Raw genomic sequence first — 57,671 nt, forward strand, 5'->3', positions numbered from 1 at the left:
CACCCGGTAGCCCGTCCAGCCGCCCAGCTTACCCACCGTCTTGCGATCAAACATTGCCGTGCCCCATTCCCATGCGGTCTCGGGCACAATACGGCGGGTGAGGTCAGGGGCTCAACGTCCCCGGAAACCTTCGAAGAACCCAAAAAAAGGGGCTACATCGCTGTAACCCCCTGTCTCCTATAGGAATTTGGCTCCGCCTGCTGGGCTCGAACCAGCGACCCACTGATTAACAGTCAGTTGCTCTACCAACTGAGCTAAGGCGGAGTAGTCTCGCCCGGGGCGAGAGGCGCGCATATTACTGGCGGAGGCGGCGGCGGTCAACACCGGGCCCGGCCCCACCGGGCCCGGCCCCGCCAGCCCGGGGTTTGACGGCTGCGGGAGGGCCGGGGGGCGCCACCCCTTAGCGAGGCCGCCATGAGTTCGTCATAATGGCGGGCTAGCCTCGCTTAACGGAGTCCGCCCGTGTCCACCGGCAAACCCTTCCGGGTCGCCTCGAAATTCCAGCCCGCCGGTGACCAGCCGGCCGCCATCGACGCCCTGGTGAAGGGTATCGAGGCGGGGCTGGCGTCGCAGACGCTGCTCGGCGTCACCGGCTCCGGCAAGACCTTCACCATGGCCCACGTGGTGGAACGCCTGCAGCGGCCCACGATCGTCATGGCGCACAACAAGACGCTGGCGGCGCAGCTCTACGGCGAGTTCCGCGAGTTCCTGCCGGACAACGCCGTGGAGTATTTCGTTTCCTACTACGATTACTACCAGCCGGAGGCCTACGTCCCGTCCTCGGATACCTTCATCGAGAAGGACGCCTCCATCAACGACCACATCGAGCAGATGCGCCTCTCGGCCACCAAGGCGCTCCTTGAGCGGCGGGACTGCCTCGTGGTGGCGACGGTCTCCGCCATCTATGGCCTCGGCGATCCGCAGTCCTACTTCCGCATGGTCATGCACCTGTCCCGCGGCGAGATGGTGGACCAGCGCGAGATCCTGCGGCAGCTGGCCGAGCTGCAGTACACCCGCAACGACGTCGATTTTTCCCGCGGTACCTACCGGGTGCGCGGCGACGTGATCGACATCTTCCCCGCCGATGCCGAGTCCGAGGCGGTGCGCCTGGAGCTCTTCGACGAGGAGATCGAGAACATCGTCACCTTCGACCCGCTCACCGGGGCCATCGGCGACCGGCTGCCGCGGGTCACCATCTTCCCTAAGACCCACTACGTCACCTCCCGGGACGTGATGCTCAGGGCCATCGACCAGATCGAGGAGGAGCTCGAGGAGCGGGTGGCCCAGCTGAAGGGTGCCGAGAAGCTGGTCGAGGCGCAGCGCCTGCAGCAGCGCACCCGCTACGACATCGAGATGATCCGCGAGCTCGGCTACTGCCAGGGCGTGGAGAACTACTCCCGCTATCTCTCCGGCCGCGCCCCGGGCGAGCCGCCGCCGACGCTCTTCGAGTACCTGCCGGACGACGCGCTCTGCATCATCGACGAGTCCCATGCCACCATTCCCCAGATCGGGGCGATGTACAAGGGCGACCGCTCGCGCAAGGAGACACTGGTGGAGTACGGCTTCCGGCTGCCGTCGGCGCTGGATAACCGGCCCCTGCGCTTCGAGGAATGGGAGCAGCTGCTGCCCCAGGCCGTGTTCGTCTCCGCCACGCCGGGGCCTTACGAGGAGGAGCATGCCGGGCAGGTGGTGGAGCAGGTGGTGCGTCCCACGGGCCTGGTTGACCCGGCGGTGGAGGTGCGCCCCGCGAGCACCCAGGTGGACGACCTCCTCGGCGAGATCCGCACGGTCATCGACACGGGGCAGCGGGTACTGGTCACCACGCTGACCAAGCGCATGGCCGAGGACCTCACCGAGTACCTCGCCGAGCACGACATTCGCGTGCGCTACCTGCACTCGGACATCGACACGGTGGAGCGGGTGGAGATCATCCGCGACCTGCGCCTCGGCAAGTTCGACGTGCTCGTGGGCATCAACCTGCTCCGCGAGGGCCTGGATATGCCCGAGGTGGCGCTGGTCGCCATCCTCGACGCCGACAAGGAAGGCTTCCTGCGCTCGGACCGCTCTCTGATCCAGACCATCGGCCGCGCCGCCCGCAACCTGCAGGGCCGGGCGATCCTCTATGCCGACAACGTCACCGGCTCCATGCAGCGCGCCATGGACGAGACGGCGCGCCGGCGCGAGAAGCAGATCGCGTTCAACGAGGAACACCACATCACGCCGAAGGGGGTGGAGAAGTCCGTCGCCGACATCATGGAAGGTGCCCGGCGTATGCCCACCAAGGCGCGGGCGAAGGGGCGCAAGGTGGCCGAGGACAGCCTCAGCTACAGCGCCGACCTCAAGAACCTGTCACCAGCGGCCCTGGCCCGCAAGCTCGAGACCCTGGAAAAGCAGATGCACGAGCACGCGAAGAACCTCGAGTTCGAGGAGGCCGCGGCGCTGCGCGACCAGGTCGCGGAGCTCAAGCAGTTGGCGTTCCTGAACTGACTGCTGCCCGCGGCAGCCACAGGCTGAAAACTGCACCATCCCCCCCGGGACGGTTTTCCGCTGTCGCCCTGCCGCCGAGGCGCCGGGCGATGAGCTGCACCACGTGCAGCCCCAGGCCGAGGTGGGGGGAGTCGCCGCGTTCGACGCGCAGTGACACCATGGGCTCGAAGAGCTGTCCGCGCAGTGTGTCCGGAAGGCCTGGGCCCGGGTTCTCCACGGCTACCTCCCAGCCATCTGCTGCCGGGCGCAGCAGCACGGTGACCTCGCTGCCCGCGGGTGCAAAGGAGGCCGCGTTGTCCACCAGCTTGTCGAGAGCCTGCACCAGCAGCTCGGCGCTGCCCTGGACCGTGGCACGTTCCGTGCCCGCCGCGGCCGAGAAGCGCACGCGATGGGCCGCGTAGCTGTCGTCGTAGGCCGCGACCACTTCCGCCAGCAACGGCCGCAGCGCCACCGGCCCCAGCTCCGCCGCGCGGATGCTGTCCTCCAGCCGCGACGCCTCGCTCATGGCCGCCAGGATGCGGCCGAGGCGGCCCAGCCCGTCCCGGGCGCGCTGCAGGTAGGTGGCGCGGTCTGCCGGTGAGAGGTTCCCGTCTTCGAGGTTGTCGAGGGAGGACTGGATCACGGCGATCGGCGTGCGCAGCTCGTGGCCGAGCTGCCGGGCGAGGTGCCTGAGGTAATCGTTGTAGCCCGCGATGGCCTCGAGCAGGTCCGCGAAGCGGCGGGAGAGGTCGCCGATCTCGTCGCGGGCATCGCTGCGCGGGAAGCTCCCGGCCACCGCGCCGTCCTCGCTGACCACCGCCGCGGTCGCACGCCCGAGGCGGCCGATGCGCCAGCCGAGGAGGCTCGCATAGCCGAGGAGCACGATGACAGCCAGCAGCATCACGGCGAGGCTGAGCGCCAGCACACGCCCGGTGGCTTCATCGGCGAGGGCGAGGTATTGCTCGCTGTCCTGGCTGACGCGGACGGCGCCGATCACGCTGCCCCCGGCAAGCACCGGTGCCGCGGCGGCGACGCGGGTCCCGCGGCCCTCGCCGCGGTACCAGGCGGTGGCGGGCTCCCCGGCGAGGGCCCGCTCCGCTTCCGCGGCCGGCAGCCGACCGTCGCCGGCGCGGGGTGCCGGTGGCAGGGGCCGGTCGCGCAGGATGCTCCGGTACAGCGCGCGCAGGGCCCAGAAGGTGTCCTCCTCGCCGCTGCCCCGGGCGGGGCCGCCGGCGGCGGCACCGGCGACGTAGCCCTGGCTGTCCAGTGCCTGCAGTCGTGTGCCCGGGTCCGCGAAGCGCGCCAGGTGCGCATCCAGCGCCGCGGCCCGGCGCACGACGACCGGCGCGGGCCCGCCATCGAGGTTGCCGAGCGCCGCCCGGTCCCGGTCGCCGGCGGCATCGACCACCTCGAAGGCGAGGCGGCCGTCGAGCAGCGTCAGCGGCAGGTCCAGCTCCAGGCTGTAGCCGCCAGCGCCGTCCTGCCAGCTGCCGCGGATGCGCCGCGCATCGAGGAGCGAGAGGCTGCTGTTGCGTGGCCGCCCGCGCACGCGGCCCGGGGCCGCCGTGGCGACCAGGGCCTCGCGCCAGCCGTCGGCGCCGAAGCGCAGGCGCACGCGGTCGCCGTTCTCCCCGGCGCGCAGCGGGTCGCTGTAGCGAGGAGTCGGGTCACGGACCTCGAGCAGGAGGTAGAGGCGCGCGCCGTGCTCGCGCAGGGCGTAGCGCACGGCGAAGCCGTCGCCGCTGTCCAGTGCCTGCCGCGTCGTGCCGGCCCAGTCGTCCGCATAGCCGTCGATAATCACCGGCGCCCCCGGGGCGGCGTAGAGGCTGTTCGCGCCTGCCGGGGCGCGCTCTGTGAGCGGCGCTGGCGCAAAGCGCTGCGGCTGGTCGTGGAGCGAGGCGGCGATGGCGCGGGCGCTGGCCGCCACGGCGCGGGCCTGGCCGCTGCGCAGGGCGCCTTCCATCTCGCGCACGAACTGGCAGCCGGCCCAGGGCAGGGCGAGGAGCAGCAGGGAGACAGCCAGCAGCTGCCGGCGGAGGTTCACGCGTCCTGCCAGCGGTAGCCCATGCCGTAGGCCGTCTCGATGGCGGCAAAGTCCTCGTCGATGCCCTGGAACTTGCGGCGGATCCGCTTGATGTGCGAGGTCACCGTGTTGTCGTCGAGCACCACGTTGGCGGCGTCCATGAGCTGCTGGCGGTTCTTCACGTGGCCCGGGTGGCGGGCGAGGGCGTGGACGATCCAGAACTCGGTCACCGTGAGGTCCACCCGCGCCTGGGCCCAGTGCGCGGTCATGCGCTCCACGTTGAGAGCCAGGGGGCCCCGCTCGAGCACGTCCTCATGGGCCACCGGCGCGCGCAGGGCCTGCACCCGGCGCAGCAGGGCGTGGATGCGGGCGAGCATGTGGCCCTGGCTGATGTCCTTGGTGAGGTAGTCATCGGCGCCGAGACGCAGCCCGGAGACGATGTCCAGCTCCGAATCGCGCGCCGTGAGGAAGACGATGGGCAGTTCCTGACTGCGGGCGCGCAGCTCGCGGCAGAGTTCGAAGCCGCCTTCCACGTCGTCGCCGAGGCCCACGTCGATGATGGCGAGGTCAGGCAGCTGGTCGGCGAGCGCCGTGCTGGCGCTCGGCCGGTCCCGGTAGATGCTGACCCGGAAGCCCTGGCGGGCGAGGGCCTCGCTGTAGTTGGCCGCGATGGCGGCCTCGTCCTCGACGATGGCGATGTGCTGGCGCATGGCGCTCTGCCTTGCCTGGATTGAGCGCAGCATTCCAGAAAGCCCGCCCCCCCTCAAGCGGCTGCCAGAATTCGCCACAATTGATCAGCGGGGCGCCACGGGGAGGGCGGCCGCCTGCCACTGCGGGGCGGTGTACTGGCGGAAACACCCAAGGAGACCCGCCATGGCATCGCCCGCTCCCTTCCCCTGCTCCGTCGCCGATGCGGCGCTGCGCTGGCTTGCCCGCGCGGTGCTGGTGATTCTCTGCCTGCTGCTGTTGGACACGGCACCGGCGCGCGCCGAGGGCCCCACGCTCGCGCTGGTCGACGACGCCGGCAAGGCGAGCCTGTCGCTGCGCCAGGCGAGCCACCTGTCGCTCGAGATCCACGGCCTGCTGGCGGTGGCGGTGCTCGAGCAGTCCTTCGAGAACCGCGCGGCCGGCTGGCGCCACGGCGTGTACAGCTTTCCGCTGCCGGAGCAGGCCGCGGTGCGGCGCCTCGACTTCGTGCTTGGCGAGCGGTTGATCCGCGGCCGGGTCCGCGAGCGGGAGGAGGCGGCGAAGGTCTTTGCGGCGGCGCAGCGCGAGGGCAAGCAGGCCGCGCTCGTCGAGCAGCAGCGGCCGAACCTGTTCACCAGCCGCCTCGCCAACATCCCGCCGGGGGAGACGGTGCGGGTGCGCCTGGAACTCGTGCTGCCCGTCGCCTACGAGGACGGTGTGTTCTCCCTGCGTTTCCCGAGCACCGTGACGCCGCGCTACATAGCCGGCCAGGCCCTGGCGGGCGAGCCCGGTACGCCCGTTGAAAGCTGGAGCCGGCCCTCGGACCAGGTGCCGGATGCTCACCGCATCACGCCCTTCCAGCACGCCGTCGAGGGCAGCGATGCGGCGCCGCTCAACCCCCTGCGCCTCGAGCTGGTGCTCGACGCCGGTGTGCCTCTCGCGTCCGTAGACGCGCTCTACCACGATCTCAGCCTCGAGCGGGACGCCGCTCGCTACCGCGCCCGGCTGCGCCGCGGCGTGACGGAGATGGACCGGGACCTGGTCCTGCGCTGGCGCCCGGTGCGCGGCGCGGCGCCGGCGGCGGCGCTCTACACCGAAACGGTCGACGGGCAGCACTACGCCTACCTGATGCTCCTGCCGCCGCGCCCGGGCGGTGAGCCGCCGGGACCGCGCGAGCTGGTGCTGGTGGTGGACCGCTCGGGCTCCATGGGCGGGACACCCATCGAGCAGGCGCGCGCCAGCGTGCGCGCGGCCCTGGCCGCGCTGCGGCCCGAAGACCATTTCAACGTCATCGCTTTCGACGACAAGGTCGACGCCCTCTACCCGGCGAGTCGCCCCGCCTCGCCGGAGGCGCTCGCCACCGCGCGCCGTTTCGTCGGCCGGCTGGATGCCCGCGGCGGCACGGAAATGCGCCCGGCGCTGGACCTGGCGCTGCCGGCAGTGGAGCAGGGCGCGGGGCGATTGCGGCAGGTCGTGTTCATCACTGATGGCGCGGTGGGCAACGAGCGCGCGCTCTTTGCCCGCATTCGCGAGCGCCTGGGGCGGGCCCGGCTGTTCACCGTCGGTATCGGCGCGGCCCCGAACAGCTGGTTCATGCGCCGCGCCGCTGAGGCGGGCCGCGGTAGCTTTGTGCACGTCGGCCGGCGTGAAGAGGCCGGGCCGGCCATGGATGCGCTGCTGGCGCGGCTGGCCAGCCCTGTCCTCACCGACATCAATGTGCGCTGGCCGGTCGGCGTCGAGGCGGTACCGGCGATCGTTCCCGATCTCTACGCCGGCCAGCCGGTGCTGCAGGCCGTGGCCCTCGACGCACCGCTGGCGGGGGCGGTGGCACTGACCGGCCGCCGGGGTGGGCAGCCCTGGGCGCAGACGCTGCGGGCGGATGCGGCGAGCGGCAACGCTTCCGGGGTGGGCACGCTCTGGGCCCGGGGCCGCGTGCAGGCGCTGCTGGATACGCTCGAGGTCGGGGCCGACCGGGCGCAGGTGCGCGCCGAGGTGCTGCCCCTCGCCCTGGCCCACCAGCTGCTTACGCCCTTCACCAGCTTCATTGCCGTCGAGGAGCGGCGCGCGCGGCCTGAGGGAGCAAAAGCCGATGACAGCCCGGTGCCGAACACCCGCCCCGCGGGCCAGGCGCCGCAGCCGTTCGCCTTCCCGGCGACGGCGACCACGGCGCGGGCGCGGGCCTGGGCGGGGTTGCTGCTGCTTTTCACCGGCGTGATCGTGGTCGCCCTGCGCCAGGAGGACCGTGCCGGGGAGGGCGCACCGCTGCGGGGCGGTCGGGGATGAAGCGGGCCCGAGTGCTGCTGGCGGCCGGCGCGCTGGCCGCGTCGGCCTGGCTGCTCGGCGGTGCGGCCGCGATCCACGGCAAGGCGGTGCTGGCGCAGTGGCTGATCGCCCGGGCCTGGGCGCAGGAGGTCGCGCAGGAGCCGGCCCGCCCCTGGCCCTGGGCCGACACCTGGCCCGTGGCCCGGCTATCGGTGCCTTCGCTGGGCAAGACGCAGTACGTCCTGCACGGCACCAGCGGCCAGGCCCTGGCCTTCGGTCCGGGGCTCGATCCGGCCGGCGCCGCGCCGGGGGAGCCCGGTGTCGTCCTCCTCGCCGGCCATCGCGACACCCACTTCGCCTGGCTGGCGGCCATCGCCCCGGGTGATCGCCTTCAGCTCACGGACCGGGCCGGCACGACCCGGCACTACGCGGTCGTCAGCCAGCGCGTCTTCGACAGCCGCGCCGGGCCGCTGCGAGCCGGGCTGGCGGATGGCCTGGTGCTGGTGACCTGCTTTCCGTTCGACGCGGTCGTAGCGGGCGGGCCGCTGCGTTACGTGGTGGAGGCGGCCGCGGTCATAGGCGGCGCGCAATAACCGGCTGCGATGCAGTGGCCTCGTCAGGCCTCAAGGACTATCTGCCTGATCGCCTCGATCGCCGCTTCGCTACTCTGACGCTCGCACTCGAGGTCGTAATGGGTCTGCAGGTTCATCCAGAACTCCGGGGAGTTCCCGAACAGTTTCGCAAGGCGTAGCGCCGTACCGGGTGTGATGTTCCTTTGCTCGCGTGCGATGTCCTGGATACGGTTCGGCGGCACGTCGATCGCCCTGGCGACGCGGTAGGCAGTCAGGCCAAGGGGTGCCATGAACTCCTCGCGCAGCACTTCACCCGGATGCATTGGGTTCAGCGTCAGGCTGCTCATCGTGCTCTTCCTCAATGGTAGTCCACGATCTCGACGTCGAACGCATCGCCAGCTCGCCAGCGGAAACAGACCCGGTACTGGTCGTTCACGCGGATGCTGTGCTGGCCCTTGCGATTGTCCTTAAGGGCTTCCAGCCGGTTCCCCGGTGGTACCCGCAGGTCGGCCAGGCTCGTCGCGGCGTGCAGCATCTTCAACTTCCTTCGCGCCACTCGGCTGACATCGGGGCCCAGCCGGCGGGAGACCGCGTTGCCGAAGACCTTTTCCGCTTCGCGATCTGCCCACGTCTTGATCATTCTGGTGAGTATGTTGAGCGTATCTATGTACGTCAAGTGTATCTATCAGCCATTTGTGTTCCGGCTACAGCGGCTGCGTGTGAACCCGGGCCCGTGGACAACCCGCGTGGTTTTAATCGCCGGCGTTTTCGGGCATCATGCGCGGCCTTTACAGGCCGGCGTCGCCGGCGCTGAACAGTTAGTCACGTGGCCTGGCGTAGGGGCCACCACTGGAGGAGGATCAGCATGCCCGCCATTACCCTGCCCGACGGAAGCATCCGCGAATTTGCGAACCCGGTCACCGTGGCCGAGGTCGCCGCCGACATCGGCCCGGGCCTCGCCAAGGCCGCCCTGGCCGGCGTGGTCGACGGCCGCGAGGTCGACACCAGCCACCGCATCGACGGCGACGCGCAGCTCGCCATCATCACGGGCCGCGACGACGCGGGTCTCGAGGTCATCCGCCACTCCACGGCCCACCTGCTGGCCATGGCGGTGCAGGATCTGTACCCGGGCACCCAGGTCACGATCGGCCCGGTGATCGAGGACGGCTTCTATTACGATTTTGCCGGCGAGCACCAGTTCACGCCGGACGACCTGCCGAGGATCGAGCAGCGCATGGCCGAGCTCGCCGCCGAGGATCTGCCCGTGGAGCGCCTTGTCATGGAGCGGGAGGAGGCCGTGGCCCTGTTCCGCGACCTGGGCGAGCAGTACAAGGTGGAGATCATCCGCGAACTGCCCGAGGACGAGGCAGTCTCCGTCTACCGCCAGGGCGAGTGGATGGACCTCTGCCGCGGCCCCCACGTGCCCAGCACTGGCAGGCTCGGTGCCTTCAAGCTGACCAAGCTGGCAGGTGCCTACTGGCGCGGTGACGCGAACAACGAGATGCTGCAGCGCATCTACGGTACGGCCTGGGCGGACAAGAAGCAGCTCAAGCAGTACCTGAAGCGCCTCGAGGAGGCCGAGAAGCGCGATCACCGCAAGATCGCCCGTAAGCTCGATCTCTTCCACACCCAGGAAGAGGCGCCGGGCATGGTCTTCTGGCACCCGGCGGGCTGGTCCATCTACCAGGTGATCGAGCAGTACATGCGGTCGCAGCAGCGCGCCCACGGCTACCAGGAGATCCGCACCCCGCAGGTGGTGGACATGACCCTGTGGCAGAAGTCCGGCCACGCCGACAAGTTCGGCGACGACATGTTCATGCTGCAGGCGGAGGAGCGCGACTACGCGGTCAAGCCCATGAACTGCCCCTGCCACGTGCAGGTGTTCAACCAGGGCCTGCGCTCCTACCGCGACCTGCCCCTGCGTCTGGCCGAGTTCGGCAGCTGCCACCGCAACGAGCCGTCCGGTTCGCTGCACGGCATCATGCGCGTCCGCGGCTTCACCCAGGACGATGCCCACATTTTCTGCACGGAGGCGCAGATCCAGGAGGAAGTGTCGGGCTTCATCGACTTCCTGCACGCCGTCTACGCCGATTTCGGCTTCGACGACGTCATCTACCGCCTGTCCACTCGCCCGCCAAAACGGGTGGGCACCGACGCCGACTGGGACCGTGCGGAAAAGGCCCTGGCCGACGCCCTCGATGCCCAGGGCCTCGACTGGGAGGAACTGCCGGGGGAGGGCGCGTTCTACGGGCCCAAGATCGAATTCTCCCTCAAGGACTGCATCGGCCGGGTCTGGCAGCTGGGCACGATCCAGGTGGATTTCTCCATGCCGGGGCGCCTGGACGCGCAGTATGTGGCCGAGGACGGGTCGCGGAAAGTGCCGGTGATGCTGCACCGGGCCATCCTCGGTTCCTTCGAACGCTTCATCGGGATTCTCATCGAGCACTTCGAGGGCGCCTTCCCGGCGTGGCTGGCGCCGACCCAGGCGGTGGTGCTGAATATTACCGACAAGCAGCACGATTACGTGAAAAGTGTGGAAGATTCCTTGCAAAACAAGGGCTTTCGCGTCATTTCGGACTTGAGAAATGAAAAGATCGGCTTTAAAATCCGCGAGCACACGATTCAGCGTGTCCCCTATCTGCTTGTGATCGGGGACAAGGAAGTCGAATCGCAGACCGTGGCCGTGCGCGCCCGCACCGGCGAGGATCTGGGGTCCATGGACCTCGAGGCGTTCAGCCGCCTCCTCGCAGACGATGTGGCGCGGCGCGGTCGTATTGTATTGGAGAAGCAGCATTAAGAAAGACGCAGGCAAGGGCAAACGCGCCCTAACGAACGACGAAATCACGGCGAGCACCTGTCGCCTGATCGGGTCCGACGGCGAACAGATCGGCATTGTTCCGATGGCGGAGGCCCGGGCGAAGGCCGAGGCGGAAAGCCTCGACCTGGTGCTCATCGCTGACCAGTCCGATCCCGTGGTCTGCAAGATCATGGACTACGGCAAGCACGTGTTCGAGGCCAAGAAGCAGAAAAACCTGCAGAAGAAGAAGGCCAAGCGCACGCAGATCAAGGAAATGAAATTCCGTCCCGGGACGGAAGAGGGCGACTACCAGGTGAAACTGCGCAACCTGGTGCGCTTCCTCGAGAACGGAGACAAGGCCAAGGTCACGCTGCGCTTCCGCGGCCGTGAAATGGCCCACCAGGAACTCGGCCTGGAGCTCCTCAAGCGGGTGGAGGCGGACCTCGAGGAACTCGGGTCCGTCGAGCAGTTCCCGAAGATGGAGGGGCGGCAGATGACCATGGTCATCGCCCCGAGAAAGAAGAGCGGCTAGCGGCCCGTGAATGCCCTGGTGCGCTCATTACTGAAACTCTGAAAGCGGAGTACTGACATGCCGAAAGCAAAAATTCACAGCGGGGCGGCCAAGCGGTTCAAGAAGACCGCCGGCGGCTACAAGCGCAAGCACGCGTACAAGAGCCACATCCTGACCAAGATGACGACCAAGCGTAAGCGCCAGCTGCGCGGGACGGATAGGATCCACCCGAGCGACAAGGTGCTCATCGACCGCATGCTGCGGGCACGCTAAGCGACTGACGGACACAGGAGACAACCATGCCTCGCGTAAAACGTGGTGTCGTCGCCCATCGGCGGCACAAGAAGATTCTCAAGCAGGCCAAGGGTTACTACGGTGCGCGCAGCCGCGTGTTCCGCGTAGCCAAGCAGGCGGTCACCAAGGCCGGGCAGTATGCCTACCGCGACCGTCGCCAGCGCAAGCGCCAGTTCCGGGCCCTCTGGATCACCCGGATCAACGCCCAGTCACGGGCCAACGGCCTGCCCTACAGCCAGTTCATCAACGGCCTGAAGAAGGCCGAGATCGGGCTGGACCGCCGGGTCCTTGCCGACCTGGCCGTGCACGACAAGCCGGCCTTTGCCGAGGTGGTGGAGCAGGCGAAAGCGGCGCTGGCCGCGTAAGACCCATCCCGCCGCTCCGGCGGTTTGCTTGTTGCACCAGTAGATGAAGGGAAAGGGCCTTGCTCTTTCCCTTTTTTATTGCCGGTTTTTGTTGGCGGCGCCCAACCCGCCGCGACCTGTAAGGGACTGACATGGACAACCTGGAAGAGCTGGCCGGCGAGGCCCGTGCCGCGATCGAGGCCGCCGAGGACGGTGCCGCCCTGGAACAGCTTCGGGTCGATTACCTGGGCAAGAAGGGGCGGGTCACCGCGTTGCTCAAGGGGCTCGGGAAGCTATCGGCGGAAGAGCGCCCCGCCGCCGGCGCGCGCATCAACGAGGTGAAGGAAAGCCTCCAGGGCCTGATCGCCGGGCGCAGGGCCGCCCTCGATGCCGCCGCCGTCGCCGAGCGTCTCGCCGCCGAGGCCATCGACGTGACGCTGCCGGGCCGGGGCGAGGGCAGCGGCAGCCTGCACCCGGTGACCCGGACCATCGAGCGCATGGAGGATTTCTTCGGCGCCGTGGGCTTCGAGATTGCCGAGGGGCCCGAGATCGAGGACGACTACCACAACTTCGAAGCCCTGAACTTCCCGCCGAACCACCCGGCCCGGGCCGAGCACGATACGTTCTTCGTCGACGAGGGCACGGTGCTGCGCACCCACACCTCCCCGGTACAGGTGCGGGTCATGGAAAGCCGGGAGCCGCCCTTTCGCATCATCTGCCCGGGCCGCGTCTACCGCTGCGACTCGGACCTCACCCATACACCCATGTTTCACCAGGTCGAGGGCCTGCTGGTGGACGAGCACTCCACCCTGGCGGACCTGAAGGGCCTGATCGAGGACTTCCTGCAGTCCTTCTTCGAGCAGTCCCTGGCTGTGCGCTTCCGACCCTCCTATTTCCCCTTCGTCGAGCCGGGGGCGGAGGTGGACATGCAGTGCGTGCACTGCGGCGGCGAGGGCTGCCGCGTGTGCGGCCATACCGGCTGGCTCGAGATCATGGGCTGCGGCATGGTGCACCCCCGGGTCTTCGAGCTGTCCGGCATCGACCCGGACCGCTATGCGGGCTTCGCCTTCGGCATGGGCGTGGAGCGCCTCGCCATGCTGCGCTACGGCGTGAATGACCTGCGCCTCTTCTTCGACAACGACCTGCGCTTTCTCGCGCAGTTCTAGGCCACCCGGGAGACAGCAACCGTGAAGATCAGTGAACAATGGCTGCGCGAGTGGGTGAACCCGGCGCTTTCCAGTGAGGAGCTGGCCGGGCAGCTGACCATGGCCGGCCTCGAGGTGGATGCCGTGAGCCCCGTGGCCGGTGCCTTCCGGGGCGTGGTGGTCGGTGAGATCGTCGCTGCCGAGCAGCACCCGGACGCCGACAAGCTGCGGGTCTGCCGAGTTAACGCGGGCGGTGAAGAGACGTTGCAGATCGTCTGCGGCGCGCCCAACGCGCGCGTCGGCCTGAAGGCGCCGCTGGCTGTCGTCGGCGCCGAGCTGCCCGGTGATTTCCGCATCAAGCGCGCGAAGCTGCGCGGCTTGGAGAGCCAGGGCATGCTCTGTGCCGAGGCCGAGCTCGGCCTCTCGGATGCGAACGAGGGCCTCATGGAACTGCCCCCGGAGGCGACCGTCGGCCAGGACCTGCGCGAGGCCCTGGGGCTCGATGACGTGGTCATCGAGGTCGACCTGACCCCGAATCGTGCCGACTGTCTCGGCATGCGCGGCGTGGCCCGGGAAGTCGGGGCGCTGAACGGTATCGCCGTCTGCGAGCCGCCCATTGAGCCGGTGCCCGCGACCATCGACGATACCTTCCCGGTCACGCTGTCCGCCCCCGAGCGCTGCCCGCGCTACGTCGGCCGGGTGATCCGCAACGTCGACCTGTCGCGCCCGAGCCCGCTCTGGCTCCAGGAAAAGCTGCGCCGCGGCGGCATCCGCAGCATCGACCCGGTGGTCGATATCACCAACTACCTGCTGCTGGAGCTCGGCCAGCCGATGCACGCCTTCGACCTCGGCGAGCTGGCCGGCGGTATTACGGTGCGCACGGCGAAGGCCGGCGAGACGCTCGAGCTATTGAACGGCACCACGATTACCCTCGGCGAGCACAATCTCGTCATCGCCGACGAGCGCCGTTCGCTGGCCCTGGCCGGCATCATGGGTGGCGAGGGCAGCGGTGTGAGCCCGGCCACGACGGACATCTTCCTGGAGTCGGCCTTCTTCGCCCCGGAGCACCTTGCCGGCCAGGCGCGCAGCTTCGGCCTGCACACGGACTCCTCGCACCGCTTCGAGCGCGGCGTGGACTTCACGCTGCAGCGCCTCGCCATGGAGCGTGCCACGGCGCTGCTCATCGACATCGTCGGCGGTGAGCCGGGCCCGGTGGTCGAGGCGGTGGAAGAGGGCGCGCTGCCGGTGCGCGAGCCCGTGCACCTGCGCGCCGCCCGCATCGAGCGGGTGCTCGGCGTGGCCATCGAGAACGCCGCGGTGGAGAAAATCCTGCGCGGTCTCGGCCTGGAGGTGGAGCCCGTGGACGACGGCTGGCGCTGCGCCGTGCCGCCCTGGCGCTTCGATATTGCCATCGAGGCCGACCTGCTCGAGGAATTGGGCCGGGTCCACGGCTATCACCGCCTGCCGGCCACCCGCATCCGCGCCGATCTCACCATGCCGCAGCGGCCCGAGACGCAGCTGTCGCCGCGCCGGCTGCGCCGGCACCTCGCGGCCCGGGGCTACCGCGAGGCCATCACCTACAGCTTCGTCGATCCGGCGCAGCAGGCGCTCTTCGACCCGGACCTGGCGCCGGTGGCGCTGCGCAATCCCATTTCCAGCGACATGGCGGTGATGCGCACGAGCCTGATCCCGGGCCTGGTGGCCACGGCGCAGCGCAACCTGAACCGCCAGCAGCCGCGGCCGCGGCTGTTCGAAACGGGCCTGCGCTTTCTCCCGGGCGAGGACGGTGCCCTTGACCAGCGGCCGACCCTGGCCGTGCTCCTCGGCGGCCGCCGGCAGCCCGAGGGCTGGGCCGGCAGCCGCGACGCGGCGGACTTCTACGACCTCAAGGGCGACCTCGAGAGTCTCTTCGCCGTCACCGGTTGCGAGGAGGATTTCACCTTCGCAGCTGCCGAACGCGCGGGGCTGCACCCGGGGCAGACGGCGGCGATGCACCGCGGCGATGCGCTGGTTGGCTACCTAGGCGCCCTGCACCCGGAGACGCTCGCGACCCTGGACCTCGATCGCCCGCTGTACGTGGCGGAGATAGACCTCGAGGCATTGCTCAAGGCGCGCCTGCCGGCCTTCACGCCGGTCTCGCGCTACCCGGAAATCCGCCGCGACCTCGCCGTCATCGTCGACCGCGAGGTCCCTGCTGCAGCGATCATGGCTGATGTTCGAGCTACAGCAGGCCCTTACTTCAAGGAGTTAACGCTCTTTGATGTGTATGCCGGGAAAGGCATTGATCCTAAACGAAAAAGTCTTGCTCTTGGTTTGACTTTCCGGGATCAATCGCGCACTCTTGACGATGAAGAGGTGACGGCGGCCGTTGAGCAAGTCATTGATTCACTGGTAAAAAACCATAACGCGGAGTTGCGGGGCTAGGCGTCGCGCCTGATGAGTGCACTGACCAAATCGGAAATGGCCGAGCGCCTGTTCGAGGAATTGGGCCTGAACAAGCGCGAGGCAAAAGAGATCGTCGAGCTGTTTTTCGAGGAGATCCGCGCGTGCCTCGAGAACAACGAGCAGGTGAAGCTCTCGGGGTTCGGCAATTTCGACCTGCGCGACAAGAGCCAGCGGCCGGGCCGCAACCCGAAGACCGGCGAGGAGATCCCCATTTCCGCCCGCCGTGTCGTAACCTTCAGGCCCGGGCAGAAGCTCAAGGCCAGGGTGGAAGCCTATGCTGGAACCGAGTCATAACAACGAACTGCCGGCCATCCCGGGCAAGCGGTATTTCACGATCGGTGAAGTCAGCGAACTCTGCGCGGTAAAGCCCCACGTACTGCGCTACTGGGAGCAGGAGTTCCCTCAGCTCAAGCCGGTGAAGCGCCGCGGCAACCGCCGCTACTACCAGCGCGAGGACGTGCTGACGATCCGCCAGATCCGCTCGCTTCTCTACGAGGAGGGCTACACGATCGGCGGCGCCCGGCAGCGCATGGAGGACGACGGCGAGAAGGGTATGCGCCCGGCCGAACTCAAGGCCGCCATCCAGGAGTCGATCCGCGACCTCGAGGAAGTCCTCGAACTCCTCAAGCCCGCCAGCCGCTAGGTCGTTGTACCGCGGGCGGGGACCCGCTCAGAGTCACGGCTCTCGCTACACGGAGGCTCTCTTTCGCTCTCTCCGGCCACGGCCATCAGCGGTTCGCGTTTGAGGACATGAATCCGTCCGTATTGGTGCCTGATCCAGCCAGCGGCGCTAAAGGAAGCCAACGCCTTGCCAGTGGTCGATCGGGACAGCAGCAATAGCTCACATAATTCCTTCTGCGTGATGTGCAGCGGAGTACCCGGTTCACTGCCCAGCTCCAGGTCGATGGCATTAACAGAGAGCAGCAGCCTTGCGATGCGCTGCTCGGGCTTGAGCAAACCGACCTCGGTCAGGCGCATCGCCACATCGCGGAAATTTTGGGTGCAGATGCCTGCGAGGCGCCGATAGACATCCGGCTGACGCCTCGCCAGGGCGGCAAGGGCCTTGCCCGGAACACGCACCAGGCACACAGCCCCGGCCACGTGTGCCCTGTGAGGAAGTACCTGGCCGTCGATCAGGGCCATGGCGTTGAACCAGTCGCCGGGCCAGAAAATCCAACCCAGGTGCTCCTCTCCCTGCGTGGTAACGTAAGAGTGCTTCACTATGCCTGACACGACAGCGTAAAGCGCATCTTCGAGCGCTCCGGGATGCAGGATAGTGTCGCCGTGAGCGTATTCGCGCCAGGTGGCCGCGGCGAGAATGTCACGTTGCACCTCCACGGGTTGTTCACGGAACCATCCTCGCCGCTTCAGGGCATGCTCGATAGCACCGATCTTCCACATGTCTCTAGAACCTCTCAGACACTCACTACAAGCACAGATTCGCGGGCGCCAGAGTTACTCGCCCTCGCGTTGTTTCCCGGCCTCGGGTATAGCGTAACAGCCTAGCGTTCAAGAAAGATGGTCCTATAACCATCATCAAGCCGAACTCGCCCGCGTCGCACTGCGGTGTCGTGATCGAGATCACACTCTCGCTCTCAGCGTTCGGGCTTGCGCCGGAATTGTCGAATTTCATCATTGAGTAGGGCAGACGTGTGGTAGCGTTTTCACTGCTCCCGTGTGATCAGGATCGTTTCATGTCGTTGCACCGCTTACTATCTCGGATGATTCCCACCGCTCAGCTGGTTTGCCGTCCCTGGGTGCTGTCTCGCGCTGTGGCAGCACTGTTGCTGGTGGGCGCGGGGGCTGTGCACGCGCAGGATGCCAACTTTGCCATTACGGTCAATCCGGGCGCCGTCCCGCCCAACGCCACGACGGTTTTCCCGGGTGAACTCACCAGCGTTCGCATAGCGCTGCAGAACAACAATGCCGCACCCATTACTAACGCCAGCTACAACGCAGGTCTTGCCGATGTCTTGCCGGACACGGGCGCGGCAGCGCTCCGCGTCGCCGGTGCGGCAACGACGACTTGCCCTGCGGGCACGGCCTCTGCGACCATCGGCACGCGCAGGCTGGGTTTCTCCGGCATCACCGTGCCCGCCAACAATGAGTGCTTTGTCGATGTGCCGCTTGAAGCGATATCGACAGATGGGAGCGGCACGTCGCTCAGCTATGCCATCGCAGCTGACGAAGTCAGCGCCGACGGCGGCGCCAACGCGACCGGCGGTAACCAGGCCTACACGGTACGCTCTGTCGCCCGCCCGACAGTCAGCAAGACCTTTGTCAGTGATAATCTCCTCATCCTGGGCGGTGCTACCCGCACCCTGCGTATCTCCGTCGCCAACCCCGCATCCATCGATCTTACTGGCATCGCCTTCGCGGATGTACTTCCGACGGCGGGTGGAGAGGCCATTCTCGAGCCGACCGGCGCAGCCGCAACGGGCAACTGCGTCGCCGCTGGCGCTAGCGTCAATCTGACCCTTGGTGCGAGCGCCGCGGTGGATGTCGCTGGCCTCGACCTTGCCGCTGGGGCCAGTTGTTCCATCGATGTTGAGGTCAGAGGACGGCAGACCAATGGCAACTACCAGGAGACCCTAACCAATCGCATCGAGGCGAGCAGTTTCAGTTCGGACCAGGGCCTGACCCCCGCGGGTGATGCGACCGCCAACGTGCGTGTCCGCTCCCCGCTGGGTGTGCAGAAGGCGTTCAACCCCACGGTGCTCGCCAGTGGCCAGCAGGGGCAGTTCACCATCACCCTCAGCAATGCCGCAAGCAGCGCCCTGACCGGCGTCAGCTTTGCCGATGACCCGATCGGCACGCCGGAGGGAGGTTTGGGTATTGCTGACGCTTCGGATGTCACCAGCACCTGCGGCGGTTCGGTTACTCTCCTGGGGTTTGGCTCTGGCTTCGCCCTAAGCGGTGCTACCGTCCCGGCCAACAGTAGCTGCCAGATTACCGTGGACTTCACCGGCACCGTGGCCGATGCAGAAACGCCGGTGACCTACACCAACACGCTTCCGGAAGGTGCGATCACGGTTAGCTCGCCCGCCGGAATTGTCAGTCAATCCGAGTCGGCCACGGTGATCGTCGCCGACCGTTTGCGGGTGCGCAAGTTCCGGTCGCCGAACAACGCGGCGCCCGGAGAGGCCGTCAACTACGACGTGACGGTTCAGAACTTCTCCAGCGCCGCCCTCTCGAACGTTTCGCTTGAGGATACACTGCTCAACGGCTCTTCACTGCTCATCGGTGGCGCGTTCGATCCGACTGTTTCTGCTGCCTGCGGTACGCTCAACACCAACGGCGCAACTACCGGCGACACAAGTATCAACTTCACCATTGCAACGGTGCCCGCCCGGGCGGATGCGGCAACGCCTGGGGAGTGTACCGTCAGCTTCTGGGTCATGATCGATCCTGACGCCACGACGAGCACCACGAACCAGATCGAAGCCGGCGGGGTCTGCTTCAACGACGGTGGCCAGGTCTGCAATGGCGGAGCCTCCAATACGGTGACCGTGGACTTCCGTTCCCCTGTGGCCTTCGTCAAGACCTTTGACGGCGCGGGCACGGCCAGCAAGCTGGAGGGCGTGCCAGCGCGGCTCCGCCTCGAACTGCGCAATTTCGCGGCTGAGCCGCTCAACTCGGTGACCTTCAGCGATACGCTGCCGAGTGCGGGTCCGTTCCAGCAACTTGTCGTCGCGTCTCCCGCCAACATGAGCAATAGCTGCGGCGGCACGGTCACAGCGGTGGCCGGCACCGGTTCGGTCAGTCTGAATGACGGTGTCGTACCCGCGGTGCAGGGCGGTGGCTCACCGGGGACTTGCGCGGTTGAGGTCGACGTCGTCGGTCCTGCCGGCGCCTACAACAACACCGCGGAAGCCACCGGCCTGCGCCCCAACGCCGATGGCACCCAGACGAACACTGGCACCTTGGAGGATTCGGCGACTCTGAATTACGCCCCGACGCTTGCCAGCAGCAAGCTGTTCACGCCCGACGCGACGAGTGACGGCGGCATCAGTACGCTGGAAATCCGCTTTGAGAACCTGGATGCCAGTCAACCGATTACCGGCATCGAGGCGACGGACCCGCTGCCCGCCGGTATGACGGTGGCGGAGACCGCGAATGCCTATACCACCTGCGCCGGCGGCACCATCAGCGCGACACCCGGCGCGTCGACGGTCTCCATCAGCGGCGCCGGCCTGGCGCCGTCCAGTACCTGTGCCGTGCTCGTCGATGTCGTGGTGGCGGGGACCAGTGACTGGGTCAATACGATTCCGGCGGGTGAGATTAAAGCCGACGGTGGCATTGTGAACACGACCCCGGTGACGGCAACGCTCCGCTACGAGCCCGCCGGTGTGCCGCTGATCTCGAAGGCAATCACCCCGGGCACCATCGCCCCGGGTCAGGCGGCGGCGCTGACGGTCACGATCACTAACGACTCAGGTCAGGATCTTACCAACCTCGGGCTGGTGGACTGGTTCACCGTTGATGGCACCGAAGGGGGGACGCCAAACGGTATGTTCCTCGCTGCGGTGCCCGCCGGTACCACCGATTGTAGCGGCGGTATTGTGACCGCAGTCCCGGGCGGCGAGAGCCTGCGCCTTTCCGGTGCCAGCCTCGCAGCGGGAGAAAACTGTGCCTTCTCCGCGCAGGTGTCCTCGCGCGCCCTGGGAACAATCGTCAACCGCATACCGGAAAGCACGATCACCACGGACCAGGCCGCGACCAACTCCACAACGTTTGCTGAAAGCAGCCTGAGCACCACCAGCGATGCGGGCCTGAACAAGCAGTTCTCGCCGCCGGTCGTCGGCCCCGGCGAGGTTTCCCGGTTGCGCATCGAATTCCTGAACGGTACGGATGCCGCGATCACCGGCTTTGCCCTGACCGATAGCTACCCCGCCGGCCTGGAGAATGCGCCGGAGCCCAACCCCATCACCAGCTGCGGCGCCGCGACCTTGTCCCTGCCGAGCAGTAACAGCATCAGCATCAGTGGCGGCTCCATCGGCGCGGCGGTGGGAAGTACCGCCAGCACCTGTTTCGTCGAAGTCGATGTAGTCGCTGCTAACGAGGGCACCTACACGAATACGATTCCGGCAAACACGATCACCGTGAGCGAATCGCCCTTGCCGCACCCGGAAGCTTCCGCGGAGCTACAGGTGCGCGAGCGGATCATCGTCAATAAGGCTTTTGATGATCTGACCCTCGACATGGGCGATCCCAACGGATTCACCACGGGCGTTGCGGCGCGGCTGCCGGGCGCAGTGGCTCCGCTGACGATCCGCCTGGAAAATCCGAACGAGATTCCACTGACGGAAGTGACCTTTACCGACGAACTGCCCGACGGCCTCGTGCTCGCGGTGCCGCCGAATTTGGCGACCACCTGTGCCGACGGTGTGGTCAGCGGTGTCGCCAATGGCCGGGGACTGGTGCTGGCCGGCGCCACCCTGGCCGCCGCCGGCGACGAGGGGGATAGCTGCACCGTCACTGCATTGGTCTACTCGAACGTGCCTGCTACGTACACGAACGAGATCCCCGAGGGGGACGTGACGAGCTTCGAGGGTATCGATAACATCCCGGGTACCCAGGCACAGCTCGTGATCAGCGAGCCGCCGCCGGTGAGCAAGGAGTTCCTGCCGCCTGTTGTCGCGCCCGATGCACCGGCCACGCTCCGCATTACGCTCGGTAATGACAATGACAGCGCGGCGACGCTACAGGGCGACCTGGTCGATACGCTGCCGGTGTCGCCGGGCGCCATGGTTGTCGCTGCAACCCCGAACCTGTCCGTGGATACGGCCTGCCCGGCGCTCTCGGTCGTGGCGCCGGCCGGCGCCGCATCGGTCATTGTCGAGGATGGTTCCGTGATTCCGCCGGGCGGCTGCGTGATCGAGGTCACTGTGACGGCCTCGACCCCCGGTGATTATCTAAACGTGATCCCCGCCGGTGCGCTGCAGACGAACCTCGGTCCGAACGATCAGCGCACGGACGCGCCCCTCAAGGTGAGCACACTCGGCTATATTGCCGGCAAGGTATTCCTCGACAACCAGACGGTGCCCGACGGGATCTTCATCCCGGGTGACTCGGACCCGCTTCCGGAGGTTTTGCTCGAACTGCGTGCTGGCGCCGATTGCTCGGGCTCAGTCGTGGATACAATGAACACGGACGCCGCGGGCAACTATCTCTTCGCCGAGCTGCCGGCCGGGACCTATTCCGTTTGCCAGCCGGGCCAGCCTGCCGGCACGCTGAACAGCATTACGACGGAAGGCATCATCGTGCCGTTCGGCAGCAGTACCGGTACCCCCGGTAACGCCGACAACCCTACCCAAAGCAGCAGCGAGATCACCGGGATCGTGCTCGGCGATAATGCGGGTAATGCCGATGAAGTCAGCGGGTCACCGGAGAATGACTTCTCCGAGATCCTGCCCGCAAGTATTGCCGGCAACGTCTACTTCGATGCCAGCAATGACGGTGTCTTCGACCCCGGCGAGACAGGGATCGGTGGCGTCACCATCGAGCTCACCGGCCCGGTCAGTGAAGTCACGGTGACTGCCGCCGATGGCTCCTGGTCATTTACCGGTTTGCCCCCGGGCGATTACACGGTCACCGAGCTACAGCCCGGCGGTTGGCTGGACGGCCTCGATCGGCGCGGCACGGTGGGGGGTACGCCCGTCGGAGACGACTCGGCTTCCGATGTCATCGCGGCGGTGACACTCGGCCCCGGTGATGCCGGTGTCGAGTACAACTTTGGTGAGATCGCACCGGCGTCTCTTGCTGTGGTCGCGAGCGCGGTGTGTATCAACGATACGCCCTACGTTGATTACAACCTCACCGGCTTCAGCGGTGGTACCGCGCCCGGGGTAACGATCCGCTGGATCACGCCGGAGGGCAGGGTGGCAGAAGAAATCAGCGGTCAGCCCGGCTCCGGCCGCGTGCTCTGGCCCGGCGCTTCCGTGGATGCCAATGGTGTTGCTACCGGCTGGCCCGGCTGGGTCTTTGTCGACGGCGAGTGGGAGCCGGTGCCCGACGACCGTCGGCCGGATATGACCTTTGAGGTCGAGTTCAACCCCACGGGAAGTGCTGATGTGTCCTACCCTCCGGCGACACCGCAGTGCGCGGCGCAACCGCCGGGGACCTTCGCCCGGTCGATTCCGCTGAATCCACTCTGGCTGCTCGTTTGCAGCGTATTGGGTCTGGCGATGATCGGTAGCCGGCACCTCCGGTCGGCGCAGTGAGATCCGCTGCGCCGGGTAGTCTCAGGTCCCATGCTCGCTAACGCTCCACCAGCCGGGCGGCTACTTTTCGTCTCGCTGAGCTCAAGGAAGTCCTTGAGCGGCCGAAGCCCGCGAACCAGCCGGGTCGTTGTGTCGAAGGCCGGGTCGCGTATAATATCGTCCTCGCCGCAAGGGCGACCCGTCGGGGCGTAGCGCAGTCTGGTAGCGCACCACACTGGGGGTGTGGTGGTCGCAGGTTCAAATCCTGCCGTCCCGACCATTTTTTGCTTTATAATCAATGCTTTACCGTCTCTACGGCTCTACCCCATTAACAATGGGATGGACCGGTTCTCACTACTTTCTCTTCGGTTATCCCTGCCAGTTCCGGCCTGCTTCGCCAGCAAGCAGCGCATGTGCATTCAGGGTGACAGCGTCGCGCTGCCGCGGTGAGCGCCCGAGTTCCGTCAGCAGTTGCTGCCAGCGGGCATCCTCGCGCAGCCTGTCGAACAGCGGGTCGGGCAGCGCCGTCAGCAACCGGGGCAGGTTGGTCTGCCGCGCCTGCGCGATCCAGGCGAGGGCCTCGTCCCTGTCGCCATCGATGGCGTGGAGCTGTGCAATCCGTACCGCCTCCTTCTCACCATTGCCGGCTTTAAAGGCCTGGAGCCTGGACCGGTAGCAGGCCGTGTCCCCGCGGGCGTGACAAAGCAGCGCTTCGTAGAACCGCCGGAAGGGCTCGGCTTTGCGCGGGATTTCCGTTTCCAGGATTTGTTGCGCCGTGTCGAAGGCACCCTGCCCGATTTTGACCAGTGCGAGGGTAAAATGGCCACCTCGTGTCAGTTCCATCACGCTGCGCGCGGCCTGCTCGGCGAGGCGCAGTTCCCCGGCGGCGATGTAGGCATGCATCTGTGCGGCATGGCAGGCACCGCACAGGGGGTCGAGGTCGATGACCGCCTGGAGAATCCGGATCGCCGTGGGGAAGCGGTACAGGGCGTAGGCGAGGTCGCCGGCGATCCGCAGGTAACGCGGTGTGTTCGGCGCGATCGCCAGGGCCCGGGAGATATGCGCTGCAGCCCCGGGCAGATCATTCTCCAGCCGCAGGGCCAGTTCTGCCAGCACGCCGTGGGCGCTGGCTTCACCCGACGGCGCCGCCCGCATCCTCTGCGCCAGGGCGCGCACCCGGGCCGCGCCTTCGGCCGCGGACAGCTCCCCGCGGTATACCTGCAGGAAAGTGATTTCCGCCAGTGCGTCAGCGGCAGGTACGAATGCCGGATTGCGCTGCACTACGCCCTCCAGGGTCAGCGCGTTTGCGCTGAGGCTGCCGAACTCTCCCTTGCGTAGCGGGTAAATCGCGCGCAGGTACCGCGTGTAGTCTCCGGCGCTGACGGACTGCTCTACCGGGCGCATTACCGTGAGGAGAAAGCGGTTCGCGACCGCGGCGGCAAGCTGGCTTTGCACGCGGAACAGGTCCTCCTGCCTGCGATCGAGGGTTTCGGACCAGCTGTGGTGGCCGGTGCGGGTTTCTATGAGCTGTACCGTGATCCGCAGCATGCCGTCGAGTTCGCGGATGCTGCCCTCGAGCAGGTGCGTCGCGCCGAGCTCTTCACCGATTTCCCTGGCCGTCTTCTGGTCACTGACGCGCGGGAGGAACGAGGAGGTCCGGGAAATGACACGCAGGCCCTGCAGGCGTGTCAGAGTGTTGATGATTTCCTCCGGCAGGCCATAGGCGAGGTATGCCATGTCCTGACCTGCCGAAAAATCCGCAAAGGGCATCACGGCGATGACCGGCGCGGGCTCGGGGGACGCGGCCGGCAGCGCCGCCGGGTCTGGCCCGCGGGCGTCGAGAAGCCACCAGCTCGAGAACACGGCCAGCAGCAGCACCAGTGCCACAGACCATCGCGTCCTGGCGCGCCGGTTTGGGCGCTCTTCGTCCGCCTCCTCAACATCCGCTGCCGCGCCGGCTTCGGCCGTCTGGAACCTGTAGCCCCGGCGAGGCACGGTTGTCACGGCCCGGCGGCCGGTTTCACCCAGCGCCCTGCGGATATCAACGAGGCACTGCGCCAGGCTGTCGTCGGTGACGACGGCGTCGCCCCAGATCTGCTCGAACAACTCCTGTTTACTGACCAGGCGGTCCGGATTGCTCAGGAGGTAGTGGAGCACCCGGAAGGACTGGGGGCGGAGCGTATGCGTCTGGCCGTCGCGGAGCACCGCACCGCGGCTGACATCGACCGAGAAATGCCGATAGGCGAGCAGGTTCTGCGGTGCAGCTGACGGCATGTTCAAGTAGCCCTGATTGTTGGTTTTTCAGCGAAATTCACCGTTCTTTCGTGAAATTTCGTCCGCTTTTCGTTATTTCCGTGGCCGCCCATTCTACCTTGCCTCCTCGCAGCGCGCGTCTGGCAGGTTCACCTGCCGACGTGCTCGGCAGGAAACCGGACGACCCCGACAGAGAGCCAGAGGTAGCGCATCATGAAACAGTCAACACTGATAGTCATTACCATGCCACTGTTGTTTACCGCAGGTTGCAAGATCCAGATTGAAGTTCCGCCCGGTGGTCAGGTAGTGACCGAATCCGGTGTTTACAGCTGCAGCACCGGTGAGCTGTGCAGCATCGATGTCGTGGACCTGTTTTTCGACGAGACCTTCAGCGCCGAGGCAGCGACAGGCTACCGCTTTGACGGTTGGCTCAAGCGGGACCGCGGGCTCTGCGGAGGCTCCGACGATCCATGCCGGCTGTTCACCTCGGGCTTCGAGGGCAACGACATCCTCATGGGCTTCCTGGAGCGTCCGGAAGAGGTCTTCTATCTTGTGCCGCAGTTCAAGGAGATACCCACGGACGCCTTTGACCCGGACCTGTTCGTATCCACCACCTTTACGGTTCGCGAGGCCGGCATGTCCGTTACCTACAGTTTTTCCGAAAACGGCAGCTACACCAAGCGTGCCGGGCCGATCTTTGCCGCGGGCAAATACAACTTTGAACAGAACGACCGGGTGATCAACTATACCCAGCTCGCCAGCACGGAACGGCCGGACCTGACCGGCTACGCGGTTTTTGAGCGCTTCGACGCGGAAAATGGCTCCTACACCGTCTGCTACACCGAAGACCAGGACGTGCGCTCCGCGAGGGCAGCCATCGATCTTTGCGAGGGCGGTGGCGGGGGTAGCCTCGAGGCCCCGACACGCCTGCGCTTCTTCATCGACGAGTGACCAGCGCCTGAGGCATGCGCTGGTGGCAGTGGCGAAGGCGGCGTCGGTGACGACGCATGGTTGCCGGAGCCTCGACTATCTGGCAAAAGGGTGGTGACACGCAGCAGAGAGCTTTCCCGATGCCATCGAAGCACGACCCCGAGGGCCGCCGCCTGCCGATCAAGGTCGACAGTACCAGCAATGGTGAGTTCGAACCCCTTCCCCTCGACCCGCTAAGCGTACATGCCAACAACCTCGCGCAGGCGCGGGTCACGGAAACGGCGCGGCGACTTGGCCTCAGCCGCAGGGCCTTTCTCGTCTCCGCCCGCGGCGCCGCCTGTACCCTGCTGGCGTTCAATGCTGCCCGCGCCGCTGCCGGCGGCGCGGCCGGCTACTATGCCCTCGCGCCCGAGGCCGCGCTGGAAGAGGAGGCCGCGAATGCGGAGCTCGGCGGTAACGAACTGATCTTCGACGTGCAGGGCCACTTCGTGAACCCCACCGGCGCCTGGCTCGACCTGCTGCCCGAGGATGCGCGCCCGCTGTCGGGCATGCCGCAGGCGGGCTGCGCCCTGGCCAGCGAGCCCGGGGAGCGCAGCTACCTGCAGTGCCTGGGACCCGATGCCTTCGTGCAGGACGTGTTCATGGATTCCGACACGGCGCTGATGGTGCTGTCCTTCGTGCCATCCACACGCGCTAAAGAACCGCTGACCATCGAGGAGGCCGCCGCCGCGCAGGCCGTGGTCGCGCAGCTGGAGGGCTCGAAGCGGCTGTTCCTGCACGGGCGCGTCAATCCCAACCAGCCCGGCGATATCGCCGACATGCGCCGGCTCCGGGATGACTTCGGCATCTGCGCCTGGAAGACCTACACGCAGTGGGGGCCGGAGGGTGTGGGTTATTGGCTGGACGATCCGGAGTCCGGCATTCCCTTCCTCGAGCAGGCGCGCGAGCTGGGCGTGAAGCGCGTGGCGATCCACAAGGGCATCCCCTTCGGCAAGCAGTCCTACGAGCATTCCCTCTGTGACGACATCGGCCGGGTCGCCCGCCGCTACCCGGATATCGACTTTCTCGTCTACCACTCCGGCTTCGTGCCCGGGCAAGCGGAAGGTCCCTACGACCCGGCGCGTAACGAGGGCATCGACTCGCTGGTGAAGACCGTGCTCGACAACGACCTCGGCCACGGTTCGAACGTCTACGCGGAGCTCGGTTCGACCTGGCGTTACCTCATGCGCGATCCGGATTCGGCAGCGCACGCTCTCGGCAAGCTGCTCAAGCACCTGGGCGAGGACAATATCCTCTGGGGCACGGACTCGATCTGGTACGGTTCGCCGCAGGACCAGATCCAGGCCTTCCGCGCCTTCCAGATCGACCCGGCCGTGGCCGAGCGGCACGGTTATCCGGCGCTCACCGCGGCGCGCAAGCGTAAGATCTTCGCCGACAACGCGCTGCGGGTGTACGACGTGGCGCCCGGCCTCGTCGATACCCTGAGCGCGGACCGGGTCGCCCACGCCCGGGCGCGCTACCGCGAGCAGCCGGACCCGCACTTCCGCACCCACGGTCCAACCAGCCGGCGCCAGTTCCTGAACCTGGCGCGCTGGGCCGGCGACGGCCCGCTCTAGCGTGACAGGGACGCCACAGCGTTGGCTCTGGCTGCACGCGGGGCTGCACAAGACCGGTTCGACCTACATCCAGGCCATGCTGGCGCAGGAGCAGGACCGGTTGGCCGAGGCCGGCATTTACTTCCGCCGTCCTGAGGGCCCGATCGAAGGCAATTATCCCGAGGCCTGGGCCCTGCAGCAGGACGACCTGGAACCGCTGCTGACCTATGCCCGGAAGGGCTTTGAGACCGGCGCGAGCCAGGTCGTCCTCTCGGCCGAGGACCTGTCATCGCTCCTCGTGCGTCCGGGGCTCGGTGTGGAGCTGGTGCAGGCGGTGCGCCGCGACTGCGACGCGTCGGTGACGCTGGCGGTCTACCTGCGCAGGCCCTCGGCGCAGTTCTGGAGCATGGTCGGTCAGCTCTCGGGTCACGGTTACTACGATCCGTTCCAGCTCCTCGCCGAGGCGCTGCGAGATGGTTTCGTGCGCATTGCGGAACCGGCCCCGGGCGATTTCTTCGCGCCGGAATGGCTGTACTTGCTGGACCATGGCAGGCATCTTTCCCGCTTTCGCCGACGGGTGCCCGGCGCGCCGCTGCGGGTCTTCGACTTCGACAGCGAGGCCTATCCCGGCGCCGGTCTTTTCGCCGCGCTGGGCATCGATCCCGCAATGCCGGCAGCCCCACCGCCGGCGGCGCGGAACGCCGGTGTCGCAGCGGAAGCACTACCGGCCATCATGGTGGAGAAACTGAGTGACACGCTGCCGGACGATCCGGCGGCGGCCACGGTGGAGGCGGCCGCGGCGGCACGTACCGCCGTGCCCGAGCAGGTGCGCAGGGCCATCAGCGCCGTGATCGATGCGCGCTTTGCCGCCGGCAGCCGCTCCCTGCTCGAGACCGCTGCGAACTGAACGCCGGCTGCCGCGCCGGATGATTCACTCCGTCGCCGCCGGCGACGCGCGAAAACGCGCCAGGATCGCCATCCGCCCCTTGAACAGCGATAGCTCCCCGTCGCTGATCGCATAGTCTCCGGCCATGCCGAGCACCTCGCGGAAGCGGTCAGGCAGGGTCATGTCGGGGCAGGCCATGAGCGTGCCCGCCAGCTGGCCGAACTCGATGCGGTCCCGCTCGAGAAGCCGGTAGCTGCCCATGAGGCGGTTGCAGCCGTCGCTGCCGCTGACCCGTCCGGTAGAAGGGTCGAAGCGGAGGCTCGGCGCGGGCTGGCCCTCCGGGAGCGAAACGGGTTTGCCCATCAGCTCGGTGAGCACCCAGTCCCGGCTCTCCAGCCTGGGGTCGGTCAGGTCTTTCACGAGTACGTAGTTCTCCGCGAGTTCACCCGCAATGCGTTGCCCCCGCCGGTCGAGGAAGAACAGCCGGTCCTCTCCCACCTGGTAGCGCTGGCTGCCCTCACCATCACCCAGAGTGACCGCCGAGCCAGCCGCGTTCCACTCGAATTCTCCCTGGTCGCGCCGGTAGCCGTCCTCGCGCTCGAGGAAACGGACTGCGCGTAGGTAGGTGCCGTCTGCCGTCAGGGTGATCACTGTCTCGATCCCCGGGCAGTCGGCGCAGGGCAGTATCCCCCGGTAAGTGCCGTCCCAGTCGAGGCTGAGGCGGCTGTTGTGGGCCGGGTCCGGCTTGGGCGGGCTCGGGTCGGTCGGTTCCGGGCTGCCCGCAGCGCAGGCCGACATCAGCAGTATAAGAGGCAGGAAAAGTCGTTGCTGAACCATGGGCAGACTCCAGTGCATGGACGGCTCCAGCATAGTCGCTGACCGTTCGACGGGGAACGTCAGTGGTCGTGGGGCCCGGGCTGCCGGGGTGCGAGTACCGGACGGGCGCCGGCGAGGAAGAGCGCCGCGGCAAGGCCCGCAGCGGCAAAGATCAGGCACATGATCAATACCTGGTAGCGTGCGGCCAGCAGCGGCGATACCCCGGACAGGATCTGTCCGGTCATCATCCCGGGCAGTGATACCAGCCCCACGGCGAACAGCGCGTTGATCACGGGGATCATCGCTGCCTGGAAGGCAGTGTTGCGCGCTTCGATCCACGGTGTGCCGTGCCCGAGTTCGCTGCGCACCCGCTCCGCGGCGAGGCTCACCGCGGTCATGGCATTGGCGAAGGTCATGCCGCCCAGGGGCACGAGGTAGCGCGGTTTGTACCAGGGCTCCACCTGCAGCACGCCCTGGGTGGCGAAGAGCAGCGTCACGCCGCCGCCGACGAAGACGGCGGCGAGGGAATGGGCGAGCAGCCGCCAGCGCAGCCCCGGCACGGTGTTGAGGGCTATCCAGCCGGCGGCCCCCGCCATGAACAGCAGTACGAGCAGGATCAGCCACCACGCGTCGGCGCCGAAGATGTAGGCAAGCACGTAGCCCACGAGCAGCAACTGCACGAGCATGCGCAGCAGCGCGTAGAGCGGGTGGCGCACGTCCAGGGCCCAGGCGAGGAAGACCGCGAGGGTCGCGGCGACGGGCAGGAAGGCGAGGGCGAGGCGGGGCAGGCTGATGGCGATCACGGTGTCCGGCATGGGCTGCGCGCTCCGGGCTGCAGCGTCTCGCTTGACAGCGATCGCTGGTCGATGCGTTTATGGAAGACCACTCGAAGAGACAGGTCAAGCAATGGACAGCGCCGCGATCATCAGCATCCTGAAACGTGCCTTTGACGCCTTCCTGCGCGATATTCTTCCTCTCATCGTCGCCGGCTTCTTCGTGTCGCTCCTTACGGGCCTGACGCTCGGCATTCTCGGCGGGCCATTGCTCGCCGGCCTCTACCGCATGGTGTCGCTGCGACTGCGCGAGGGGCGGGAGCCGCAGTTCGGCGACGTGTTCTATTTCGATCGCTTCCTCGAGTTCGTGCTCGCCTTCTACGCGCTGGCCATACTCATCGCCATCGGCTTTGCTCTCTTCATCCTGCCCGGGCTCTTCCTGGCGACGATCTGGTTCTACGTCTTCCCGCTCATGGTCGAGCGCGGCCTGGGGCTCGGTGAGGCGATGCGCGAGAGCAAGGCCCTGGCGGACCGCGTGGGACTCGCCCAGCAGTTCACGCTGACGCTGGTCCTGCTGCTCCTCGGCGCTGTGCTGTCGACGCTCACGGACGGGCTGAGTTCGATCTTCTTCGCGCCCTTCGCGGCCGTCTATGTGCTCACCGCGCTGCGTGACGTGGAGGGCAAGCCCTAGTCCGCAGCCTGCGGCGGGAAGCGGATCGCCTCGCCCGCGAACATGTCATCGCGCACCCGGCCCCCGTCGACGGTGACCCGGCCGCCCACGAGCACGTAGTCGATACCCGTGGTCGGGCGCGTGCTCTCCGCATAGGTGGCGTTGTCGGTCACCGTGGCCGGGTCGAAAACCACAATATCCGCGATCATGCCTTCCTGCAGCCGGCCGCGCTCGTCCATGGCGGCGAGCCCCGTGTCGCCGAGATGCTTCGCCGTGCGGTAGCTAAGGGCGGCGAGCACGTGCATGAGCGGGATGTCGTGTTCCCGGGCCAGGCGCAGTGTGCGGCCCCGGGCACCCGCCCCCCGGGGGTGCATGGCGGGCAGGGCGTCGAAGGGTGTGTTCCAGCCGTGGCGGCCGTCGATAGGCATGCCATCGGAGCCCATGGTGATGCCGTCCATGCGCAGCCAGTCGGGGATCTGCCCGGGCGGCATCTTGTAGACGATGACGGGCCTGGCCGGATCATTGGCTACTGTTTCCAGGTAGCGCGCCTTTGTATAGAAGGTCTGTGTCGCCGGGTCGAAGAGCGTGTCCTCGTAGCGTTTGCCGAGTTTCTCCTCATAGACTTCCGGGCGGAAGAACGCCGCATTGAGCGTCGTGGAGCCGGCCGCGTAGGGATAGATCTCGCCCCACACGTTGTGCCCCTCGTTGCGCAGGCCGAGGAGGAGGTCCTGCACCAGCTCCCAGCCCGGGTTGTTGAAGTGCATGACGATGGCCGGCGCGCCCAGGGAAACCGCGTTGGCAAGCATTTCCTGGATGCCGTTCGGCGTGGTAGTGGCCGTGCCCGGCGTGTGCCGGGTGTGTACGGCACTCAGGCGGCCGTAGCCCGCTGCCACTTTCTGGGCCTCGTAGAGTTCGCGCGCGCTGGCGCCGGGCAGGTAGCCGACGGTGGAACCGAGCCCGATGGCGCCGGCGGCGAGGCCGGCGTCGATGGTGGTCATGATCGCCGAGAATTCCTCCTCCGTGGGCACACCGTCCGCCCAGCGGGTTCCCCGGCCGCGGCTGAGGGGCGCCTCGCTCACATCCTTTGCCTCGATGCCGTCGAGGACCAGGGAGCGCGCGAGCTCGTGGCTGGAGGCGGTGCCGTAGTTCACCTGGGTGCGTCCTGCGCGCTCGGCGTACCAGTCGTCGACCCGGGTGCCCAGCGTGCCGAACTCAAGGTCCATCGCCGTGGTCAACCCGTCACGCAGCGCGAGCTTGTAGGCGATGGGCGTCACACCGTGCAGGTGGGCGTCGATGAAGCCGGGCGCCACGACCCTGCCGGTCGCATCGATCACCCGGTCGCCGGCGAGCGCTGCCTCGCTGATCGCCGTGATACGACTGCCGTCGATACCGACGTCGCGCACGGCATCGAGGCCGGTTTCCGGGTCCATGACCCGGCCGCCGCGGAGCACCAGGTCGTACGCATGCCCGGAGGCGGCGAAGATGGGCAGTAGGGTGAGGAGGAGAAACAAGAGAAGCGGGGGGGTGGCTGCTGAGCGGATCATCGGTTGCTGTACTCCCGGGGTTGTTATTGTTGCGTCGCCAGCTGCCGCGCCCGCCAGGCAATACCCTGGGCATTGAGCGCCAGGTCCATGTGCAGTTCTCCCGCGAGGAAGCGGGCACTCTCATCGTTCACGAGCGTCCGCAGGGCCGTCTCGGTACAGCGGTGCAGGGCCCGGTCGAGATCGTCGTCCTGGAGACTCCCAAGCGTCTCGTAGACGCGCAGCTGGTCGCAGAGCAGGTCTGCCTGGGCCGGGTCGAAGGCGAGCGCTCCGTAGTGCGTGAGGTAGAGCCAGGCGGGGTCGCGCCCGGCCAGGGTGCGCACGCTCTCGCGGTAGGCCGGCGGGTCGAACTGCGTCGGCGTGGTGGCGGGCAGCACGAACGCGCCGGCCGGCAGGCGCAGGTAAGCGTAGGAGATGCCGAACATGTCGCCGCTGAACCAGCCGCGGGTGGCCTCGTCCCAGAGACAGAAGTGGTGCTCGGCGTGCCCGCGCAGGTGCACCGCCTCCAGGCGGCGGCCGCCGACTTCGAACCACTCGCCGTCCTCCAGCGTGCGGACCCGCTCCGCCGGTGCCGGTACGATCTCGCCGTAGAGCGCGCGAAAGCTGTCCTCGCCGTAGACGCCGACGGCGCTGGCCACGAGCTTGCCCGGGTCGATGAGGTGCCGCGCGCCGCGCGGGTGGACGAGCAGCTCCGCCCGGGGGAATTCGCGCAGGTAGAGGCCGGCGGCGCCGGCGTGGTCCAGGTGCACGTGCGTCGGCACCACGTAGCGCAGCTGGTCGCGCTCGATACCGAGGTCGTTGAGCGTGGCCAGCAGGTTGGGCAGGCTGTGGGTGGTGCCGGTCTCGACGACGGCGACTTCGCCATCCCCCTCGACCAGGTAGAAGCAGGCGGTCCCGGGCGCAACGTAGCCCGCGTCGATGCAGGTGATGCCGCCAGGGAGGCGCCGGCAGGGCGCCCCGCCGTCATGGCTCATTAGTCGGTGACCGCGATGTAGGGCTCGGGCACCGAAAAACGGTCACTGTAGGTATGGACCCGCTTGGTCGGCTCCCCTTCGGGAGTCACCAGCGGTTCGTTGTGTTCGACCCAGTCGATGATGCTGCCGCGGTAGTTGACGGCCTTGACGCCGCGCTCGCGCAGTTCCCGGGTGTACTTGCCGCTGCGGGCGCCGACGGTGCAGTAGGGCACAATGCGGGCGTCCTCGTAGGCCCCGGGATTGCGTTCGTACTCGCGCCGCGTAATGGCGCCGGGGAGCATGGAGACAGCCATCTCCTCCTCGGAACGCACATCGACGAACTGCAGGGGCTCGCCGCGTTCCTCGGCCTCGCGGATTTCTTCCAGGGTGATCGTCGGTACACTTGCGCCGAACAGGCCCTGGGCGCTGGCCAGCGGGGCGAGCAGAGTGATGGCCAGGGCGGCCAGCCAGGCCGCAGCGGGATGGCTATGCTTGCTCATGATGTCCTCCTTTTTCCTTGTGCCGCAGCTGGCTTGACTGCAGCGGGATGGCGGCGAGTGTGCCACAGGCATATGACGCTTAGCAGTTCGCGGAGCGGTTACCTGCGGTCTTCTTGCGGCAGGTCAAGGGCCCGGGTCTATTCCCACCCGGTCCAGCCCGGCCCGCGCACGACCCGCCCCGGCTTCGCGCCCGTGTGCGCCCCGTCGGCAATGACGTGACCGCCGTTTACGAACACCTGTTCCACGCCGCTGGAGTACCGGTGCGGCGCCTCGAAGGTGGCGCGGTCGATGATGGTCTCCGGGTCGAAAACGACCACGTCGGCATAGAAGCCCGGCGCCAGGCGGCCGCGGTCGACCAGGGAGAGATTCTCCGCCGGCAGGGCGCTGGCCTTGCGCACCGCCTCGGCCAGCGACAGCAGGCCCTCCTCGCGCACGTAGTGGCCCAGCACCCGCGGAAAGGTGCCGTAGGCGCGCGGGTGCGTGCTGTTCTTCAGGAACTCGCCCTCGGCCGCCGGGGCACCGGCATCGGTGCAGAAGCTGGTCCAGGGCAGGGCCACCGCCCGGCGCACGACGTCTTCGGACTGGGTGAAGAACACCGCGTCCACCCGCGAGCGGTCGGCGATCACCAGGTCCATGGCAGTGTCTTCCGGCGACGTGCCGCGCTCGGCGGCGACTTCGGCCAGCGTCATGCCTACGTACTTCTGCAGCTCGGGATTGCGGAAGCCCGTGAGCAGGATCGCTCCCGGTCCTGCGCCGGTGAGCATGTTCTCCCACTCGTCCGAATCCTCGCGCATGGCGGCGCGGAGCCGGTCCCGGGTTGCCGGGTCCTGCATGCGCTCGATCCAGGCGTCAAGACCGCCCTCGTTGGCCCAGGGCGGCATGATGGCGTCGAGACCCGTGGCACCGGCGGGGTACGGGTAGACATCGGCGGTGATCTCGAGCCCTTCCGCACGGGCCCTCTCGATGCGGGCAACCAGTTCATCGAAACGCCCCCAGACGGAAGGGTGGGCCATCTTGAGGTGATAGATCTCGGCGGGAACGCCGGCCTCGCGGGCGATGGTGATCAGCTCTTCCACGGCGCCGAAGACGCCCTTGCCTTCATTGCGCACGTGGGAGGCGTAGAGGCCGCCGAACTCGCCGGCGGCGCTGGCCAGCGCGATCAGTTCATCGGTATCCGCGAAGTTGCCGGGGGTGTAGATGAGCGATGAAGCGACCCCCATGGCGCCCTCGCGCATGGCCTCGCGGACGAGTTCCTGCATCTCATCGAGCTGGGCCGGCGTCGGGTCCACGTCGTCCATGCCCAGGACATGGGCGCGTGGCGTGGTCGCGCCGATGAACGAGGCGACGTTGGGCGAGACACCCCTGGCTTCCAGGAACTCGAGGTACTCGCCGAGGGTCGTCCATTGGGCCTCGACGCCATCCCAGTACGTCGGGAAATCGGCCTTCATCGCCGGCGTCAGCGGGCCCATGGAATTGCCCTCGCCGAAGACTTCCAGCGTGATGCCCTGCGTCAGGTCGCTCATGCCGCGCCCGTCCCGGATCAGGTCTATGACGGCCCAGGAGAGTATGTTGATGAACCCGGGACTCACCGCCTTGCCCGCGGCATCGATGACCCTGCCGGCCGTCGCGTCGTCGAGGTCGCCGATGGCCGCAATGCGATCGCCGCGAATCGCGAGATCCGCCACGTAGGGCGTCTCGCCCGAGCCGTCGACAATCAGGCCATCGAGGATCAGGGTGTCGTAGCGCGCCGCTTCCGCGGCGCCGGTGGCTGCTGCGAGCGCTATGGCAAGCGCGGCAAGGGTGGGTTTCAGCAGGCGGTAGAGCGTGCGCTGGAACATGGCGGCAATCCTCGTCAGTGCCTATGCAAAAACTTGTATAGCGGGCTCAGGGGCGCAGGGTATAGCCCTGCTGCTGGAGCATGGCGTGGGTGATCGTGGCCGACAGCGTGACCTCTATCCCGGGCAGGAGGTCTGCTTCGGCAACGTCGCGATAGACGGCGGACTGGCCGCAGTAATAGAGCGTCGCGCCATGAGCCTGGAGCTCGGCGATGAGCCCGGCGTTCGGGTTTTCGCCCCCGTAGGCCCCGTCGACCAGCAGGTCGCGGTAGGCGGGACCGTGGACCACGAGGCCGACTTCGATGCGCTCCGCGGGCACGCCCGACGCATGCAACAGGTTGATGAGACTGGCTGCAGTCCTGAACTTGCCGTTGAGTTCGCCGTCGATACCGCCCTCGACCACGTCGATGGCGACCTTGAAGCTGGTATCGGCGGGCAGCGGCGCGGCCTGGGGCACCGGGGCGATCATGCCGTAGCCCTTGATCAGCGGGCCGCTGGTAAAGGCCTCGGGGCCGGCCGATGCCGTGCCGGGGACGAAACCGGGGCTGAACGCAAGGCCGAGATAGAGGGCAAGGACGGGTTTCTTCATGATGCTGGTTCCATCTGTTTCAGTGAATGGGCAGGGCCGGCCTTGCTACCGGCAGGCTCCACCCGGGGTGCTGCCCAGTGTGCCACGACTGGTACTCGCCTGCTGCTGCGGGCATGCTAGCGTCTAAAGGCCGCCGGGTGGTCGCGCCGTCGATCAGCCGTCGCTGCGACGCCGGGCGAGCCCGGACGCCAGGGAGATTCGAGGGGGAACTATGAACCTGTCAACGATGCTGCGCGGCGTCCTGCTGGGCGTCTGCCTGGTGACTGCCCAGGGTGCCGCCGCCGCGGCGCCCGGGGAGGATGACCCGGGCCGGGCGCCCACGGATGTGGACTACCGCTGGGGGCTGGAAATCCCCGTCGCGGAGGGCATCACGCTCAACGGCACACTCTACCGGCCGGCGGATCATGGCGGCGCGCCGCTGCCGACGATCGTCACCATCACGCCCTACATCAGCGACCGTTACCACCCCGACGCGCAGTACTTCGCCCGGCATGGCTTCGCCTTTCTGGTCGTCGATACACGGGGCCGCGGCAACAGCGGCGGGACCTTCCGCCCGCTCGACCTGGAGGATGGCCTGGACGGCCGCGAGGTGGTCGAGTGGATCGCAGCGCAACCCTGGTCCAACGGCAGGGTGGGCATGCGCGGCGGCTCCTACGGCGGCTACAACCAGTGGGCGACGGCGCGCCATTTCCCGCCGCACCTCGCGACGATCGCCCCGGTGGCGGCGCCCTACCACGGTGTGGACTTTCCGATGGAGCGCGGTGTGCAGCGCCCCTACCTGATCCGCTGGCTGACCCTGACGAGCGGCCGCACCGCGCAGAACCGGAGCTTCGGCGACAGCGCCTTCTGGGAGCGCAAGTTCCTGTCCTACCATCAGCAGGGCATCCGCTTTCTCGACCTGGATGAACACGTCGGCAATCCGAGCGACCTCTTCGACGCCTGGGTGCGGCGGCCGCTCATGGACGACGACTGGCGCGCCCGGGTGCCCTCCCCGGAGGAACTGGCGCGCCTCGACCTGCCGGTCCTGACCATTACCGGGTACTACGACGGCGACCAGCCCGGCGCGCTGGCCCACTACCGGGCGCACATGGCGCACGGCAGCGCGGCGGGCAGGGCAAAGCACTACCTCGTACTCGGCCCCTGGGATCACGCCGGCACGCGCTTTCCGAAGCAGACCGTGGGCGGCCACGAATTCGGTGAGGCGATGCTCTTCGACGCCTTTGCCCTGGACCGGGACTGGTACCGCTTTACGCTCGGCTCCGGTGACCGGCCCGCGTTCCTGAAGGACCGTGTCACCTATTTCGTTGCCGGCGCCAACCGCTGGCGGGGTGCCGCCTCGCTCGACGCCATCAGCGATGGCAACCTCGTGCTGACCCTGGGCTCGCCGGCCGCGCGCCACGACCTCTTTCACAACGGCACTATGTCGACGGAAGGCCCGGCGTCGGGCATGGCGGCGTCCGCGTACATCTATGATCCCCTTGATACCCGCAAGGCTGAGCGGCCGCCCGCTGATGATTACATCATTGACCAGGCAGAAGCGGTGCAGACGGATGGCGACGGGCTGCTGTTCCACTCGGCGCCTTTCGAGGAGCCCAGGGAGATCAGTGGTGTGCCGCGCTTCGAGGGCTGGTTCGAGATGGACGTGCCTGATACGGACATCAAGGCCACGCTCTACGAAATTCTTCCCGACGGCACGAGTATCGCCCTGTCGGGGCAGACGCTGCGGGCCCGTCACAGGGACGGCGCGGACCGCGAGCGGATGATGCAGCCCGGCACCGTCGAGAAGCTGGTGTTCGACCAGTTCTACTTTTTCTCACGGCTCGTCGGCGAGGGCAGCCGGCTGCGTCTTTTCCTGCGGCCCGCCAACACGCTGACCGACCAGCGCCATTACAATGCGGCCACGCCGGTACACCTGCAGACACGTGCGGACGCGCGCACGGCGACCGTGCGACTGCACCACAGTGACGACTATCCGAGCCGCCTTTATCTGCCCACGGTGAGCGACGGGGCAGCGACAGCAAAGGGAGATGATGACGCATGAGCAGGGACAACTATTTGTATCGGCTATGTCGGTCATGTCGGCTATATCGGCTGGCGGGCCTGTGCGCGGGCATGGCGCTGGCGGTTGCGGTGACGGCCGCGCCCGCGGCTGCAGCCATGGAGCTGGAAGCGGTGCTCTCCGCACCCATGGCCAGCCACCTCGTACGCTCGGAAGCCGGCGACAGCATCGCCTGGGTGGAAAACCGTGCCGGCCGTCGGAGTGTGCATCTCGCCAGCGCGCCGGACTACGCGCCCCGCGAAGTCTTTGCGCTGGACGGCGACCGGGGCGAGCCGCTGTCGGCGCTGCGGCTTTCCACTGACGGCGCGCTGCTCGCCTTCGCCCGCGGCGGTGGCCCCAATGCCTTCGGCAGCAACGCGAATCCGGCCAGTCTGCCGCGCGGCGGTGTCCGGGAAGTGGTGCTGCTGCGTACCGCTGACGGGGCGACCGTCAGCCTCGGTGAGGGCAGCCCGGCGGCCTTCTCGCCCGATGGCGCAATGCTCCTGCTCGAGCGCAGCGATGGCCTGTACCGCATGGCGACCGCCGACGCCTTCCGGGAGGAGGCGCCGGCGCCCGATGCGCTGCTGACGCTCCAGGGCAAGACAAGTGGCGCAGTATTTTCACCCGCCGGTGATCGCATCGCCTTCGTGAGCGCGCGTCGCGCCAATCACAGTCTCATCGGCGTGCTGGACCTTGCCACGGACGCGGTCACCTGGATCGCCCCCAGCGCCTGGCAGGACGAGCAGCCCACCTGGTCGCCCGATGGCAGGTCGGTGGCGTTTCTGCGCCGGCGGCCCCTGCTGATCGGCGAGCGCCTGGACATTACCGCCGGTCACCCCTTCCGGATCATGGTGGCCTCGGCAGACGGCGGCAGCGTGCGCGAGGTCTGGTCCACCGGCGAGCCGGCCTCGGGGCTGGCGCAGTTCCTCTACGGCCGCACGCTCTGGTGGCCGCAGGCCGATCGGCTGCTGTTCTACTCCGAGCACGACGGGTTTCTTCGCCTCTACGGCCTGCAGCCGGTCGCCGGTGCCGAGGCCGGGGCACTCAGCCCCGCCGCCTGCGAGGTTCTCGGCCTCGATGTGGCGCCGGCCCGCGATCGCGTCGCCTTCGCCCACAACTGCGGCGACACGAACCGCCGGCACGTGGCCGCCGTGAACCTCGCCAGCGGTGAGCTCACGGCACTCACCGAAGGCGAGGGCATCGAGGTCGGTCCCCGGCTTCTCGCCGACGGGGGCGTAGCGGTGCTCGCCGGTGACCATCGCCTGCCCATGGCCGCGACCCTGCACAGCGAGGATGGCAGCGAGCGCCGGCTGACGGCGCCGCCCCCTGCGGCGTTTCCCGCCGACCGGCTGCAGGCACCGGAGCCGGTACGGATGACCGCGGCGGATGGCGTCGAGTTGCACGGGCAGCTGTTCCGGCCCCCGGGCGAAGGCGGCGAGCACCCGGCCGTCATCTTCCTCCATGGCGGGCCGATCCGCCAGATGCTGCTCGGCTGGCATGACCGGGGCTACTACGCGAACGCCTACGGGATGAACCAGTACCTCGCCAGCCGGGGCTTCGTGGTGCTGTCGCTCAACTACCGGGCGGGCGTCGGCTACGGGCGCGACTTCCACCTGGCGCCCGCTACGGGCCCGCGGGGGGCGAGCGAATACCTCGACGTGCTCGCCGCGCGGCAGTATCTCGCTGGCCTCGACACCGTCGACGCCGGCCGCATCGGCCTCTGGGGCGGGTCCTATGGCGGCAACCTCACGGCACTCGCCCTGGCGCGCAACTCGGACCTGTTTGCCGCGGGCGTCGACCTGCATGGCGTGCATGACTGGTCCCTGCCCATGCCGGGTGAAGAAGGGCGCTACTGGGGCCTTACGGACGACGACAAGCCGGAAGCGAGGGCATCCTCGCCGATCGCCCATATCGACGGCTGGCGCTCGCCGGTGCTGCTGATCTCCGGTGACGACGACCGCAACGTCCGCTTCGACGAGACCGTGGACCTCTACCATCGGCTTCTCGACCGGGGCGTCGATGCCCGCGTGCTGGTCCTGCCCGACGAAGTGCACGGCTTTCACCGCCACGACTCGTGGCTGAAGGCCTACGACGAGACGGCGGCGTTCCTGGCAGAGCACCTGGGGGCGGCGGTCGGCGAGGGCGCCGAATGACCGTCGCCGCGGAAGCGGGCACCGCCCGCCGGCTCGCGGAACTCGACAGCAGCGGCTTCACGATTATCGAGGGCTTCCTGGATCCGGCGCAGCTGGCGCGCGTGAATGCCTGCTATGACGCGTGGCTCGGTGGCCACCGTGGGCGCAACAATTTCGAGGGCGCGCACACGGAGCGCATCTACACGCTCGTGGCCCGGGACCGGGTGTTCCAGGATATCGTCGAGGACCCGCGCATCCTCGCGCTCTGCGATGCCGTCCTCGAGCCGAACTACCTCCTCACCGCGAGCCAGGCCATCGTCATCGGCCCCGGCGAGACGCCGCAGCCCTGGCACACGGACGATTCCTTCTACACGATCCCGCGGCCGCGGCCCATGGTCAGCCTGTCGACGATCGTCGCTGTGGAGGACTTCAGCGCCGGGAACGGGGGCACCGAGGTGATTCCCGGCAGCCACCGCTGGAGCGATGCCGAAGTCGCGGGCTATTACCGGCAGGGCGACAGCGAGGAGGACCCGGCGCTGGCTGGCCGGCTCGAGGCCCTGGCACAGCCGGTCGTCATGCCGGCCGGCAGCTGCCTCGTCTTTGCCGGCACGCTGCTGCACCGCGGTGGCGCCAATGGCAGCGAGCGCACCCGGCGGGCTTTCTCCAACCAGTACTGCCAGCCCTGGGCACGGCCGCAGGAGAACTTCTTCCTCGCGATTCCGCCGGCGCGCGTGCGGACGATGTCGGCGCCGGTGCAGTCGCTGCTGGGCTATTCCATCCACCCGCCGTTCATGGGCCAGGTGACCGCGTACCATCCGCGCACGGCGCTTGAACCGGGCTGGGTGCCGCCGCTCGAGCGCGACGGGAAAACGCGCTGAGCGCTCAGCCCCAGAGTTCAGGCGTCGGCAGGCCGACCCGGCCGCCGTCGCGGTAGTCGAGCCCGTGCTCGATGTCGCCGGCCAGGAGCAGGGGCCCGTCGATGTCCACGAAGCGGCAGTGCTGGCCGATGACGTAGCCGGGCGCCATGGACAGCGACGTGCCGGTCATGTTGCCGACCATCAGCGCCATGCCCGCGTCCTGTGCGGCCTCCACGAGGGCCAGCGCCTCCGTCAGCCCCCCGCACTTGTCGAGCTTGATATTGAGCACATCGTAACGGCGCGCGGCGGCGTCGAACTCGCCGAGATGCAGGCAGGACTCGTCGGCGCCCAGGGGCACCGGTGAGCGGAAGCCCTCCAGCGCCTCGTCGGCGCCCCGCGCCAGGGGCTGCTCGATCATGGCGATGCCCAGGCGTTCGCAGTGGGGCAGGTACTCGCGCAGCTCGTCGAAGCTCCAGCCCTGGTTCACGTCGATGACCAGCGCCGCCTCTCGCCGCGCCGCGCGCACCGCCTCGAGCCGCTCGATGGGCCGGTCCGCGTCGAGTTTCAGCTTCAGGTGCGGGAAGCGGCGGGCGGCTGCGGCGCGCTCGGCCATGACCGCCGGCTCGGCGATGCCGAGGGTAAACACGGTGGTGAGTTCCTTCGGTGTCATGCCCAGCAGCGCCCAGACAGACCGGCCTTCGGCCTTCGCCCGGTAGTCCCACCAGGCGCAGTCCAGCGCGTTGCGCGCGCCGCCCGGCGGCAGCAGTGCCTGGATAGCCGCCCCGTCGAGGTCGCCCAGCGCGTCGGCCACGGTTTCGAGCTGCGCGGCCATGCTTTCAGCTGTCTCGTCCAGGTAGTACACGCCGACCGCCTCGCCGCGGCCCGAGACACCACCGTGGCTTAGCGTGACGCGGACCGTCTCGGTGGTCTCGAAGACGTGACCGGTAATGACGAAGGGTTTTTCCAGGGGAAAGGAAACGATGTCGACCTTGAGTTCCATGGCGGCTCCGGGTTGCTCAGAGGTTGTCGAGGATGGCGGCGGCGCCAGTGAACAGCGGGTCGACCGCCGGCAGGCCATAGCGCTTGCCGAGACGGGCAAGGTACTCCCGGCGCTCGCCCTCCGGCAGCGTCGAGGTGTTCACGCTGATGCCCACACAGCGGATGCCGGGGTTGGTCAGCGCGCCGATCTGCAGGGTGCGCTCGATGACATCGCCGATGCCCGGCAAGGGCATGTGCGGCCAGCCCTCGACCTGCTCGCGGCCGGCGGCGTGGCAGACGACGAAGGCGTCGGGCTGGGAGCCGATGAGCAGGCCGTGGCTGACCGCGGCGTAGCCGGGATGGAAGATGCCGCCCTGGCCCTCGATCACGTCCCAGTGGTCCGGCTCGTTGTCGGGAGACAGGACCTCGGCGGCACCGGAAATGAAATCCGCGACCACGCAGTCGATGGGCACACCCTCGCCGGCGATCATGATGCCAGTCTGCCCCGAGGCGCGGAAATCCGCTTTCGCGCCGGCGGCGCGCAGGTCCTGTTCGAGCTGCAGCGCCGTGTATTTCTTGCCGAGCGCGCAGTCCGTACCCACCGTGAGCAGGCGCTTGCCGGGGCGCTTCTTCCCGGTGCCCACGGGCAGGTCCGGCGGTGGCGTGCGCACATCGACGAGGCGCGCACCGCCCGCTGCGGCGGCGGCGGCCAGCTCGGGGATGGACGCCAGCTGTGTGTGCAGCCCGGCGACGATATCGATACCGGCCCGCGCCGCCTCGGCCAGGGTGGCCACCCAGGGCGGAGGGATGCTGCCGCCGACCAGCGCGGTGCCCACGACGAGCGAGCCGACGCCGGCGCTGGACGCTTCCGCTACGCTCATGTCTGGCAGGCCCAGGTCGCAGGCTTCGCCGCTCAGCCGCAGTTGGCCGGCGCAGTGCTCCCGGCGCCAGTCGACGATGCCGCGGCCGGTCTTTGCGTAGGTGACCCGGGTCTCGTCGCCGACGAAGATGAGGTAGGGCGTGTTCAGGGCGATGCGTTGCATGGGACTTCCTTGGTGGGGCGGAGCAGGATGCGCCAGAGACCGATGGTCATGAGCGGCGCGATGAGCACGGCGATGAAGACCCAGCTCAGGAAGCCGTAGCCCCGGGCAATGAGGTCGACGATGCCGAAGGTCGTCGCGCCGTAGATGGAGAGTAGCAGTAGTGACCCGGCAACCGTCGGCCGGGCCCAGCGCGGCAGCGCGCGGCCGCGCTCCTGGGCCTGCACGTCAATGCGTTCATTGATGGCGTGCAGCACGCCGGCGCCGGTCTCCACGAAGGTGCCGAAGACCACCAGCTGGAACAGCGCCTGGACCCAGGGCAGGTCGAGCTGCGCCATGAGGAACAGAGCGGGTACCGGCTGCGCGACGATCGCCGGGTAATAGGCCAGCATGGCGGTGTAGAACAGGAGCGCGGGCACGATCGCGATCACCCCCGTCATGATCCCGGCGCCGACGGCCTGGCGGCGCGTTGTCAGCAGCGTCATGCAGAACAGCACGGCGGGCAGGCTGATGTTGTAGGCCGCGTAGCGCGTGCCGGAGAGGGCCCAGCTGCCCTCCTGCGCCGGGGGTTCGCGCAGGCTTTGGGCGATCGTATCGCCGTGGGCGGTCAGGGTCAGCGCGAACAACAGCAGGTAGACCGCGTAGAGCAGCACTGACCAGCCGGCGAGAACCCTGCCGATCAGCGCCGAACCGTAGAAGGTCAGGGTGCCCACCAGCAGCATCATGCCGACGGTGCCGGTGGCCGGTGGAAGGCCCAGGGCGTCGCTCGCGAGTTCGCCGGCGGCGGAGCCGACGACGGCCAGGATGAGCACGACCAGCGCAAGGTAGGCGACTTCGTAAAGTACCCAGGCCGGCCCGAGAAGGCGGCGGCAGAAGGTGCGGTAGTCGTGGGCGCCGGCCTGGCGCGCGAACTCGTAGGCGGTGGCCATGACGGCAGCGAAAACGAGGCCCGCCACGAGCAGCCCGAGCAGGCCGGGCAGGGGGCCGAGGGCGAGAAAGAACGTCACCAGCTCCCGTCCCGTTGCGTAGCCGCCGCCGATGATGACGGACTGGAACACCAGCCCGGGCAGCAGGTAGGCGCGCCAGTTCACTTCACCCGTTCCTTCGGGGTGGCGCTGCCCGGGCCCGACGAGACCGTCAGGAGCGGGCGCAGCGCAGCGGCGAGGGCGGCCCTTGTCGCATTGATTTGTTGTCTCATCCGCCAGCATTCCCTTGTGGCCCCGGGCTTGCCAATGCCTGCACGGTGACCGCCGGAGGCGCCGCCAGCTTACCATAAAATGTTGCAGGAACAACAAAATCGTCCTGCGCCGGTCGCGGTGCTAGACTCCCGGGAGTGCGGCGTGTGGATACCCGTCGCGGGCAGGACCGACACCGCAAAGGAGCGCAGGGTGCTTGCACCGATCCCCGACAAACCGGCGACGACCCTGACTGAGGGGCTGGAGCCCGCGCTGCAGATCAGCTACGACGTCACCGTCGTTGCCAACCTGATGGCTTTCGCCGAGGACCGCAGGAATGCCGCCCGCTTCGGCATCAGGACCCGCGAGTGGCGGGTGCTCGGTGCGCTCGCCCGTCTCGGTCCCCTCACGGCGGCGGATATCGTGCGCATCGTGCGCCAGGACAAGGGTTCGGTCAGCCGGGCGGCGGCAAGCCTCGAGAAGCGCGGGCTGCTCGCGCGCCTGGAAAACCCGAGGCACGCCCGCAGCCCCTTTCTCTGGCTGACCCGGGACGGCAAGGCGCTCGTCGACGAAATCTGGCCGGTGTTCCGCCAGCAGGCCCGGGAGCTGACCGCCGGGCTGAGCGAGCGGGAAAGGACGCAGCTGTGCCGGCTGCTCGAGAAACTCCGCCTGCACGCCGACGGCGTGCGGAGCGACAATACGGTGTCTGCCGCCACCGGCAGGCGCTGACCGCGCCACCGGGACGCGGGACCAATGGAAAAAGGAAAGGTTTCTATCATGCGTAGACTCGTCATCCTGCTCACGGCGCTGCTGCCCATCTTCGGTCACGCCGACGACGCGCTCGACCGCGCCCATGCCCAGCTTGAAAAGCACCCGATCATCGACGGCCACAATGATCTGCCCTGGGTCATCCGGGAACACGGCGGCGATGTGGAGCGCTGGGATCTCTACGGCGACGTGCCGGGCGATACGGATATGGCCGGCCTGCGTGCCGGGGGCATCGGCGGGCAGTTCTGGTCTGTCTTCATCCCCGCGACGGATGCCATGGGCGAGGAGGGTTTCGCGAAGACGCAGCTTGAGCAACTGGACATCGCGCGGCGCATCCTCGACAAGTATCCGGAGGAGTTTCCCTACACGGGCACGGCGGACGACGTCGAGGCAGCCATGGCCGAGGGGCGCATCGCCTCGCTCTTCGGTGTCGAGGGCGGCCATGCCATCGAGAACTCCCTCGGGGCGCTGCGGATGTACTATGACCTCGGTGCCCGCTACATGACGCTGACGCATTCCCAGAGCAACGACTGGGCCGACGCGGCGGGGCAGGATGAGCACGGCGGCCTCACGGAGTTTGGCCGTGAGGTGGTCCGGGAGATGAACCGCCTGGGCATGCTCGTGGACCTGTCCCACGTTTCGCCGGCTGTGATGAACGATGCCCTGGATGTCACGAGAGCGCCGGTGATTTTCTCCCACTCCAATGCCCACGCCCTGACGCCGCACCGGCGCAACGTTCCAGACTCGGTGCTTAAGCGGATGAAGGAAAACGGTGGCGTTGTCATGGTCTCCTTCGTCAACGCCTTCAACACGCCGGCCTTTGCCGAGTGGGAAGCGGGCTTTAAGACCTATCGCGGCGACGTCGACTGGGGCGAGCCCGGCTACGACGAGGCGCTGCAGGCCTACTCGGCGGAACACCCGCTCCCGAAGGCCACCGTCGCCGATGTCGCCGACCACCTTGAGCACATCGTTGCCGTTGCCGGCCACGACCACGTGGGCATCGGTGCGGACCTGTTCGGCGAGCCGGACTGGATGGTGCCGGCGCTCGCCGAAGCCAGCGACTACCCGAAGCTGTTCGCGGAACTGATCCGCCGCGGCTGGAGCGAGGATGAACTGGCCCGCCTGGCCAACGGCAATATCCTCCGGGTACTGCGCGCCGCCGAGGCGGTGGCTGCAAAGCTGCAGGCGGACAGCGACCCGAACCTGGCGACGCTCGACGCCGACTGAATCAGTCCGGGGCCAGGAACCCGCCGGACTGGTAGTCCCAGAGCCGCTTGTAGATACCGCCCCTGGCCAGCAGTTCGTCGTGGCTGCCGGTTTCGACCACCCGGCCCTGCTCGAGGACCACCAGCTTGTCGAGGGCGGCGATGGTCGACAGGCGGTGGGCGATGGCGAGCACGGTCTTGCCCTCCATGAGCTCGTAGAGGCTCTCCTGGATGGCGACCTCGACCTCCGAGTCCAGCGCCGAGGTGGCCTCGTCGAGGATCAGGATCGGCGCGTCCTTGAGGATCACCCGGGCGATGGCGATGCGCTGGCGCTGACCGCCGGAGAGCTTGACGCCGCGCTCGCCAACCATGGCGTCCAGGCCCCGGTTGCCCTTCGCGTCTTCCAGCGTCTGGATGAAGTCCCAGGCCTTCGCCCGGTGGATGGCACTCATGAGCTCTTCTTCCGTGGCATCCTCGCGGCCGTAGAGGATGTTCTCGCGCACGGTGCGGTGGAGCAGTGAGGTGTCCTGGGTGACCATGCCGATGCTCGAGCGGAGGCTCTCCTGGGTGACCTTGCGCACGTCCTGGCCGTCGATCTCGATGCGCCCGCTGTCCACGTCATAGAAGCGCAGGAGCAGGTTCACCAGCGTCGACTTGCCGGCGCCGGAACGGCCGATCAGGCCGAGCTTGGTGCCCGCCGGGATGTCGAGGTCCAGCTTCTCGAAGACTGCCTTGCTCTCGCCCCGCACTCCGCCGTAGGAGAAGTCGACCGAGCGGAAGGCAATGTGCCCGGCCGGGACGGCGAGGGGCTGCGCCCCCGGCGCATCCTGCACGGCGATGGGCCGTGACAGCGTGCCCATGCCGTCCTGTACCGTACCCAGGTTCTCGAACAGGTCCGACACCTCCCACATGATCCACTCGCTGATGCCGGTCACCCGGAGGCAGAGGCCGATGGCGGCCGCGATGGCGCCCGGGGTGATAGCGCCGTTCAGCCACAGGTACAGGGAGGTCGCGCCCACCGTGAGCACCATGACGGCGTTGTTCAGGATTACGGCCGTATCCATGATCGTGACCAGCCGCATCTGCGGGTGCACGGTGCCGAGAAACTCCTCCATGCCCTCGCGGGCGTAGGCGGACTCGCGGCGGGCGTGGGAGAAGAGCTTCACCGTGGCGATATTGGTGTAGGAGTCGGCCACGCGCCCGGTCATCAGCGCCCGCGCATCCGCCTGCCGCTCCGACACCCGCTGCAGCCGCGGCAGCACGACCCAGAGGATGGCCACGTAAAGTACGAGCCAGGCCGCCATCGGTACGGCCAGGCGCAGGTCGATACCGGCGAAGAGCACGAGCACCGACACGAAATACACCACCACGTAGACCATGATGTCCAGCAGCTTGATCACCGTCTGCCGCACGGCCAGCGCCGTCTGCATCACCCGCGTGGCGATGCGTCCGGCGAACTCGTCATGAAAGAACGACAGGCTCTGGCGCAGCAGGTAGCGGTGCGCCAGCCAGCGCACGATCATGGGAAAGTTGCCCATGAGCGTCTGGTGCAGGAGGAGAGACTGCAGGCCGATCAGCGTGGGGTAGGCGGCGAGGATGCCGAGGGCGAGCCAGAGCAGTTCCCGCCCCTCGCCGGCGCGCACCTCGGCCGGGCTGAAGTCACCGAGCAGGTCGATGACATCGGCGAGTACGTCGAAGAGCGCCACCTCGACAATGGCGATGGCCGTGCTGAACACGGCGAGCAGGAGCAGCCAGGGCTCCAGGCCGCGCGCGTAATGCCGGCAGAAGCGGTACAGGGAACGCGGCGACCGGTCCGGCGCGGCCGGCGGGAACGGGTCGACCAGCTGTTCGAAGAAGCGGAAGGGCATGGCTTATTGTCGGCGCTGGCAACGGGGGTGGCAATCGCCGCCCCGGGAGCACCGGGGCGGGCAGTTCAGCGCAGCGCCGCTGACGCGCCGTGGTAACTGATGCGGTAGATCGCGTCCGCGTGGTCGTCGGAGACGAGGAGCGCGCCATCCGGCGCCTGGATCACGTCCACGGGGCGCCCCCAGTAGCGGTGCTCCGGCGTCAGCCAGCCGTCGGCGAAGATTTCGTAGCCGGTTGCTCTGCCGTCCTCGATGACCGCCCGGTAGAGGCGGTAACCATCCGGCGGGTTCCGGTTCCAGGAGCCGTGTGCGGCGATGAACAGCTGGTTTTCGTAGCTCGCGGGGAACTGGTCGCCGGTGTAGAAGTGCATGCCGAGCAGGGCATTGTGCGCCGGGAAGGCAACGGCCGGAGGCGTGAAGGCCGATGGGTCCCGGTCCGTCGGGTACTCGCTGTCGGCGAGGTCTGCGCCGTAGCGGTGCGGGAAGCCGAAGTGCAGGCCGGGGGCCGGCGCGTGGTTCAGTTCCTCCGGCGGCCGGTCGTTGCCCCACATGTCGCGGCCGTTGTCGGTAAAGAACAGCTCGCCGGTTTCCGGGTGCCAGTCGAAGCCCACGGTGTTGCGGATGCCCCGGGCGTAGACCTGCTTGTCGCTGCCGTCGGCTGCCAGGGAAATGATGGTTCCGTAGTCGCCGTCGACCTCGCAGGTGTTGCAGGGTGCGCCGACCCCGACATAGAGGCGGCCATCAGGGCCGAAGCGCAGGTACTTCCAGCCGTGGTGCAGGTCCGTGGGGAAGCTGTCGTTGAGGACCACCGGCGCGGGCGGATCGTCGAGGTGCTCGGCGATGTCGTCATAGCGCAGGAGGCGGCTGACCTCGGCGACATACAGGTCGCCGTCGCGCACGGCCACGCCGTTGGGCACGTCGAGACCCGTGAGCAGCACCTTCACCTCGTCGGCCACGGCGTCGCCATCGCGGTTGGTGATGGCGTAGACCGTGTCACGCTTGTTCCAGCCGCTGTCCGTGCGCGTGCCGACGTAGAGGGTGCCGTCCTCGCCCAGGGCCATGGAGCGTGCGCCCTGAACGCCGGTGGCATAGAGGCTGATCGCGAAGCCCGGCGGCAGCTGGATAGCCCCGAGGCGGCTGGCCGGGTCGGCATCGATGGGGTTGCGGGCGACGGTGCGCTCCTCGCCGTGGCTGGTCATGGCGAAGGCGGCGAGGGCCAGCGCGATCAGTCGCTGTCGGGTGCTCATGGCAGGTCTCCGGTGGCGGGGAAAGGGCGCCATTGTAATGGTCCGGGGCATCATCAGCGACCGCGGCTCTTGAGTCGCGACGAGGCTGCCGGTAGCTTTGACCCCTTGCGGCCCGCTGTCGGGCCTTTTCGTCTGGAGACCTGCCCATGCTGCGTGCCCTTTATCGCACCTTCTGCCTTGCTGTCGCCTTCTGCGGCGCTGCACTGACCGCGCCGCTGGCGTTCGCGGTTGACCCCGTCCTGCTCGACGGCCTCGAGTACCGCCTCATCGGCCCCTGGCGCGGTGGCCGCGTCACCGCGGTAACCGGTGTGCCGGGCAACCCGCAGCTGTATTACATGGGCGCCGCCGGCGGCGGCGTCTGGAAGACGGAGAATGCCGGCGTCAGCTGGGAGAACATCTCCGATGGCGAGATCCCCGTCGGCACCATCGGCGCCGTCGCCGTCGCCCCGTCGGACCCGAACGTGATCTACGTCGGCACCGGCGAGGCGCCGATCCGCGGCGTGACCACCAGCCAGGGCGAAGGATTGTGGAAGTCGACCGATGCCGGCCGGTCCTTCAGCTTCATGGGGCTGCCGAAGGCCGGACAGATCGCGAAGATCGAAGTGCATCCGACGGATCCGGATACCGCCTGGGTGGCGGTGCAGGGACAGATCTGGGCGCCCAGTGAGGAGCGCGGCGTCTACCGCACCCGCGACGGCGGCGAGACCTGGGAGCAGGTGCTCAAGGTCAATGCGAGCACCGGCGCCACGGACCTGTCGCTCGACCCGACCAACCCGCGCATCCTCTACGCCGGGCTCTGGCACCACGGCCGCAAGCCCTGGTACATCGAATCCGGCGGCGAGGGCGGCGGCATCTACAAGTCCACCGACGGCGGCGACAGCTGGGAGAAACTCGAAGGCGGTCTGCCGGGGCTGATCGGCAAGGTAGGGCTCGATGTGTCCGCCAGCCAGCCATCGCGCATCTACGCCGTCATCGAGGCCAAGCCCGGCGAGGGCGGCCTCTGGCGCAGCGACGACTACGGCGAGAGCTGGCAGCACATCAACCCGCACCGGGTGCTGCACACGCGGGCCTGGTACTACATCCACCTCACCGCGGACCCGAACGACCCGGATACGGTCTGGGTGCTCAACGTGCCGCTCATGAAGTCCATCGACGGCGGCGAGACCTTCAGCAAGGTCTCCACGCCCCACGGCGACCACCACGACCACTGGATCAACCCGAACGACAGCCGCAACATGATCAACGGCAACGACGGCGGCGCCACCATCACCTTTGACGGCGGCGAGACCTGGTCGCCGATCGACAATCAGCCCACGGCGCAGTTCTACCGGCTCATCACCGACAACCAGGTGCCCTGGCGTCTCTACGGCGGCCAGCAGGACAACTCCACCGTCTCCATTGCCGCCTGGGCCTGGGACGGCGCCATCGGCCGCGACGACTACCACGCGGTGGGCGGGGGCGAGAGCTCCCACATTGCCTTCGACCCGGACGACCCGACACTCATCTATGCCACGACCATCAACGGCACGCTCACCGAGTTCAACGAGGCGAACCGGAAGAAGCGCTACATCGTGCCCTACCCGGAGCGGGTCTACGGTCAGGACGCGAAGGACCTCAAGTACCGCACCAACTGGAACGCGCCGGTGATCACGTCGCCGCACGACCACTCGGTGATCTACTACGGCACCCAGTACCTGCTGAAGAGTACGGACCGTGGCATGAGCTGGGAGCAGGTCAGCCCGGACCTCACGCGCAACAACCCGGAGCACCTCGGCCGCAACGGCGGGCCGCTCACGCCCGAGAACGTGGGCGCGGAGTTCTACCACAACATTTTCTACATCGTGGAGTCTGAGCGGGAGGAAGGCACCATCTGGGTCGGTGCGGACGACGGCCTCCTGCATCTGACCCGCGACGGTGGCGAAAACTGGACGGACATCTCCCCGCCGCATCGCGGCGAGGCGATGATCAATGCCATCGAGCTGTCGCCACATGCCGAGGGTACGGCCTACGTGGCCGTGACCGGTTACAAGCTCAATGACTTTGCGCCCTACATCTACAAGACCACGAACCACGGCAAACGCTGGCGGCGCATCGAGAGCAACGTCCCCGACGGCGCCTTCGTGCGCGTCGTGCGCGAGGACCCGATGGTGCCCGGCCTGCTCTATGCCGGCACCGAAAAGGGATTGTTTGTTTCCTACAATGACGGCGACGACTGGCAGCCCCTGGATCTCAACCTGCCGGCGGTACCGATCACGGACCTGCGCGCGCGCGAGGATGCGCTGGCCGTCGCTACGCAGGGCCGCGCCTTCTGGGTGCTGGATGATCTCTTCGTGGTGCGCCAGGCAGCCGCGGCTGATGCGGCCGCGCCGGTCCAAGTGTACGCGCCGCCGGCATTGGCCATGGGCCGCCCGGGGAGCGGCGCGGGTGACTTCGAGGGCGAGAATCCGTCGCCGGACCTGCCTGTCTACTACTACCTTGGCAAGGACCTTCCGGCCGATACCGCGCTCGCGATCGAGGTGCTCGATGCCGACGGCGCGGTGATCCGCCGGTACAGCAGCGAGGAGACAGACCACGATCGCTGCCGCCTCGACAACCAGGACCCGAGGCGGCCCTTGACGATCGACTACCCCGCCACCGATGCCGGCCTGCAGCGCTGGGACTGGGATCTGCACCGGGAGGACGTCAGCTGCATTGATAATCACACGCTGTTCGAAGGCTACGGCGGCCCGCCGGTGGCGCCCGGGCACTATACGGTCCGGGTGAATGCCGGTGCAGCCTCGGCGAGCGCGCCCGTCGAAGTGCTGCCGGACCCGCGCTCGGACGCGACGGGCGAGGAACTTGCGGCCTGGGTCGCGATGCAGACGCGCATCGCCGCCATGCTGGAAGCGGTCCTCGGCGCCCTGGACGGCGCCCGCGAGGCACGCGCCCAGGTGCAGGGGCTGCTGGCCGCCCACGACGACCCGGCACTCGCCGAGTGGGGCGAGGCCGCCATCGCGGCCATCGACGCCTGGGAGCCGGAGATCACCGAGCTGCGCCACGAGACCTTCGAGGATGAGGATGCCTGGGTCATGCAGCTCGACGGGCAGCTGCGTCACCTCCTGGACGTGGTCGAGGACGGCGGCGCGCCGGTCACCGACGGCGCCCGGGAGCGCCTGGCCGATCTTGAGGCCCGGTGGAACGCGCTGCGCGCGGAGCTGGCCCGGATCGAGGCCGAGTACCTCGCGCCGATCAACGGCTGGGCGGGGGATCACAAGGTGCCCCACGTCCTGCCCCCGCTTGCCGCGGAGGGATGATGGCCGGGCAGGGCGCTACCGGCGCGGGAGCGCCTAGGCGGGGGCCGCCGCGAGGTCCTCGCGCAGGCTCCGCCCGGCCAGCCAGAAGTGAAGCGCCGACCAGGTCATGACCGGCGGCAGCACGTAGAGCATGGCGTAGCGCAGGCTCTCGCTGCCCAGGGTCGGCGCCAGCAGGTCACTGACCAGTCCCACCGTATAGGGCCCGGCACCGAGCCCGATGATATTGATCACCAGGAACAGCAGGGCCGAGGCGGTCGCCCGCATGCGCGGGCCGACGATGGCGTGCGTCGTTGCGATGGTGTTACCGAGGTAGGTCTGGAACAGCAGACCGGGGACGATCGACATGCCGAGGGCGAGGTAGGGGCCGTCGACGAGGTAGACCGCGGCCATGAACGGGACCGCCACAAAGCCGGCGATGCACGGTACCCACGTGTACCAGCGCTGGTCCCGGGGCGCCAGCCGGTCCGCCAGCATGCCCCCGAGAAACACGCTCACCGCGCCGCCGAGGCCGATGATTGCCGCCAGCCAGGTGCCCAGTTCACCGGTCGGCATCTGGTAGCTGCGGATCATGAAGGAGGCGGTCCAGTTGGCGATGCCGTAGCCGCAGAAGGCATTCAGGCCCGCCCCCAGCGCCATGTGGATGAAGGTGCGCCGCGTGCGCAGCACCCGCAGCACCTCGCCGAAGGGCACCGGGTCCGGGTTGGCGCTGGTGTTGTCGTGCAGGCCGCGAACCGGCTCGCGCAGGGTCAGGCGCAGGAGTAGGGCCAGGGCGACACCGGGAACACCGACGACCAGGAAGGCGACACGCCAGCCGAAGAACTCGTTCAGCCAGCCCCCGGCGAGGAAGCCGAAGAGGATGCCGATGTTCACGCCCATGGAGTAGAAGCCGATAGCCGTGGCGCGCCGGTTCGGCGGGAAGATATCGGAGATCATCGAGTGCGAGGGCGGGCTGCCGCCGGCTTCGCCGACGCCGACGCCGATCCGCGCCAGCAACAGCTGCAGGAAGTTCTGCACGTAGCCGCTGAGCGCCGTCATCCCGCTCCAGATGAACAGCGACAGCGCCACGATGTTGCGCCGGTTGCTGCGATCCGCCCAGCGGGCGATGGGAATCCCGGCGGTCACGTAGAAGATCGCAAAGGCAAAGCCGGTGAGAAGCCCGAGCTGGCTGTCCGACAGCGACAGCTCGGCCTTGATCGACTCCTGCAGGATCGCCAGCAGCTGCCGGTCGATGAAGTTGAAGGTGTAGACGATGGTCAGCAGCCCCAGCGCATACCAGCAGGCCGTAGCGCTGCGATAGGGGTTTTCGGGTGGGTCTGCAGGGGTAGCCGTCGGTTGCTCCATAGCACTGATCCTGTCTTTTTATCGTTGTTCCTGCTCTGCTGGCGCACCAGAAAACTGTGCGCCGCAGGGTGTCGGCACTCGCCTGGTGCCCTGGGCCGGTAACCGCCAGCCTGGAGGTTAGCACGGTGATGCCTCGGCGGGGATGTCGTCGCGCCTGCGGGCCGGAACGCGCCCCGGAGCGTGATCGGCACCCGGCACCCGGGGTAGGCATCGCCGTGACGGGGCTGCTATTATCGCCGCCCCGTCACGGGATCTCACGGAGGGGTGCCGGAGTGGTCGAACGGGTCTGACTCGAAATCAGGTGTACGCGCGAGCGTACCGTGGGTTCAAATCCCACCCCCTCCGCCAACTATCGGCTCTAGGCTCTACCCCATTAACGGGGGATGGACCGGTTCTCACTAAACCCGCTTGCATAGGTTATCCGATCGGCCGTCAGGGTCGCTCGGTCAGCCAGCTGAAAAACTCCACTGTATAGCCTCCCGGGTCGGCGACGAGGAAGGCGCGGATCGGAGTGTCCGTGCGGTTCGCGAGCGGTGTCAGGATCTCGATATCGTCGCGGTCCCGCAGGCGCTCATACCACGCGTCCACGTCGGCCGTGACAATGCTGAGCATCACTGCGTTCTCTTCCCGGACCCGGTGGTAGGCCTGCTCGCCCTCGCGCACGATGCCGACGATCGAGTTGGGCGTCAGCCGGAAGAGGCGTGCCGATGCGGATTCGTGGACGGTCTCGAGCCCGAGCGCGCCCGCATAAAACGCCGCCGCGGGCCCGAGGTCCCGGTAGTACAGCATGATCACCGTTTCCTCGATCGACGGTGCAGCCGGGGGTTGTGAAGCGCTGGCCGTGAAAGCTCCCGGAAACGGGATAGTCGCACAGCTAAAGGCGCATGCCGCGAGAAGGGCCCGGCAGCGGTGCGATGAACGGGATCGCTCGCGGTCGTTGAACGGTTCCGCCGTCATGGCCGGTGCCTCGCAGCGCAGGGAAGTGCCAACGCCGGACGATAGGTCATCGAGGCGGAGAACGCCACTGTCGCTGCAGCGGGCCGCGACCTCCGCGGGGCAGCCGCCGCGCGGGACCGGCTAGTGCAGGGTGGCGCTTTGAACCGGCAGGGGGCGGGGCCCGGGTGGGGCCGTTCGGCTGCCCATGGCACTTTCGACCTGCCCCATGCCGCGAAGCGTAAGCTGGCGGCAGGCATTCAGGGCGGCCGTGCGGTCGGCACCGTTTCGCGCAAGGTGCTCGACGAGCGCGCTGGCGCCGGAGATCACCACGATCGCCAGCCGGGTCTGGCGCAGCTGCACCAGCAGTTCAATGAGCTGCTGCGCTGTTTCCTGGTACCGGCTTACGAGGCCGGCGTCTGCCGCGGGGCTGGCCATGAGGTAGATGCCGGCTGCCTCGAGGGCGGTCCCCGCCTGGCGCACACGCTCGGGCGTCGGCACCGGCCGCCCGGCATGCAGCCGCGCATGCAGGTCGAGCCATAGCGAGCGTGCTGCCTCCGTGTCTTCCAGCAGTGCCTGTCGGTGGGTTTTGCAAAGGAATTTCAAGCGCATGGTTGCCCCCGTTAGCTGGCCCATCCCGGGCCGACAACATCAAGATAATGCGAACAATTCGCATTTGCAATTGATCCGGATCAAATCCCGGTCAATCATCGCGGGCGGTCGGGTCACTGCGCGTTCGTTGTCGCCGGGCATGGCTTTGACCCGCCTGCCGCACCGTTTTGTTATATGCTCTCGCGCGACGGACCAGCGCTCCGCGGCGCGGGTCACGATAGCAACGGGGGGGAGCGATCCGCACATGGAAGTACACACCGGTAACCCGCGCTTGCGCGCCATAAAGCGCATCTTCCGCAAGAAGGTCAAGCTCATGCCGCCCGCGGTCGCGGAGGATTGGCTCGACAAGCTGCGAACCCTCTACCGGGACCTCGGGGGACTGGAGTTTCACCCCCTGCAGACGGACCCCGCCATCGTGCCCGGTACTGAGGTCGTCGACCAGGTGCAGGGCCCTAGCAAGGCCGACCCGGTCACCTTCCGCGGCAGCGGGGCAATGGACGCCTACCGTTACCTCACCGAAATCACGGAGCTGGGTTTCGACATTACCCGGGCCGAGCGGATGCTGGATTTCGGCTTCGGCACCGGGCGTGTGCTCGTGCACTTCCTGCCTTTCGACCTCGAGCGTTGCGGCTGTGATGTGAACCAGGTCTCCTACGACTGGACGCGGCAGACGCTCGGTGCCTATGCCGACCTGTCCCTGTCGCGGCTGGAGCCGCCGCTCGCTTACCCCGATAACTACTTCGACCTGATCATCGCCACCTCGGTGTTCACGCATATTCCCGTTGTGATGCAACCGGCCTGGATCGCCGAGTTCCGGCGCATTCTCAGGCCCGGAGGCTACGTCTCGGTCACCGTTCACGACCCGGGCAAGGTGCCGAAGCGATCGCAAGGGCGGGGTTGGCACGAAACGGGCAGGGCGCGCGGTATCCACATGCGCGCCCTGCTCACGGAAGACAAGCTCAAGGAACTCTGGGGCGCGTCGCTCGACTGCCTCGCCGTGCGCCGCTATCCCTCCTCGCAGGCCCGCGTGATCTCCCGAAAATCCGTCTGAGAACAGGCAGGCCTGCCGCACAGGACATCTGCCACCGCAGCCGCGGGCTTCCTGCTATGCTCGGTGCAGGCTGGCCCTGGGCAGCTGCCAGGATCGTGATGAAGAGGGGACGTGCACGTGATGGCTGGTAGTTAACAGCATTCTGATCCTGGTGTGTTCCTATCCGCCCGGCGCCTGTTCTGCTGCGCGGCGGTGTTCGGCCTTGCGCTGGCGCTGCCTGCGATAGCCGCGGACGGAAAACCCCTGACTCTTGAGAGAATCTTTGCGAGCGACAGCTTCAGCGCCCGGATGCCGACTGCCCTGAAGTGGCTGCCGACGGGCACGCGCTACGCCCACGTCGATGGCGGTGCTCGACTACATCCAGGGCGTCGATTACCTGGAATCGCTGCCGTGGATCGATGGCGAGCGCATCGGCTTCTGGGGCTGGAGTGGCGGCGGCTACCTCGCGGCGGCGCTCATGACCAAGGCCGCGCCGCTGTTCAAGGTCGCCGTGAGCGTGGCGCCGGTGATCGACCTGACCCGCTACCAGGCGGTGGGCGTGGAGCGCTGGATGGGCACGCCGGAGGAAAATCCCGACGGCTACGCCCGGGTGAACCTGGTCAACTACGCCGACCAGCTGGAAGGCAAGCTGCTGCTCATCCATGGCACCGGCGACGAGAACGTGAAGTTCGCCTTCACGCTGCAGTTTGCCGACGCGCTCATCAAGGCTGGCAGGCAGTTCGACACGCTGGTCTACGCGAACCAGCGCCACGGCATCGCGGACCATCGCCAGCATGTTTTCAGCACCATGACGCGCTACTTCCGAGAAAACCTCTAGCCCCCGGGTTGTTGCCGACGTCCGCGGGAGCGTGCTATACGAGTAACAGGGGTTTCTGGCGATGACAGTGAACATATTCCTTCCGGGCTTGGATGGTTTTCACCGCACACTGTTGCAATCGGTTCGCGGGGCGGAGGATTACGAATTCCACGGCCTCCTCAGCTATGATCAGGTCGTTCACCCCAGCCACTACCCCATTGCCGACATGCTGGCCGGTGCCCGGCGCCAGC

General features: G+C 67.7%; 46 protein-coding genes and 3 tRNA genes (1 of these 49 running past the window's edge). 27 read left to right on the forward strand and 22 right to left on the reverse strand.

The window, feature by feature from the left end; all coding sequences use genetic code 11:
* Positions 1 to 188: 188 nt before the first annotated feature.
* A tRNA-Asn gene (locus ACX93N_RS10615) sits at positions 189 to 264 on the reverse strand.
* A 198-nt stretch (positions 265 to 462) separates the two neighbouring features.
* Between ACX93N_RS10615 and uvrB the strand changes: the two genes are divergently transcribed.
* A complete protein-coding gene (uvrB, locus tag ACX93N_RS10620) occupies positions 463 to 2,487 on the forward strand; it encodes an excinuclease ABC subunit UvrB (protein ID WP_459428394.1) in 2,025 nt (674 codons plus the stop codon).
* Here uvrB and ACX93N_RS10625 read toward each other — a convergent pair.
* Together ACX93N_RS10625 and pdsR are read right to left on the reverse strand one after the other, a co-directional pair.
* Entirely contained in the window at positions 2,462 to 4,510 is a 2,049-nt protein-coding gene (locus tag ACX93N_RS10625; RefSeq protein WP_459428395.1) for an ATP-binding protein, read from the reverse strand. The genes uvrB and ACX93N_RS10625 overlap by 26 nt on opposite strands.
* Positions 4,507 to 5,199: a proteobacterial dedicated sortase system response regulator gene (pdsR, locus tag ACX93N_RS10630; protein ID WP_459428396.1), complete on the reverse strand. Its 693-nt coding sequence runs from the start codon at positions 5,197 to 5,199 to the stop codon at positions 4,507 to 4,509. The genes ACX93N_RS10625 and pdsR overlap by 4 nt, the downstream gene beginning before the upstream one ends.
* Before the next feature lie 163 nt (positions 5,200 to 5,362).
* Between pdsR and ACX93N_RS10635 the strand changes: the two genes are divergently transcribed.
* Positions 5,363 to 7,459, forward strand: a complete 2,097-nt coding sequence (locus ACX93N_RS10635) for a marine proteobacterial sortase target protein (RefSeq protein WP_459428397.1) — start codon at positions 5,363 to 5,365, stop codon at positions 7,457 to 7,459.
* Positions 7,456 to 8,031 carry a class GN sortase gene (locus ACX93N_RS10640; RefSeq protein WP_459428398.1) on the forward strand — a complete coding sequence of 192 codons (576 nt, stop codon included), beginning with the start codon at positions 7,456 to 7,458 and terminating at the stop codon, positions 8,029 to 8,031. The genes ACX93N_RS10635 and ACX93N_RS10640 overlap by 4 nt, the downstream gene beginning before the upstream one ends.
* Positions 8,032 to 8,054: 23 nt before the next feature.
* On the opposite strand, the gene ACX93N_RS10645 is transcribed toward ACX93N_RS10640, so the two are convergent.
* Together ACX93N_RS10645 and ACX93N_RS10650 are read right to left on the reverse strand one after the other, a co-directional pair.
* Positions 8,055 to 8,357, reverse strand: coding sequence for a HigA family addiction module antitoxin (locus tag ACX93N_RS10645; RefSeq protein WP_459428399.1), 303 nt, complete (start codon positions 8,355 to 8,357; stop codon positions 8,055 to 8,057).
* An 11-nt stretch (positions 8,358 to 8,368) separates the two neighbouring features.
* Positions 8,369 to 8,650 (reverse strand): type II toxin-antitoxin system RelE/ParE family toxin, encoded by a 282-nt coding sequence (locus tag ACX93N_RS10650; RefSeq protein ID WP_459428400.1) that lies wholly within the window; start codon positions 8,648 to 8,650, stop codon positions 8,369 to 8,371.
* A gap of 225 nt (positions 8,651 to 8,875) precedes the next feature.
* Between ACX93N_RS10650 and thrS the strand changes: the two genes are divergently transcribed.
* The 8 genes from thrS (at position 8,876) to ACX93N_RS10690 (ending at position 16,189) form a co-directional block, all read left to right on the forward strand.
* Positions 8,876 to 10,807, forward strand: a complete 1,932-nt coding sequence (gene thrS, locus ACX93N_RS10655; protein WP_459428401.1) for a threonine--tRNA ligase — start codon at positions 8,876 to 8,878, stop codon at positions 10,805 to 10,807.
* Entirely contained in the window at positions 10,764 to 11,339 is a 576-nt protein-coding gene (gene infC / locus ACX93N_RS10660) for a translation initiation factor IF-3 (protein WP_459428402.1), read from the forward strand. The genes thrS and infC overlap by 44 nt, the downstream gene beginning before the upstream one ends.
* Positions 11,340 to 11,396: 57 nt before the next feature.
* Entirely contained in the window at positions 11,397 to 11,591 is a 195-nt protein-coding gene (rpmI, locus tag ACX93N_RS10665) for a 50S ribosomal protein L35 (protein WP_459428403.1), read from the forward strand.
* Between the two features lie 26 nt (positions 11,592 to 11,617).
* Positions 11,618 to 11,977 (forward strand): 50S ribosomal protein L20, encoded by a 360-nt coding sequence (gene rplT, locus ACX93N_RS10670; RefSeq protein ID WP_350033592.1) that lies wholly within the window; start codon positions 11,618 to 11,620, stop codon positions 11,975 to 11,977.
* Positions 11,978 to 12,108: 131 nt separating this feature from the next.
* A complete protein-coding gene (gene pheS / locus ACX93N_RS10675) occupies positions 12,109 to 13,122 on the forward strand; it encodes a phenylalanine--tRNA ligase subunit alpha (RefSeq protein ID WP_459428404.1) in 1,014 nt (337 codons plus the stop codon).
* Between the two features lie 21 nt (positions 13,123 to 13,143).
* Positions 13,144 to 15,525, forward strand: coding sequence for a phenylalanine--tRNA ligase subunit beta (gene pheT, locus ACX93N_RS10680; RefSeq protein ID WP_459428405.1), 2,382 nt, complete (start codon positions 13,144 to 13,146; stop codon positions 15,523 to 15,525).
* A 12-nt stretch (positions 15,526 to 15,537) separates the two neighbouring features.
* Positions 15,538 to 15,840, forward strand: coding sequence for an integration host factor subunit alpha (ihfA, locus tag ACX93N_RS10685; RefSeq protein ID WP_350033586.1), 303 nt, complete (start codon positions 15,538 to 15,540; stop codon positions 15,838 to 15,840).
* A complete protein-coding gene (locus ACX93N_RS10690; RefSeq protein ID WP_459428406.1) occupies positions 15,821 to 16,189 on the forward strand; it encodes a MerR family transcriptional regulator in 369 nt (122 codons plus the stop codon). Before ihfA ends, ACX93N_RS10690 begins: the two co-directional genes overlap by 20 nt.
* Here ACX93N_RS10690 and ACX93N_RS10695 read toward each other — a convergent pair.
* Entirely contained in the window at positions 16,186 to 16,947 is a 762-nt protein-coding gene (locus tag ACX93N_RS10695; RefSeq protein ID WP_459428407.1) for a Crp/Fnr family transcriptional regulator, read from the reverse strand. The genes ACX93N_RS10690 and ACX93N_RS10695 overlap by 4 nt on opposite strands.
* 371 nt (positions 16,948 to 17,318) lie before the next feature.
* On the opposite strand from ACX93N_RS10695, the gene ACX93N_RS10700 reads away from it, so the two are divergent.
* Positions 17,319 to 22,769, forward strand: coding sequence for a DUF7933 domain-containing protein (locus ACX93N_RS10700; RefSeq protein WP_459428408.1), 5,451 nt, complete (start codon positions 17,319 to 17,321; stop codon positions 22,767 to 22,769).
* Positions 22,770 to 22,951: 182 nt separating this feature from the next.
* A tRNA-Pro gene (locus ACX93N_RS10705) sits at positions 22,952 to 23,028 on the forward strand.
* An 89-nt stretch (positions 23,029 to 23,117) separates the two neighbouring features.
* On the opposite strand, the gene ACX93N_RS10710 is transcribed toward ACX93N_RS10705, so the two are convergent.
* Positions 23,118 to 25,022, reverse strand: a complete 1,905-nt coding sequence (locus tag ACX93N_RS10710) for a winged helix-turn-helix domain-containing protein (protein WP_459428409.1) — start codon at positions 25,020 to 25,022, stop codon at positions 23,118 to 23,120.
* Between the two features lie 285 nt (positions 25,023 to 25,307).
* On the opposite strand from ACX93N_RS10710, the gene ACX93N_RS10715 reads away from it, so the two are divergent.
* The 3 genes from ACX93N_RS10715 (at position 25,308) to ACX93N_RS10725 (ending at position 28,433) form a co-directional block, all read left to right on the forward strand.
* Positions 25,308 to 25,952, forward strand: a complete 645-nt coding sequence (locus ACX93N_RS10715; RefSeq protein ID WP_459428410.1) for a hypothetical protein — start codon at positions 25,308 to 25,310, stop codon at positions 25,950 to 25,952.
* Positions 25,953 to 26,071: 119 nt separating this feature from the next.
* The gene (locus ACX93N_RS10720; RefSeq protein ID WP_459428411.1) at positions 26,072 to 27,547 is read left to right on the forward strand and encodes an amidohydrolase family protein; all 1,476 of its coding nucleotides are present in this window, start codon (positions 26,072 to 26,074) and stop codon (positions 27,545 to 27,547) included.
* Position 27,548: 1 nt separating this feature from the next.
* Positions 27,549 to 28,433: a hypothetical protein gene (locus ACX93N_RS10725; RefSeq protein WP_459428412.1), complete on the forward strand. Its 885-nt coding sequence runs from the start codon at positions 27,549 to 27,551 to the stop codon at positions 28,431 to 28,433.
* Between the two features lie 24 nt (positions 28,434 to 28,457).
* Here the strand turns inward: ACX93N_RS10725 and ACX93N_RS10730 are convergent, their stop codons facing one another.
* Both ACX93N_RS10730 and ACX93N_RS10735 read right to left on the reverse strand, forming a co-directional pair.
* Positions 28,458 to 29,249: a copper resistance protein NlpE N-terminal domain-containing protein gene (locus tag ACX93N_RS10730; RefSeq protein ID WP_459428413.1), complete on the reverse strand. Its 792-nt coding sequence runs from the start codon at positions 29,247 to 29,249 to the stop codon at positions 28,458 to 28,460.
* A gap of 59 nt (positions 29,250 to 29,308) precedes the next feature.
* Entirely contained in the window at positions 29,309 to 30,043 is a 735-nt protein-coding gene (locus ACX93N_RS10735; RefSeq protein ID WP_459428414.1) for an ABC transporter permease, read from the reverse strand.
* Positions 30,044 to 30,134: 91 nt separating this feature from the next.
* Between ACX93N_RS10735 and ACX93N_RS10740 the strand changes: the two genes are divergently transcribed.
* Positions 30,135 to 30,692 carry a hypothetical protein gene (locus ACX93N_RS10740; RefSeq protein WP_459428415.1) on the forward strand — a complete coding sequence of 186 codons (558 nt, stop codon included), beginning with the start codon at positions 30,135 to 30,137 and terminating at the stop codon, positions 30,690 to 30,692.
* On the opposite strand, the gene ACX93N_RS10745 is transcribed toward ACX93N_RS10740, so the two are convergent.
* The 5 genes from ACX93N_RS10745 to ACX93N_RS10765 form a co-directional block, all read right to left on the reverse strand.
* A complete protein-coding gene (locus ACX93N_RS10745; RefSeq protein WP_459428416.1) occupies positions 30,689 to 32,215 on the reverse strand; it encodes an amidohydrolase family protein in 1,527 nt (508 codons plus the stop codon). The genes ACX93N_RS10740 and ACX93N_RS10745 overlap by 4 nt on opposite strands.
* Positions 32,216 to 32,238: 23 nt before the next feature.
* Positions 32,239 to 33,186, reverse strand: a complete 948-nt coding sequence (locus ACX93N_RS10750) for an MBL fold metallo-hydrolase (protein WP_459428417.1) — start codon at positions 33,184 to 33,186, stop codon at positions 32,239 to 32,241.
* Positions 33,186 to 33,665, reverse strand: a complete 480-nt coding sequence (locus ACX93N_RS10755; protein WP_459428418.1) for a rhodanese-like domain-containing protein — start codon at positions 33,663 to 33,665, stop codon at positions 33,186 to 33,188. Before ACX93N_RS10755 ends, ACX93N_RS10750 begins: the two co-directional genes overlap by 1 nt.
* 137 nt (positions 33,666 to 33,802) lie before the next feature.
* Positions 33,803 to 35,503: an N-acyl-D-amino-acid deacylase family protein gene (locus ACX93N_RS10760; protein WP_459428419.1), complete on the reverse strand. Its 1,701-nt coding sequence runs from the start codon at positions 35,501 to 35,503 to the stop codon at positions 33,803 to 33,805.
* A gap of 46 nt (positions 35,504 to 35,549) precedes the next feature.
* Entirely contained in the window at positions 35,550 to 36,089 is a 540-nt protein-coding gene (locus tag ACX93N_RS10765; protein WP_459428420.1) for a DsrE family protein, read from the reverse strand.
* Positions 36,090 to 36,300: 211 nt separating this feature from the next.
* Here ACX93N_RS10765 and ACX93N_RS10770 point away from each other — a divergent pair, with 211 nt between their 5' ends.
* From ACX93N_RS10770 to ACX93N_RS10780, 3 genes are all read left to right on the forward strand, one after another.
* A complete protein-coding gene (locus tag ACX93N_RS10770) occupies positions 36,301 to 38,130 on the forward strand; it encodes a CocE/NonD family hydrolase (RefSeq protein WP_459428421.1) in 1,830 nt (609 codons plus the stop codon).
* Positions 38,131 to 38,201: 71 nt separating this feature from the next.
* A complete protein-coding gene (locus ACX93N_RS10775) occupies positions 38,202 to 40,280 on the forward strand; it encodes a S9 family peptidase (RefSeq protein WP_459428422.1) in 2,079 nt (692 codons plus the stop codon).
* Entirely contained in the window at positions 40,277 to 41,137 is an 861-nt protein-coding gene (locus ACX93N_RS10780; RefSeq protein ID WP_459428423.1) for a phytanoyl-CoA dioxygenase family protein, read from the forward strand. Before ACX93N_RS10775 ends, ACX93N_RS10780 begins: the two co-directional genes overlap by 4 nt.
* Positions 41,138 to 41,141: 4 nt before the next feature.
* On the opposite strand, the gene ACX93N_RS10785 is transcribed toward ACX93N_RS10780, so the two are convergent.
* The 3 genes from ACX93N_RS10785 to ACX93N_RS10795 are packed head-to-tail and all read right to left on the reverse strand — an operon-like array spanning position 41,142 to position 44,225.
* The gene (locus ACX93N_RS10785; RefSeq protein WP_459428424.1) at positions 41,142 to 42,116 is read right to left on the reverse strand and encodes a dipeptide epimerase; all 975 of its coding nucleotides are present in this window, start codon (positions 42,114 to 42,116) and stop codon (positions 41,142 to 41,144) included.
* Positions 42,117 to 42,132: 16 nt separating this feature from the next.
* Entirely contained in the window at positions 42,133 to 43,137 is a 1,005-nt protein-coding gene (locus ACX93N_RS10790; protein ID WP_459428425.1) for a DUF1611 domain-containing protein, read from the reverse strand.
* Positions 43,119 to 44,225: a YkvI family membrane protein gene (locus tag ACX93N_RS10795; protein WP_459428426.1), complete on the reverse strand. Its 1,107-nt coding sequence runs from the start codon at positions 44,223 to 44,225 to the stop codon at positions 43,119 to 43,121. Before ACX93N_RS10795 ends, ACX93N_RS10790 begins: the two co-directional genes overlap by 19 nt.
* A 297-nt stretch (positions 44,226 to 44,522) precedes the next feature.
* On the opposite strand from ACX93N_RS10795, the gene ACX93N_RS10800 reads away from it, so the two are divergent.
* A complete protein-coding gene (locus tag ACX93N_RS10800) occupies positions 44,523 to 45,038 on the forward strand; it encodes a MarR family winged helix-turn-helix transcriptional regulator (protein WP_459428427.1) in 516 nt (171 codons plus the stop codon).
* Positions 45,039 to 45,086: 48 nt separating this feature from the next.
* Complete coding sequence (locus tag ACX93N_RS10805) at positions 45,087 to 46,304, forward strand: dipeptidase (RefSeq protein ID WP_459428428.1); 1,218 nt, start codon at positions 45,087 to 45,089, stop codon at positions 46,302 to 46,304.
* Between the two features lies 1 nt (position 46,305).
* Here ACX93N_RS10805 and ACX93N_RS10810 read toward each other — a convergent pair whose 3' ends face one another.
* Both ACX93N_RS10810 and ACX93N_RS10815 read right to left on the reverse strand, forming a co-directional pair.
* Positions 46,306 to 48,150, reverse strand: a complete 1,845-nt coding sequence (locus tag ACX93N_RS10810) for an ABC transporter ATP-binding protein (protein WP_459428429.1) — start codon at positions 48,148 to 48,150, stop codon at positions 46,306 to 46,308.
* Between the two features lie 65 nt (positions 48,151 to 48,215).
* Positions 48,216 to 49,394, reverse strand: coding sequence for a PQQ-dependent sugar dehydrogenase (locus ACX93N_RS10815; RefSeq protein ID WP_459428430.1), 1,179 nt, complete (start codon positions 49,392 to 49,394; stop codon positions 48,216 to 48,218).
* 146 nt (positions 49,395 to 49,540) lie between these two features.
* On the opposite strand from ACX93N_RS10815, the gene ACX93N_RS10820 reads away from it, so the two are divergent.
* Positions 49,541 to 52,687, forward strand: coding sequence for a VPS10 domain-containing protein (locus ACX93N_RS10820; protein ID WP_459428431.1), 3,147 nt, complete (start codon positions 49,541 to 49,543; stop codon positions 52,685 to 52,687).
* Positions 52,688 to 52,720: 33 nt separating this feature from the next.
* Here the strand turns inward: ACX93N_RS10820 and ACX93N_RS10825 are convergent, their stop codons facing one another.
* Entirely contained in the window at positions 52,721 to 54,028 is a 1,308-nt protein-coding gene (locus tag ACX93N_RS10825) for a spinster family MFS transporter (RefSeq protein ID WP_459428432.1), read from the reverse strand.
* Between the two features lie 258 nt (positions 54,029 to 54,286).
* On the opposite strand from ACX93N_RS10825, the gene ACX93N_RS10830 reads away from it, so the two are divergent.
* A tRNA-Ser gene (locus ACX93N_RS10830) sits at positions 54,287 to 54,376 on the forward strand.
* An 84-nt stretch (positions 54,377 to 54,460) separates the two neighbouring features.
* Here ACX93N_RS10830 and ACX93N_RS10835 read toward each other — a convergent pair.
* Positions 54,461 to 54,817 carry a VOC family protein gene (locus ACX93N_RS10835; protein WP_459428433.1) on the reverse strand — a complete coding sequence of 119 codons (357 nt, stop codon included), beginning with the start codon at positions 54,815 to 54,817 and terminating at the stop codon, positions 54,461 to 54,463.
* A 288-nt stretch (positions 54,818 to 55,105) separates the two neighbouring features.
* Positions 55,106 to 55,573, reverse strand: coding sequence for a hypothetical protein (locus tag ACX93N_RS10840; RefSeq protein WP_459428434.1), 468 nt, complete (start codon positions 55,571 to 55,573; stop codon positions 55,106 to 55,108).
* A 244-nt stretch (positions 55,574 to 55,817) separates the two neighbouring features.
* On the opposite strand from ACX93N_RS10840, the gene ACX93N_RS10845 reads away from it, so the two are divergent.
* From ACX93N_RS10845 to ACX93N_RS10855, 3 genes are all read left to right on the forward strand, one after another.
* Positions 55,818 to 56,624, forward strand: a complete 807-nt coding sequence (locus ACX93N_RS10845) for a class I SAM-dependent methyltransferase (protein ID WP_459428435.1) — start codon at positions 55,818 to 55,820, stop codon at positions 56,622 to 56,624.
* 340 nt (positions 56,625 to 56,964) lie between these two features.
* Positions 56,965 to 57,441: an alpha/beta hydrolase family protein gene (locus tag ACX93N_RS10850; RefSeq protein ID WP_459428436.1), complete on the forward strand. Its 477-nt coding sequence runs from the start codon at positions 56,965 to 56,967 to the stop codon at positions 57,439 to 57,441.
* 112 nt (positions 57,442 to 57,553) lie between these two features.
* Positions 57,554 to 57,671, forward strand: partial view of an ATP-grasp domain-containing protein gene (locus ACX93N_RS10855; RefSeq protein WP_459428437.1) — the 5' end (the start) only. Its footprint extends 1,130 nt past the window's final position; the window shows 118 of its 1,248 coding nt (coding positions 1–118); the start codon lies at positions 57,554 to 57,556; the stop codon falls past the right edge of the window.

The organism is Pseudohaliea sp. (assembly GCF_054552115.1).

Coding starts and splice junctions, on each gene's coding strand:
- pdsR (WP_459428396.1), bottom strand. CDS start 5,199: ATGCGCCAGCACATCGCCATCGTCGAGGACGAGGCCGCCATCGCGGCC.
- ACX93N_RS10635 (WP_459428397.1), top strand. CDS start 5,363: ATGGCATCGCCCGCTCCCTTCCCCTGCTCCGTCGCCGATGCGGCGCTG.
- ACX93N_RS10640 (WP_459428398.1), top strand. CDS start 7,456: ATGAAGCGGGCCCGAGTGCTGCTGGCGGCCGGCGCGCTGGCCGCGTCG.
- ACX93N_RS10645 (WP_459428399.1), bottom strand. CDS start 8,357: ATGAGCAGCCTGACGCTGAACCCAATGCATCCGGGTGAAGTGCTGCGC.
- ACX93N_RS10650 (WP_459428400.1), bottom strand. CDS start 8,650: ATGATCAAGACGTGGGCAGATCGCGAAGCGGAAAAGGTCTTCGGCAAC.
- thrS (WP_459428401.1), top strand. CDS start 8,876: ATGCCCGCCATTACCCTGCCCGACGGAAGCATCCGCGAATTTGCGAAC.
- infC (WP_459428402.1), top strand. CDS start 10,764: ATGTGGCGCGGCGCGGTCGTATTGTATTGGAGAAGCAGCATTAAGAAA.
- rpmI (WP_459428403.1), top strand. CDS start 11,397: ATGCCGAAAGCAAAAATTCACAGCGGGGCGGCCAAGCGGTTCAAGAAG.
- rplT (WP_350033592.1), top strand. CDS start 11,618: ATGCCTCGCGTAAAACGTGGTGTCGTCGCCCATCGGCGGCACAAGAAG.
- pheS (WP_459428404.1), top strand. CDS start 12,109: ATGGACAACCTGGAAGAGCTGGCCGGCGAGGCCCGTGCCGCGATCGAG.
- ihfA (WP_350033586.1), top strand. CDS start 15,538: ATGAGTGCACTGACCAAATCGGAAATGGCCGAGCGCCTGTTCGAGGAA.
- ACX93N_RS10690 (WP_459428406.1), top strand. CDS start 15,821: ATGCTGGAACCGAGTCATAACAACGAACTGCCGGCCATCCCGGGCAAG.
- ACX93N_RS10695 (WP_459428407.1), bottom strand. CDS start 16,947: ATGTGGAAGATCGGTGCTATCGAGCATGCCCTGAAGCGGCGAGGATGG.
- ACX93N_RS10710 (WP_459428409.1), bottom strand. CDS start 25,022: ATGCCGTCAGCTGCACCGCAGAACCTGCTCGCCTATCGGCATTTCTCG.
- ACX93N_RS10720 (WP_459428411.1), top strand. CDS start 26,072: ATGCCATCGAAGCACGACCCCGAGGGCCGCCGCCTGCCGATCAAGGTC.
- ACX93N_RS10730 (WP_459428413.1), bottom strand. CDS start 29,249: ATGGTTCAGCAACGACTTTTCCTGCCTCTTATACTGCTGATGTCGGCC.
- ACX93N_RS10735 (WP_459428414.1), bottom strand. CDS start 30,043: ATGCCGGACACCGTGATCGCCATCAGCCTGCCCCGCCTCGCCCTCGCC.
- ACX93N_RS10740 (WP_459428415.1), top strand. CDS start 30,135: ATGGACAGCGCCGCGATCATCAGCATCCTGAAACGTGCCTTTGACGCC.
- ACX93N_RS10745 (WP_459428416.1), bottom strand. CDS start 32,215: ATGATCCGCTCAGCAGCCACCCCCCCGCTTCTCTTGTTTCTCCTCCTC.
- ACX93N_RS10750 (WP_459428417.1), bottom strand. CDS start 33,186: ATGAGCCATGACGGCGGGGCGCCCTGCCGGCGCCTCCCTGGCGGCATC.
- ACX93N_RS10755 (WP_459428418.1), bottom strand. CDS start 33,665: ATGAGCAAGCATAGCCATCCCGCTGCGGCCTGGCTGGCCGCCCTGGCC.
- ACX93N_RS10760 (WP_459428419.1), bottom strand. CDS start 35,503: ATGTTCCAGCGCACGCTCTACCGCCTGCTGAAACCCACCCTTGCCGCG.
- ACX93N_RS10765 (WP_459428420.1), bottom strand. CDS start 36,089: ATGAAGAAACCCGTCCTTGCCCTCTATCTCGGCCTTGCGTTCAGCCCC.
- ACX93N_RS10770 (WP_459428421.1), top strand. CDS start 36,301: ATGAACCTGTCAACGATGCTGCGCGGCGTCCTGCTGGGCGTCTGCCTG.
- ACX93N_RS10775 (WP_459428422.1), top strand. CDS start 38,202: ATGGCGCTGGCGGTTGCGGTGACGGCCGCGCCCGCGGCTGCAGCCATG.
- ACX93N_RS10780 (WP_459428423.1), top strand. CDS start 40,277: ATGACCGTCGCCGCGGAAGCGGGCACCGCCCGCCGGCTCGCGGAACTC.
- ACX93N_RS10785 (WP_459428424.1), bottom strand. CDS start 42,116: ATGGAACTCAAGGTCGACATCGTTTCCTTTCCCCTGGAAAAACCCTTC.
- ACX93N_RS10790 (WP_459428425.1), bottom strand. CDS start 43,137: ATGCAACGCATCGCCCTGAACACGCCCTACCTCATCTTCGTCGGCGAC.
- ACX93N_RS10805 (WP_459428428.1), top strand. CDS start 45,087: ATGCGTAGACTCGTCATCCTGCTCACGGCGCTGCTGCCCATCTTCGGT.
- ACX93N_RS10810 (WP_459428429.1), bottom strand. CDS start 48,150: ATGCCCTTCCGCTTCTTCGAACAGCTGGTCGACCCGTTCCCGCCGGCC.
- ACX93N_RS10815 (WP_459428430.1), bottom strand. CDS start 49,394: ATGAGCACCCGACAGCGACTGATCGCGCTGGCCCTCGCCGCCTTCGCC.
- ACX93N_RS10820 (WP_459428431.1), top strand. CDS start 49,541: ATGCTGCGTGCCCTTTATCGCACCTTCTGCCTTGCTGTCGCCTTCTGC.
- ACX93N_RS10825 (WP_459428432.1), bottom strand. CDS start 54,028: ATGGAGCAACCGACGGCTACCCCTGCAGACCCACCCGAAAACCCCTAT.
- ACX93N_RS10835 (WP_459428433.1), bottom strand. CDS start 54,817: ATGCTGTACTACCGGGACCTCGGGCCCGCGGCGGCGTTTTATGCGGGC.
- ACX93N_RS10840 (WP_459428434.1), bottom strand. CDS start 55,573: ATGCGCTTGAAATTCCTTTGCAAAACCCACCGACAGGCACTGCTGGAA.
- ACX93N_RS10845 (WP_459428435.1), top strand. CDS start 55,818: ATGGAAGTACACACCGGTAACCCGCGCTTGCGCGCCATAAAGCGCATC.
- ACX93N_RS10850 (WP_459428436.1), top strand. CDS start 56,965: ATGGCGGTGCTCGACTACATCCAGGGCGTCGATTACCTGGAATCGCTG.